Consider the following 56,456-nt stretch of genomic DNA (forward strand, 5'->3'; position numbering starts at 1 on the left):
GGCAACCGCACGCCGAGCCTTGAGGTGTTACAACGACTACTGGGGGTGGCCGGCCTCTTCCTCGTCGCGGTCGACATGAACGGGTACATCGTTCAGCCGCTAGAGGAGTACCACGAGGCGGACGGGCGGGGCGTCAGGGACGGCGCCGGACGACGTTATCCGGCGCATCTGGATCTGATCGTCGACCCGGTGCCCGGCGAATGGTGGGGCGACATCTACGGCCTTCAGCGTCCGCCCGAGACGTTCCACCGTCGTAGCCGCAAGGCGCGCGAGGCACAGCGCCGCCGCAGTCAGGAATCGGTCCGGGGCTTCCGGAAGGGCACCTGGTGACAGATCACGGCCCGGGAGGAAGGGGGGACGTACCTTCCTCCCGGGCCGTGAAGTCCGGGGTGCCGCCCGCTCAGCCGCGGACGGACTTGAGCAGGTCGGCGTTGAGACGGGAGATCGTCTCGAACGGGATGCCCTTCGGGCAGACCGCGGTGCACTCACCGGTGTTCGTGCAGCCGCCGAAGCCCTCGGCGTCCATCTGGTCCACCATCGCGGTGACGCGGTCGTACCGCTCCGGCTGGCCCTGCGGCAGCAGGCCCAGGTGGGTGATCTTCGCGGCGGTGAACAGCATCGCGGAGGCGTTCGGGCAGGCCGCCACGCACGCGCCGCAGCCGATGCAGGTCGCGGCGTCGAACGCGTCGTTCGCGTCGTCCTTCGGGACCGGGAGGGCCGCCGCCTCGGGCGCCGAGCCGGTCGGGGCGCTGATGTAGCCGCCGGCCTGGATGATCCGGTCGAACGCCGACCGGTCCACCACCAGGTCCTTGATGACCGGGAACGCCCGCGCCCGCCACGGCTCGATCGTGATGACGTCGCCGTCCTCGAACTTCCGCATGTGCAGCTGGCAGGTGGTCGTCGCCTTCTCCGGGCCGTGCGGCGTACCGTCGATCACCAGCGAGCACATGCCGCAGATGCCCTCGCGGCAGTCGTGGTCGAACGCGACCGGGTCCTCGCCCTCCAGGATCAGCCGCTCGTTGAGGACGTCGAGCATCTCCAGGAACGACATGTCCGGCGAGACGCCGTCGAGCTCGTACGAGGCCATCCGGCCCTCGTCGGCGGCGTTCTTCTGCCGCCAGATCTTCAGCGTGAGCTTCATTATTTGTACGACCTCTGGGTCATCTTCACGTACTCGTACTCGAGGTTCTCCTTGTGGAGGACGGGCGCGCCGCCCGTGTACTCCCACGCCGCCACGTAGGCGAACCTCTCGTCGTCGCGGAGCGCCTCGCCGTCCGGGGTCTGTGACTCGGCGCGGAAGTGGCCGCCGGCGGACTCCTCGCGGTGCAGGGCGTCGATGCACATCAGCTCGGCCAGCTCGAAGAAGTCGGCGATGCGGCCGGCCTTCTCCAGGTTCTGGTTGAGCTCCTCGTTCTCGCCGGGGACCTTGACGCGGGTCCAGAACTCCTGCCGGAGCTCGCGGATCCGGTCGATGGCCTTGCGCAGGCCGGCGTCGGTGCGCTCCATCCCGCAGTACTCCCACATGACCGCGCCGAGCTCGCGGTGGAAGGAGTCGGGGGTGCGGTCGCCGTCGATCGACAGCAGCTTCTCGATGCGGTCCGTCACCGACTCGCGGGCCTCGGCGACGGCCTCGTGGTCGTCGCCGATCTTCTCGAAGGGGCCCTTGGCGAGGTAGTCGCTGATGGTGTTCGGCAGCACGAAGTAGCCGTCGGCCAGGCCCTGCATCAGCGCGGAGGCGCCGAGGCGGTTCGCGCCGTGGTCGGAGAAGTTCGCCTCACCGATCACGAACAGGCCCGGGATGGTCGACTGCAGGTCGTAGTCGACCCACAGGCCGCCCATCGTGTAGTGCACCGCCGGGTAGATGCGCATCGGCACCTCGAACGGGTCCTCGCCGGTGATGCGCTCGTACATCTCGAAGAGGTTGCCGTACTTCGCGGCGACGGCCTCCCGGCCCAGCCGCGAGATCGCGTCGGCGAAGTCCAGGTAGACGCCCAGGCCGCCGGGGCCGACGCCGCGGCCCTCGTCGCAGACGTTCTTGGCGGCGCGGGAGGCGATGTCGCGCGGCACCAGGTTGCCGAAGGACGGGTAGATGCGCTCGAGGTAGTAGTCGCGCTCGTCCTCGGGGATGTCGCCCGGCTTCCGGCTGTCGCCCTTCTTCACCGGCACCCAGACCCGGCCGTCGTTGCGCAGCGACTCCGACATCAGGGTCAGCTTCGACTGGTGCTCGCCGCTCTGCGGGATGCAGGTCGGGTGGATCTGCGTGTAGCAGGGGTTGGCGAACAGCGCGCCCTTGCGGTGCGCCCGCCAGGTCGCGGTGACGTTGCAGCCCTTGGCGTTGGTCGACAGGAAGAAGACGTTGCCGTACCCGCCGGAGGCCAGCACGACCGCGTCGGCGGTGTGCGTCTCGATCTCGCCGGTGACCATGTCGCGGGCGATGATGCCGCGCGCCACGCCGTCGACCATGATCAGCTCGAGCATCTCGTGCCGGGCGAACATCTCCACGGTGCCGGCCGCGACCTGCCGCTCGAGGGCCTGGTACGCGCCGAGCAGCAGCTGCTGGCCCGTCTGGCCGCGGGCGTAGAAGGTCCGGGAGACCTGCACGCCGCCGAACGACCGGGTGTCCAGCAGGCCGCCGTAGTCGCGGGCGAACGGCACGCCCTGCGCCACGCACTGGTCGATGATCTCGACGCTGACCTGGGCGAGGCGGTAGACGTTCGACTCGCGGGAGCGGTAATCGCCGCCCTTGACCGTGTCGTAGAAGAGGCGCTGGATGCTGTCGCCGTCGTTGCGGTAGTTCTTGGCCGCGTTGATGCCGCCCTGCGCCGCGATGCTGTGCGCGCGCCGGGGGCTGTCCTGGTAGCAGAACGACTTGACGTGGTAGCCCAGCTCGCCGAGCGTCGCGGCGGCCGAGCCGCCCGCCAGGCCGGTGCCCACCACGATGACCGACATCTTCCGGCGGTTGGCCGGGTTGACCAGTTTGCCGCCGAAGCGGCGCTTGTCCCAGCGCTCCTCGATCGGGCCGGCGGGCGCCCTGTCGTCCTCGATCGAGGTGCCTTCGGTGAACAGTTCGCTCATGGCTACTTCACCACTCCGATCGTGACCATGACGGGAACGGACACGAAGCCGATCACCAGCAGCGCCGCGATGACGTCGGCGGCCAGGCGGACGGCGGGGTACCGGCCCCGGCGGCCCCAGCCGAGCGTCTGCACGGCGCTGAACAGGCCGTGGCGCAGGTGGAGGCCGACCAGGACGACGGCGACGACGTAGAAGAGCGAGATGTACCAGCGGGAGGGGTCGAAGTCCGCGACGACCTTGTCGTACGCCCCGGCGTTCCCGCCCTTCGGGTTGACCGCGCCGAAGGTCAGGTCCAGCAGGTGCCAGATGACGAAGAGCAGGATGACGATCCCGCCGTACCGCATGACGTGCGTGGCGTAGCGGTTCTCATGCGCCTTCGGCCGCGCGGCGTACCGGACGGGGCGGGCCCGGCGGGCCTGGCGGGCCAGGGAGACCGCCGCCCACATGTGCAGGATCACGGCGACGACGAGGACCGCTTCCAGGATGGTCAGGAAGACGCGGTGCGGGATCGCGGGTTCGCCGATCGTGCGCAGCCAGTGGGAGTAGTGGTCGAAGTCCTGGCGGCCCAGGAAGACCTTGAGGTTGCCGATCGCGTGGGCGATGAGGAAGAGGACGAGGACGGCGCCGGTCACCGCCATGACGGCCTTCTTGCCGACGGACGAGCGGTACCGCTTGAGCGGACCGCCGGCCGTCGACGGGGCCTTCGGGCGGGAGCGGGTGGCCACCGGCGTGGATCGAGTCACGGACGACACAAGCCGGAAGGTATGTCCGATTCGATCGTGCGGTCCAAGACATGATGACGCTCGTTTCCATAGCCGTAGGCTATGAAGCGTGCAGCTACAGCAGCTTTCGTACTTCGTCGCGGTGGCCGAGGTGAGGCACTTCACACAAGCGGCGGAAACTCTGCGCGTCGCCCAGCCGTCCCTGTCCAAGCAGATCAGGACCCTGGAGGCGGAGCTGGGCGCCCCCCTGTTCAGCCGCGCCCGCGGCAACATCACGCTGACTCCGGCCGGCGAGGCGCTGCTGCCGCTCGCGCGGCGCATCCTCGCCGACGTCGAGACGGCCCGCCGGGAGGTGCAGGACCTGACGGGGCTGCGGCGCGGGCGGGTACGGCTGGGCGCGACCCCGTCACTGTTCGCCGGGCTGCTCGCCGACGCGCTGATGCGCTTCCGCACCCGCTACCCCGGGATCGAGCTCCGCGTCGAGGAGGGCGGCTCCCGCGACCTCGTACGGGACCTCGCGCGCGGGCAGCTGGACCTGGCCCTGATCATCCTGCCGCTGCAGAGCACGGACCCGGCCCTGGAGACGACGCCGATCCTGGCCGAGGACCTCGTCGTCGTCTCGTCGCACGCGGACGCTCCGAAGCGCTCCCCGCTGCGGATCGAGGACCTGCGGTCGCGGCCGCTGGTGATGTTCCGCCGCGGGTACGACCTGCGGGAGGCGACGCAGGCGGCCTGCCGGCAGGCGGGGTTCGAGCCGCGGTTCGCCGTCGAGGGCGGGGAGATGGACGCGGTGCTGCGGTTCGTCGAGGCCGGTCTCGGCGCGGCCGTCGTACCCTCGATGGTCCTCGCCGGGCGGCCCGGCCTCGTGGGCACTCCGCTGGCCCCGCCGGGGCTGCAGCGCACGATCGCGCTGGCCCACCGCAAGGACGTCGACCCGACGCACGCCGCGCGGGCGTTCCGCGAGACGCTGCTCGGCTTCCTGCTCGACGCCGAGGCCGGCGACGCGCTGCCGCCGGGCGTCCAGCGGCTCGACTAACGGCCCGTCCGTACGCTCAAGGGCTCGTCCGTACGCTCGTCATCTCGATCCACGGCTCGCCCGTACGCTCGTCATCTGATCACTTCGACGTGCGGGGCGAACTCGCGAAGCGCCCGGATGAGGCGGCGCCGGCCGATCCGCCAGCCGCCGAGGCGGGTGGAGACCAGGCGCGGGAGATCCTCGTCCGGCGGCGCGTACCCGAGCAGCGCCACGGCGCCATGGCCGGTGGAGCCGCCTTCGGCCGCGTGGAACTCGATCGCCGCGACGTCGTCCCAGGAGAACCACTCGCCCTTGGCGCGGTTGCCGGAGGGGCACCAGTAGACGCCGTCGCGCGCGATGGCGAACGCCACCCGGCCCCGTACGACACGGCGCAGGTAGACGATCGCGAGCGCGAAGAGGGCGATGCCCGCGAGCGGCATCACGCAGCGGGCCCCGAAGTTGATCCAGTCGCCGACGCCCGGATGGACGGCCGGCCGCCAGCGCTCGTTCGCCGGGCGCCGCAGCTCGACGATGAGGAACCCGGCGACGAGGGCCGCGCCCACGAGGGTGGGGACGAGCGGGCTCCACCACGCGTAGCGCACGACGTACGCGCCCTGGCCGAAGCTCGACCGCGTGCGCTGACCCGTCGACCCGCGTGACCGCTGTCCCATGCGACGATCCTAGCCTCGGGAGTCACAAACGGACACTAGCGCAGCAACCACTCATTAGATACCGTAGTTCGCATATGTCGATTTTCGGCACATTAGGCGCATAATTAGCCCTGTTACTCGTCAGTAAGTGGGCAGTTTCACATTGCGTGTTCGCGCCTCGTATCTTGCTCGTGACAACTCCCTAATAACGTAGTGCGCCCGCAGAGGAGAGGCTGGAGTATAAGCGGCCCTCCCAGGCGATGTGCCTTCGATGGAGACTCCGGATGACGCAGACGACGGTTGACGCGCCGGCCAAGGATCGGGCCCAGATCCCGGCGCGCACCCTACGAACGGATCGCTACTGGACCAGCCCGCTGACCACGTTCATCGTGTTCACGGCCTGGGTGATCTACGCGACCGTACGCTCGATGATGGGCAGCAGCTTTTGGGTCGAGAAGTACCACTACCTGACGCCGTTCTACTCGCCGTGCGTCAGCAAGGCGTGCCCCGCGGGTGCCGCGGACTTCGGCAGGTTCGTCCCTGACCACCTGCCGTTCTTCATCCCGTACGCCTTGATCTCGCTGCCGTTCCTGCTCGGGTTCCGGCTGACCTGCTATTACTACCGCAAGTCGTACTACCGGGCGTTCTGGCTCACGCCGTCGGCGTGCGCGGTCCCGGACAAGAGCCCGGCCCGCAAGACCCCGGGCGCCTACTCCGGCGAGACGCGCCTGCCGCTCATCCTGCAGAACGCCCACCGTTACTTCTGGGTGATCGCCGCGCTGATCTCCATCGTCAACACCTGGGACGCGATCAACGCCTTCCACGGCAAGGACGGCGGCTTCGGCATCGGGCTCGGCACCATCATCCTGTGGGTCAACGTGATCCTGCTGTGGGCCTACACCCTGTCCTGCCACTCGTGCCGGCACGTCATGGGCGGGCGCCTGAAGAACTTCTCCAAGCACCCCGTCCGCTACTGGCTCTGGACGCAGATCAGCAGGCTGAACACCCGGCACGGGCAGTTCGCCCTGATCACGCTCGGCACGCTCGCGCTGGCCGACGCGTACGTCGCGCTCGTGGCGCACGGATCATTCTCCGACCTGCGGATCTTCAACTAAGGACGACCACAAGTGACTGACATCGAGAGGCTGCAGTACGACGTCGTCGTCATCGGCGCCGGCGGCGCCGGGCTGCGCGCCGCGATCGAGGCGCGGCTGCAGGGCAAGAAGACCGCGATCATCTCCAAGTCGCTGTTCGGCAAGGCCCACACGGTCATGGCCGAGGGCGGCGCCGCGGCGGCCATGGGCAACGCCAACCCGAACGACAACTGGCAGGTCCACTACCGCGACACCATGCGCGGCGGGAAGTTCCTCAACAACTGGCGGATGGCCGAGCTGCACGCCAAGGAGGCCCCCGACCGCATCTGGGAGCTGGAGGCCTGGGGCGCGCTGTTCGACCGCACCAAGGAAGGCAAGATCAGCCAGCGCAACTTCGGCGGGCACGAGTACCCGCGCCTGGCGCACGTCGGCGACCGTACCGGCCTGGAGCTGATCCGCACCTGCCAGCAGAAGATCGTCGCCCTCCAGCAGGAGGACCACCGGGAGCTCGGCGACTACGACGCCCGGCTCAAGGTCTTCGCCGAGACGACCGTCACCCGGCTCCTCAAGGACGAGGAGGGCCGGATCTGCGGCGCGTTCGCCTACATCCGCGAGACCGGCAAATTCGTGGTCTTCGAGGCGCCCGCCGTGGTGCTGGCCACCGGCGGCATCGGCAAGTCCTTCAAGGTGACCTCCAACTCCTGGGAGTACACCGGGGACGGCCACGCCCTCGCCCTGCTCGCCGGGGCGTCGCTGATCAACATGGAGTTCGTGCAGTTCCACCCGACCGGCATGGTCTGGCCGCCGTCGGTCAAGGGCATCCTCGTCACCGAGTCCGTTCGCGGCGACGGCGGGGTGCTGAAGAACTCCGACGGCAAGCGGTTCATGTTCGAGTACATCCCCGACGTCTTCAAGGACAAGTACGCGACGTCGGAGGAAGAGGGCGACCGCTGGTACGAGGACCCGGACAACAACCGGCGCCCGCCCGAGCTGCTGCCCCGTGACGAGGTCGCCCGCGCGATCAACTCCGAGGTGAAGGCCGGCCGCGGATCCCCGCACGGCGGCGTCTTCCTCGACATCGCCTCCCGGCTCAAGCCCGAACAGATCGTCAAGCGGCTGCCGTCGATGCACCACCAGTTCAAGGAGCTGGCCGACGTCGACATCACGGCCGAGCCCATGGAGGTCGGGCCGACCTGCCACTACGTCATGGGCGGCGTCGAGGTCGACCCCGACACCGGCGCCGCGCTCGTACCCGGCCTGTTCGCGGCCGGCGAGGTCTCCGGCGGCATGCACGGGTCCAACCGCCTCGGCGGCAACTCCCTGTCCGACCTGCTCGTCTTCGGACGCCGGGCCGGCCTGGGCGCCTCCGAGTACGCCTCCGCGACCACCGTGTCGGTGCCCGACTCCGAGGTCGAGGCCGCGATCGCCGAGGCCCTCGAGCCGTACGAGCGGGAGACCGGGGAGAACCCCTACGCGGTCCACCAGGAGCTCCAGCAGACCATGAACGACCTCGTCGGCATCATCCGCCGCGAGGACGAGCTCGAGCAGGCCATCGAGGCTCTCGGCAAGCTCCGCGAGCGGGTGAACAACGTCGCGGTCGCGCCCTCGGCCGGCGCGACGGTCACGGAGGGGCAGGGTCCCGCCTACCACCCCGGCTGGCACCTCGCCCTCGACCTGCGCAACATGCTGATCGTCTCGGAATGCGTCGCCCGCGCCGCCCTCGAACGCCAGGAGAGCCGCGGCGGCCACACTCGCGACGACTACCCGAAGATGTCCGCCGACTGGCGCAAGCTCAACCTCGTGTGCCGCCTCACCGACGGCTCCGTCGAGCTCAAGCGCCAGGACATGGAGCCGATGCGCGAGGACCTCCTCTCGCTCTTCGAACTCGACGAGCTGAAGAAGTACCTGACCGAGGGCGAGCTCCCCGCTGAGGAGAAGAACTGAGATGGGCTACAAGGCGAAGTTCCGGGTCTGGCGCGGCGACGCCGGCGAGGGCGAGCTCAAGGACTACACCGTCGAGGTCAACGAGGGCGAGGTCGTCCTCGACGTCATCCACCGGCTGCAGGCCACCGAGGCGCCCGACCTGGCCGTCCGCTGGAACTGCAAGGCCGGCAAGTGCGGCTCCTGTTCCGCGGAGATCAACGGCCGGCCGCGGCTGCTGTGCATGACGCGGATGTCGACGTTCACCGAGGACGAGACCGTCACGGTCACGCCGATGCGCACGTTCCCCGTCATCCGCGACCTGGTCACCGACGTCTCGTACAACTACGAGAAGGCCCGCGAGATCCCCGCCTTCGACGGCGGCGAGGTCGAGCCCGGCGAGTTCCGGATGCAGCAGGTGGACGTCGAGCGCTCGCAGGAGTTCCGCAAGTGCATCGAATGCTTCCTGTGCAACAACACCTGCCACGTGATCCGCGACCACGAGGAGAACAAGGAGCACTTCTCCGGCCCGCGCTTCCTCATGCGCGTCGCGGAGCTGGAGATGCACCCGGCCGACGTCGCCGACCGCCGGCAGATCGCCCAGGACGACTTCGGGCTCGGCTACTGCAACATCACCAAGTGCTGCACCGAGGTCTGCCCCGAGCACATCAAGATCACCGATAACGCGCTCATTCCCATGAAGGAGCGCGTCGTGGGGCGCCGCTACGACCCCCTGGTCTGGCTCGGCTCCAAGATCGGCGTCGTGAAGCGCACCAAGGAGACACCGAAGGCCTGATCGACCGATCCTCACCGCGCCCCGGCCCCGTCGGCCGGGGCGCGGCCGTTTGCGGGCATGCTGTCGGAGGCCGTCTTGGGGGCGGTCGAGTGACCGGATGAAGCGGACAAACGGGATCAGCACGGCCTGGTCATGTGAACTGAGACCGTCGGCGCTCTAGCCTTTGACAGGTGGAAGCCGAGGAGACCGAGATGCCCAACACCCCCGACGATCCCGGGCACCGCCCCCCACCCCCGCGCCAGGGCGACCCCCAGCCCTACCAGGGCGATCCTCAGCCGTACCAAGGCCCTCCTCAGCCACCCGGCGGACAACCGCCGTACGGCGCCTACGCGCCACCCCCCAACCAGCCCCCGCCTCCGGCCGGCCCCTGGCAAGGCCCGCCGCCCGGCTTTGATCCGGCTGCTTCACATGCCCAGCCGGGGGCACCTGCCCCCCAGCCCCGCTCCACCGGCACGGGCTTCATGGGCGCGCTGCTGGACTTCAACTTCGACCACATGGTCACGCCCAGGCTGATCAAAGTGATCTACATCGCCGCGTTCCTCCTCGTCAGCCTGACTTCGCTCTTCCTGCTGCTGGTCGGCCTGTGGGCGCTTCAGTTCAACTGGGGCAAGTACTTCGGCATATTCCTGGTCCCAGCCGCCCCTTTGCTCTGGTTGTTCGAAATCGTCGGCGTACGCATCACCCTTGAGTTCGCGATCAACCAGTTCAAGATCACCGAGCATCTGAAGGCGCTACGAGAACGGGAGGAGCTGCGCTGATCACTGTTTCTCTCCGTGGCGAGGGCGTTAGGCTCTCGGAGGCACCTACTGACGGGGCGAGGAACGGGTAGTGGCGGGCACCGAAGGGCCGTCCGAGACACGGCGCGAAGAGTTCGAGACGCGCCGGGACACCGTTCCGTCCCAGGGCGATCCGGCCGGCCTCACCCGTCGTGATGGCGGCGCGCCCGGCCCGTCGCTCGTCCGGCTTCCCGCCGACCTCGCCGACCGCTTCACCGTTCTCGGCGAGCTCCCCGCTCAGGGGGCCGAATCCGACCTGCTGCACGTCCGCGACGCGGCGGGCACGGAGCTCGTCGTCAAGATCTTCCGGCGAGGCTTCACGGCCGACCGTTCGGTGTGGCGGGAACTGCCGACGCTCGACTCCCCGCATGTCGTACGCATCATCGAGACCGGGCACGCGGAGGGCCGCGACTACGAGGTCATCGAGTACGTCCCGGCGGGCAACCTGCGGGTGCTCGGCGCCCAACTGCCCCCGACCCTCGTCGCCGAGGTCGTCGCGCAGCTCGCGGCCGGGCTGGACCGGCTGCACGCGGTCGGGATCGTGCACCGTGACCTGAAGCCGGAGAACGTCCTGGTCCGCGGGACCACTCCTCTCCGTCTCGCCATCACCGACTTCGGCCTGAGCCGAGTGATCGAGCAGAGCGTCGTGTTCGCGTCCTCGTCACGCACTCTCGCGTACGCCGCGCCGGAGTCGCTGTCCGGCCAGGTCTCCCCCGCCCGCGACTGGTGGTCGCTCGGCATCATCGCGCGTGAGCTGCTGACCGGCCGCACTCCGTTCGCGGGCATGAGCGAGACGGCGGTCGTCGACCATCTCGCGACCCGCACCATCGACTGCGACGACATCGCCGATCCGCGGATGCGCCTGCTCTGTCAGGGCCTGCTGACCCGGGACCCGCGTCGGCGCTGGGGTGGCGAAGAGGTCAGGCAGTGGCTCGACGGGGCGAGCCCCGCGGTGGCGGCGCCGACGCCGCCCGCCACGTCGCCGCTCACCGCGGGCACCTCTGCGGGTTCGCTGGCCTTCGGCGGCCGGACGTACACCGACCGCGGCGAGCTGGCGCGCGCGCTGCTCGCCGACTGGGAGTCCGCGGCGCGTTACTTCTTCGGGACGATGTACACCCCTGTCGGTCCGAGTGAGGCGTGGCAGGCGCTCCGCGGCTGGCTGAACGGCTTCGACGACGATCCGGAAGGCCGCATCCGCCTCATCGACGAACACCTGACCGGCGACCACTCGCCCGACGTCAAGCTGCTGTACCTACTGCGCCGACTGGATCCCACCCTCGAGCCCCACTTCCTCGGGCTGCGCCTGCTCCGCGACGACCTCCCGGTCCTCGCGGCGATCGTCGACGATCCGCAGCATCCGGACCACCGCACGGCGGCGAGCGCGGCCCGGGCGCTGTGGGAGCATCGACTGCTCCCCGTCCTGGCCGGTTTCGCCGGTACCGACGAGCTGACCGCCATCGACCATCGCTGGCGGGGACTGGTGACGTCCTGGAACCGGCAGGCCGAGTGGCTGCGTTCCCAGCTCCCCCGATCGGCCGGCCGCCTTCCCGACGCCGGGGCGAGGGGCCTGGACGAACCTCCGGTCGTGCTGGCCACCCTGCTCGCCCTCGCCGGCCGTCCCGAACAGGCGCGGGAATCGCTGACCACAGCGGCCGGTCGTGCCCGCGACTCGGTACGGGAACCGGTCCCCTGGTTCTCCTGGCTCTCCGACCAGACGGGTGACGATCCTCTCCGGCTGTTCGCGCTCGTGCGTACGGCGCCGGACGCGGTCCTGGAGGTCGAGACAGCAGCTCGCCAGAGATACGAGTCCGAACAACGAGCCGCCGAGGGACATCGGCGCTGGGAGGAGCGCGAACGGCATCGGCTGTCCGGACGCCGGGCAGCCGTGATCCGCGCCGTCCTGTGGACCCTCCCGCTGGCCGTCCTCTGGATCGGCGGTAGTTGGGTGATCCTGAGCATTGTCCGGCTGGCGTCTTCGGAACGAGGCAGCCAGGCGGTCGGCACTTCCGCCTTCACCGCGCCATTTCTCGTGATCGGTGCCATTGCCTGGGCCGTCGATGCTGGATCCGAAGTCTTTCTCGCGTCAAAGCTAGGCGCCGACTACACGGCCTCCGGACCATGGTCTGGGCTGGCAAAAATCTTCGGTTCGACGAGTCGGGTATTGTCCGGTGCTTCTCAGGCGGTGTCTCAGAGGAGCCGGAGAACCGGCAACCGCGGCTGCGGACTCGCGGTTCTGCTCTGCGTCCTGCCTCTCCTCATGCTTCTCATTCTGATCCCCGCGTTGATCGCCGTCTCGTGGCTGCTCTGGCTGGCGGTGCTGGTCCTGGTGCCGCTCGGTCACATCGTCGTGACGGGTGTACGGATGCAACGCTGGCGACAAGCACATGAACGGGCCCGGGAACAGGCTGTAGGAGGACGACTGTGAGCAGCGGTGTCGAGGCGGACATCGCCCTGGACGCGGCGGTGATCGCGTCTCTCGGGCTCGTGCGGGTCATGGGGGGTGCGGCCGGCCTGGCGGCGGCCGGAGCGGGCGCGCTCGCCGCTCTCGCGGAGGGGCGTGCCGAAGTGCGGGCGCAAGAGCTGCAGGAGGCGCAGGAGCTGGAGAAGGCGGTGGGCGAGGCGCTGGACCGGACCGCCCGGATCGCCGCGCTGGCGCAGGCGGCCCGCCGCCATGGCGTGGCCGTCGAGCTCCCTGTTCCCGTGGAGTTCTCCGGCCGCTCCGCCGAGGAGCTCGCCGCGTGGATCACCGAGGCCGACACGCGGATCGCGGTGGCTGAGGAGTCCCTAACGGAGGCGATCGCCGAAGCGGCCACCGGGCGTATCTTCGACGCCGTCTCGACGTCGATCCGGGCGAAACCGGCGGACGGCCGCTCCGCGGCCGCCCCTCCTCCCACGGCGTCCCCGGCCGACCTCACCCGTCTCCTCAGACGACTGGCACCGGACGCCACCGACGAGGATCGGCGGGCCGTCACCGAGGCCGCGGAACAGGCCGCGAACGCGTCCACCGCGTCAGAGGCCGAAGGACGACTCACCGAGGTCCGCATTCGTATCCAGGAGGCCAACGAACGGGCCCGTGAACACCGTGACGGCAGGGCCGCCGCCCTGCGGTTCCTCCGGGAGCTGGAGGCGCATCCGGCCGCGGAAGACGTACGAGTCCGGCTCCGCGAGGTCGCGGACGGCGTGCGTCGTTTCGACGAGGAGCTGCGGGCCGAGGCCGTTCGTCTCGTCGAGGACGTTCAGCGGCAGGCCGAGCAGGAGTACGTCGCCACGGTGCTGCGGGAAGCGTTCGGCGCGCTGGGCTACGAGGTCGGCGACGGCTTCGAGACGCTCACCGCTCAGGACGGCGAAGCGGTGCTCACGCGAGGCGACTGGCCGCAGCACGCCGTCAAGGTCCGTGTCGACGACGCACGGCAGGTACGGATGGCGTTGCTGCGCACCGAACCGGCGGAGAGCGACGAGCAGCGTCGTCTCGACGTCGAACGGGAGGAGCAGTGGTGCGCCTCGTTCGACGAGGCGCGCCGGCATCTGGCCGAGGCGGGCATCAGCGCCGACGTACGCTGGCGGATCGAACCGGGGACGCAGCGTCTGCCCGTGGCACAGCGTCAGCGGTCAAGCCGGCAGCAGAACGAACGCCGTCGCGAACTCGGCAAGTGACCGAGGCGCCCACTCGGTCACCTGCCGTACGGCTCAGGCCTGGCCGCGCTTGGCGCGGGCGCGGGTGCGCTCGCGTTCCTTCGAGTCGAGGATGACCTTGCGGAGGCGGATCGCGTTCGGGGTGAGTTCGACGCACTCGTCGTCCGCGACGAACTCCAGTGCGGCCTCCAGGCTGAGGACGCGCGGCGGGGTGAGCCGCTCGAACGTCTCCGCCGTCGAGGACCGGATGTTCGTCTTCTGCTTCTCCTTGGTGATGTTGACGTCCATGTCGTCGGCGCGGGAGTTCTCACCGACGATCATGCCTTCGTACACCTCGGTGCCGGGCTCGACGAAGAGGGAGCCGCGCTCCTGCAGGTTGAACATGGCGTACGCGGTGGCGGCGCCGGCGCGGTCGGAGACCAGCGAGCCGGTCGGGCGGGTGCGCAGCTCGCCGAACCAGGGCTCGTAGCCCTCGAAGACCTGGTGCGCGATGCCCGTGCCACGGGTCTCGGTGAGGAACTCGGTGCGGAATCCGATCAGGCCACGAGCCGGGACGATGAACTCCATCCGGATCCAGCCGGTGCCGTGGTTGGTCATCTGCTCCATGCGGCCCTTACGGACGGCGAGCAGCTGGGTGATCGCGCCGAGGTACTCCTCCGGGGCGTCGACGGTGAGGTGCTCGACGGGCTCGTGCAGCTTTCCGTCGATCTCCCTGGTGACGACGCGGGGCTTGCCGATGGTGAGCTCGTAGCCCTCCCGGCGCATGGTCTCGACCAGGATGGCCAGCGCGAGCTCGCCGCGCCCCTGGACCTCCCAGGAGTCGGGGCGGTCGGTCGGCAGCACGCGGATGGAGACGTTGCCGATGAGCTCGCGGTCGAGCCGGTCCTTGACCAGCCGGGCGGTGACCTTGGTGCCCTTCTCGCGGCCGGCCAGCGGGCCGGTGTTCGTGCCGAGGGTCATCGAGATGGCCGGCTCGTCGACCGTGATGAACGGGAGCGGCCGCGGGTCGTCCGGGTCGGCGAGCGTGTCCCCGATCATGATGTCCGGGATGCCGGCGATGGCGATGATGTCGCCCGGACCGGCCTGCTCGGCCGCCTTGCGCTCGAGCGCCTCCGTCATGAGCAGCTCGGTGATCTTGACGCGCTCGATGGTGCCGTCGTGCTTGCACCAGGCGACCTGCTGCCCCTTCTTGATCGTCCCGGCGTGCACCCGGCACAGCGCGATACGGCCGAGGTAGGAGCTGGCGTCGAGGTTGGTCACGTGCGCCTGCAGCGGCGTGTTCGGGTCGTACGACGGCGCGGGGATCGTCTCCCGGATGACCTGGAACAGCGGCTCGAGGTCCTCGGCGTCCGGCAGGCCGCCGTCCTCCGGCTTGTTGAGGCTGGCCCGCCCGGCCTTCGCCGAGGCGTACACGATCGGGAAGTCGATCTGGTCCTCGGACGCGTCGAGGTCCATGAACAGCTCGTACGTCTCGTCGACCACTTCGGAGATGCGGGCGTCCGGCCGGTCGACCTTGTTGACCACGAGGATGACCGGCAGCTTGGCGGCGAGGGCCTTGCGCAGGACGAACCGGGTCTGCGGCAGCGGCCCCTCTGAGGCGTCGACGAGGAGGACCACGCCGTCGACCATCGACAGGCCGCGCTCGACCTCGCCGCCGAAGTCGGCGTGGCCCGGGGTGTCGATGATGTTGATCGTCATGCCGCCGTGCAGCACGGCGGTGTTCTTCGCGAGAATGGTGATGCCCTTCTCGCGTTCGAGGTCGTTGGAGTCCATGACCCGCTCATCGACGTCCTGGTTCTCACGGAACGCGCCGGACTGCCAGAGCATGGCGTCAACGAGCGTCGTCTTACCGTGGTCGACGTGAGCGACGATCGCAACGTTACGGAGATCGTCCCGAGTGGCGATGGGCATGCGTGCGGGTCTCGCTTCGTGGTGTGGGAGTCGCCGCGGGATCCGCGCGGCGTCATCCAGTTTACTCGGCTCGCGGAGGACACCGATCGCGCCGCCGTCCGGCCCGTTTCCGGCCCACATGCCATGGCAACCGAATCAGGGGCCGCCGCGTCAAATCATGGGTGGGACGCCTCGATCCTGGCCGGAGCATTCACCGAGGCGTCCCGCCCCATTAATCTTGCACGCCGCTGCTATCGCGCCGCATGATGGGCCGTCCGCGAGAGCGAGGAGCGTACGTGAGCCGCTGGACGGTGCCGGGCTACACCGAACTGGGCGAACTCGGCTCCGGTGGCTTCGGACGGGTCGTACTGGCCCGCCATGACGATTCCGGCACCGTCGTCGCCATCAAGTACCTGAACACCGAACAGCTTGGTGGCGAGACCTTCCTGGCCCAATTCCGGGACGAGGCACGCACGCTGGCCACCCTGGACAGCCCCTACGTCACCCGGCTCTACGAATACGTCGAGGGAGAGGATCACGCGGCGATCGTCATGGAAGCGGTCGACGGCGCATCCCTCCGGGCGGTGCTGGACGCACACGGCCCTGCGGGCCCGGAGGCGGCCCTGTCGGTGCTCAGGGGTTCGCTGCTCGGACTCGCCGCGGCTCATGCCGCCTCGGTGGTGCACCGCGACTACAAGCCCGCGAACGTCCTGGTCGGGCAGGACGGCCAGAGCAAGGTCGCCGACTTCGGGATCGCCGTACGGTCGGGGGAATCCGGTCGGCCGGCCGGACGCCGGCCTACATGGCGCCAGAGCAGTGGGAGGGCGGACCGGCCGGTCCCGCGACCGATGTCTACGCGGCGACCTGCGTCTTCTTCGAGTGCGTCACGGGCCATCGGCCGTACGACGGTGATCAGGCGGCGCTGCGGCGTCAGCACGTGACCACACCGGTTCCGCTCGACGATCTCCCCGAGCCGGTACGGCCGCTCGTCGCGCGAGGCATGGCGAAGGACCCGGCCGATCGGCCACCGGGAGCGCTCGAGTTCGTGGCCGAACTGGAGTCGGCGGCCAGGGAGGCGTACGGCCCGGACTGGGAGCGCAACGGCCGGAGGCGCCTCGCCGAGGCCGTCGCGGGCCTGGCCGCGCTGCTGCCCTTCGCCCTCCTCCTCGGCACCGCCCCCGGCGGCGTCGGCGCGGGCGGAGGAGGAGCGGGGAGCGGAGCAGGTTCGGCGGGGACGGGAGGCGGCGCGGGCGGAGGCACGAGTGCGGGCGCGGGAGGCGCCGGCGGGACGGGCGGGACCGCCGGTCGTACGGTGGGCAGGACTCTGCTCGGCAAGACCGGCGCCAAGGTCGGCGTCGGTGCCGCCGGTGCGATCATCCTGGGCATCGCCGGCACCGCCGCTCTGCTGCATCAGGGCCATGAGAAGCGTCCCGTGCCGGTGGCCGCTCGGAAGCCGTTCACCATCTCCTACGCCTCCTTGGAGCGGACGTACACGCATCCGCCTATGACGGTCGAGGGCAGATACGTCCACGTCGCCGGTCTTCGGGACCCGGCCATCGAGCAGGCGGTCAACCAGGCCCTGCGGCTGCCCCTCGATCAGCAGTTGAAGCGTTATGAGATCGCCCGGCGACCGGATGCTCGGCCATCGGGGCGTCCACGGTTTACGACCACCATCGAGTTGGGGTTGCGCGGGCCTCGGCTGCTTTCGGCGCGGTATCACTTCTCCGCCTCTGGCCAGGTGCCCGTCACCGCCTTCGACGAGGGAGGCACACGTGCGGTCACCGTCGACATGGTCACCGGTCGACGCCTCAGGCCTCGGGACATCCTCCGAGATGCCGTCTTCAACCGATCCGGACTAAAAGATCTCGAAGGGCGGGTCGGCGAAGCGGCCCCCGGTGGGGCGCTGTGTGGTGGAGATCAAAAGATCGTCCCGCGAGCCCTCACCGCTTCCGCCATGGACAACGACGACAAGGAAAAGCGTGCGCTCGACGTGATGCCGACGGCAGAGGGACTGGAGTTCGGTGTCGTACCGCCTCTGCTGGGCTACGTCTGGGCGTGTGCCGACACCGTGGTCACGGTCCCGTACGACAAGATCTCCGATCTTGTCCGACCTGAGATCCTCGCGCTCATCCAGGCGTCGGCCGCGTCGCCCGCGCCATCGCCCTCATGAATCCGCCTTCAGGTGCCGTTCGACGGTCTCAACCTTGCTCGTGAGGCCGTCGGCGACTCCCTCGCGGATATCGGCTTTCAGGACGAGGCTGACCCGGGGACTGCGGGCCGCGACCGCGTCGACCGCCCGCTTCACCACGTCCATCACCTCGTCCCACTCGCCCTCGACGCTCGTGAACATGGCGTCCGTACGATTGGGCAGCCCGCTCTCCCTGACAACCCGCACCGCTTCGGCGACGTACTCCCCCACGGCCTCGCCGACACCGAGCGGGGTGACCGAAAAAGCGACGATCATCAAGACTCCTTCAGGTGCTTCAACACGGCTTCGACGGCGGGAATGTCGGCCGGCAGCCACGGGACGTCGAACACCTCCGCCGCGGTCAGCCAGCGCAGCGCGACGTGCTCTCGGGCCTCCGGCACGCCGTCGACGATGGCGGCCGTCCAGACCCGCATCACCATTCCATTGTGCAGCGGGCTGTCCCCTCCGACTCGGCGGCCGACCGACACGTCGATCCCGAGTTCTTCCCGGCATTCGCGAACGAGCGCGTCCTGTTCCGTCTCGCCTGGTTCGACTTTGCCTCCGGGGAACTCCCAACCGCCGGCCAGCTCCGGCGGCTCAGCACGCTGCGCCGCCAGGAGCCGTCCCCGATCGATGATCGCCGCCCCCACCACGAGAGGTGGTACCGGTCGTTCGATTCGCACTCAGAGTCTCTTCGTCGGGCCGTTGTGGCCGTTGTGAGCCGTCGGGCGAGTGAAGCCGACGGCACCACCGGGATAGGTCTTGTAGTTCTGGAGCTTGACGACGTCACCGGTATGCGGCGCGACGATCATGATGCCTTTCTGGGGGTTGTAGACGATGCCGACATGCCCGGGGCCGGTGTGCCCCGGCAGGTACTCGAAGTAAACGAGATCGCCCGGCTGCTCCTGCCCTCGGGGCACCGACGCCCCCCACCAATATTGATCATCCGAAAGACGGGGAATGGTGACGCCGGCGCTCTTGTACGCGGACATCGTCAGCCCGGAACAGTCGAAGCTGTTCGGCCCGGTCGCGCCGTAGACATAGGGCTTGCCCAACTGCGCCTTGGCGAAGGCGATCACCGTCGCGGCCACCGCGCTCGGGGCGACGGGGGCGCCGTTCATATCGACGCAGCTCGGGCCGCTGGCTTGGACCACGCCGAAGTTGCCTGAAGCGTACCTCTTCGCCCAGGACAGAACGTTGTTGACATAGGACACCAGGTGGTTGTACGCGAAGATGGCGTCGCGCATTCGGTCCGGTGCCCCGCTGGCCTTCAGATAGCGGGCGGCGGCGGGAATGGCGTCGGCCGGATCGTATCGATCTTTCTTGTTGTCACCGTCACCGTCGACACCGTAAATCCGCCATGTGCCGGGGATGAACTGCATCGGCCCGCCGGCGTGTGCGTAGTTCTCGCCGCTGGAGACACCGGGCGCCTTGAGCTGACCATGGTGGGTCTCCACGTACCCGATGCCCGCGAGGACGTTCCACGGAATGCCGTACTGCTGGCCCGCCTTCTTGTAGAGCGCCAGATAGTTGGACGGGATGCTGCTGGCATCGCCGGACTGCTGGGGCTGCGAGGCGGCACCGGAGGTGTCCGTGCAGTTTCCGCCGCTGGTGGCACTCTGAAAGAGGTTGTTGGCTCCGAAGAACAGAGGAATGGACACCAGGCTCATGAAGAACAGAGCCGCAGCGCCTCCGGCGATGATGATCGGCAGGCGGACCGCACCCCGATCCGATCGCGTGAAATGATGAAGAGAGACAATACGACGGCTACTACTCCGCCCCCCCAAGCCGACGCCGAGCTGCGAGTGCCGGCGAAGCCTCATCTCTTTCCCTTCACTTGTCCCCTACATTGGCCGGCTGGAAGGCATAGACGACCCAGCCCCCACCGGACCTCGTCACCGTGACGGCGTACTGCTGACTGCTGTCGCTGGAACTTCCTCCCTTGTTGATGTGCTGCGTTCCGGTGACCAGGAAGATGAACTGGTCTTTCTCCATGTCCCGGAGAGAGTCCAGATGCGCGTCGGAGGTCGAGACCTCCTTGTCCTGCTTCCGCTGCTCGAGAACGCCCGGCGCCGACGAATCGCGCTGCAGTTGCGCCGCGAGATCGGCGCCTACCATGCCCTGCATCCGCCCGGTATAGGCACCCGGCTGTTCGTCGTACCGATACGTGCCGTACGCGATGGTGAAACGCCGGGCCACGTCCGCCGCCGCGCTGAAGTCCTTCTGCGTGAACGGCAGAAGTGAATAGATGTCGTAAGAACCACCACTCGGCGGAGGACCCGTCAGTCCGGGCACGGTCGCCGACGGCACGGACGGCGACGGGGTCGTCCCGTTCCGCCGCGCCGAGTTCTTGTGCTTACCGCTTCCGGTGCCGACAGTCAGGACCACTCCGGCCGCGACAAGGAGCACCACCAGCGCGGCGAACAGGAACTTACGCTGGCGATCAGTCAGGTCCATCGGCTCCTCATCGTTCGTCGTCACCGTCCTCGCGCTTCACCGGACGCAGCCAGAACGGCATCGCCGGGCCGTCATCCCGCGACTTGCCCGACCACAGCGGCGGCGGCGCCTTCCGCTCGGAAGGGCTCTCCTCACGCCGATTGGGGCCGGACGCGGGACCAGGCCTCGCTCCGGACGCTGCTCCACGCGCCGGCGGATTCTGCTGCCGCTCCCCCGAACCGCCGGAGTCTCGTCGCGGAGTCGTACGGCCGCCGGACCCGCCGCCGAACCAGCTCCGGCCGCCACCGGCACCGCCACTCGCCCCGCCGTCGTTACCGCCGCCACCGGACCGGCCGCGGCCGCTCTCGCCCCCACCAGCGGGGCCGCGAGGCGGTGTGCGGGTACCGGACCCCTGACCCGCGCCACTCTTCCCGGTAGCCCCCCAGCTCGGGGCTGTGGGCGCCGCGGGCGGACGCGAACCCCCGCCTCCGGCGGCGGCGTTCGGGCGGCGCTCCTCGCGCGCCGGTGAATCCGCCGGCGGGCGCGGAGCCGGCGGACGGGCCGCCCCGGACGGACGCGAGCCCCACAGGCTGCCGCCGTTCGCCCTTCCGACCGGCGGCGATGCGGCGGCTTGGGCCCGCGGGGACAGGTTCAGCGGAGGAGCACTGCCTCGCGCCGCACCGGCTGCCTTCGCCGCGAGCTGGGTGGCGCGCCCACGGCGGTCGGACGCGCCGACCACCTCACGACCCGCCGTGTCGAAGTCGGCCGATTCGTCGCCCCTGAGCGCGGGAGCGCCCGCAAGGTTGCCGGAGTCTCGCTTGCCCCAGCGACCGAGCCGGTAGCCCGCCGCTCCGGGAACGGCCGCGGTCGCGACCGCGGTGGTCCGCTTCCGCGTCTCCCGGATCGCCTCCTCGACGTGCTGCTCGCCCTTACGAGAGCCGACCGCGGAGTAACCGACCGCCGCGAACAGATGCTGGAACGGCTTCCGATAGACGAACGCCGCCAGCGTGACCAGAGAGATGAGCAGGATCTGCAGACCCCACGGCAGGCTCTCGGCCATGACCAGCCCGTAGCACCACAACAGGAGCGCCAGCACTCCGATGAGCGCTGCCTGCTTCAGCAGGGTCGACAGGAGCAACTCGAACCAACGCACTGCGATGACCCGGCCAATGCCGGGATGGATGCCGATGCCCAGGAAGATCGGCCCCGCGACGAGAAGCAGAAGAAACGAGATCTTCAAGATGATCAGCATGACCGAGACGACCAGGACCAACAGCCCGGCGACCAGCGCCGCAAGCAGGGCGCCGAATCCCACCGCCAGACGCGACTGCCAGTCTTTCCCCTGGAAGAGAGAGTAAGTGCCAGGAGAATTATCTTTGATATTCTTCGTTACCGACTTATAGGCGTCGGCCTTTTTCCCGAGGTCCGGCTTTTGCCCGCTGACACTCTCATGAAGATCGACAGCCTGAGATTCCAGGAGTGTGGCCGCATTGTCCTGAACGATCTTAGCTTTCGGATCATCGGTGCCGAACTCGCCCATCAGCCATGGCTTACAGACGAGCGTCACCCAAAGACCGTTGGCATTGCGGGTCACTGCATCGTTCGACACCGGCTTCGGCACTTTGCCGTTACCGTTCTCCTTCTGCGGGATGCAGGTCGCGCTATCCGTATCGCTCTGTGGAAGAGCGGCATTGAAGGCCGCCGTCGCCCCGTTCGAGACCTTCGTGCCCAGCGTGGTGAAGTCGCCGGGTCTGCCGATCAGCCAGATGAGTGCGACCATCGCCACAACCATCCAGATGGTCCCTTCCGCGACCCGGCTGGCCCGTCGGCGAATCAAACCCCACCAGGCCAGCCACAGAGCGCCGAGAATGACGACCCATGACCAGTATTTGGCCCCGAAGGTGTTCCCCATCCCGCGGATGACACCGTCGACCGTCTTCTTGAGCCATCCGAGGAGGGCCTCGGAGGCTGCCGACTGATAGATGGTGATGGTCGTCCGATCGATCGCTTGCGCGAAGACGAAGACGGTGTTCGCGATGTTATTCCCGATCATGGCGGGCATATCGGAACAACCCATATCCACCGCATGCCACGACTGACCACGCGTTCCGTACCGGTCGTAGTAGGTCAGTTGCTCCGGTGTATCCTTTGCCGCCTTATTTAGCTGATCGCTCGGATAATTCGGCGGCTTGACCATACCATCGATACCCGACCCGTACTGCTCGGGAGCCGGATGGTCGGCGGGCGCGCAGGCGTCACTCGGGTTAGGGCCTATCGGATCGGCGCTGGCAATGCCCAGGGGGCTGAGGACCAGCAGGGCCATGAGGATGAGGACGAGAAGCGACCGGCGCTTCCCGGGTGGTCGGGCGGTTGCCGCTGGGCGTCGGCGGCGGATGCCTGGCACCCTCATCGGGGGACCTCCTGGGTGACCTCTGTGGCGGGGTCGCGGGGGGCGGTGGAGGGACGGGTTGGTCGCTGGTTCCCACTATGCGCGTCGGACGGCTCCTGCGCACCGGTTTCACCGGGCTTGGAGCGTGTCGGGTTGGTGTCGAGCCAGCGGAGCAGTTCCTCGGAGATGAGGTCCACGCCGATGCGGCCGGCACGGCCGTCGAGGTCCCGGAAGATGCACTCGCCGTTGCCGAGGTTGCGGAGTACGGCGCGGTGCTCGTCGGAGTTCTCGACGCCGAGGAGGGCCATGACGTTGCCGACCTCGTTGCGCTCGGTGGAGCGGAACGAGTAGACGGACGAGAGGCAGTTGGTCACCTGTTCGTTCAGCAGGTCGCCGGCGTTCTGCGAGACGAGGATGAGGGCGGTGTTGCGGGAGCGGCCCATCCGGGAGACCTCGGGGATGAGCTTGGCGCCCTCGGGTGTCTGGGTGATCGCCCACGCCTCGTCGAGGAAGATGGTCTTCGGGAGGTGGCGGTCCAGGCCGTGCATCAGGCGGCGGGCGAACTGCGACACGAGGTACATCAGGGCGACCGAGAGGCGCTGCTCGTAGGAGTAGTCCTCGCGGTTGATCGCGACGTCCGGCAGGGTGAGGCCGCCGAGGGTGAAGACGGTCGTCCAGCCGGCCGTGTCGATCCGGTCGCCGCCGGACGGGTCGAAGCAGAGCCGGGCGAGGCGCATCTCCGACATGGATCGCAGGACGGCGCCCAGGTTCTTCGACGCGGGGTCCTCTGAGGCGTCGAGGTAGTCGACGACCTTGCCGAGTGACGGCTGTGGCTGGTTGGCGACCGCGCCGACCGCCTGGATCATGGCGGACTCGCGCTCTTCGGACATGCGCGGGAGGAGCAGCCGGAGCGTCTCGGTCGCCATGGTCTTCTTGGCTGCGAGGTCGTCGCCGAAGCTGAACGGGTCGAGCAGGCCGGGAGCGGCCGAGCCCAGCGGCAGGGTGCGGGCGCGGCGGCCGCGCCGGCGCAGGAGCTCGACGAGGGACTCTGCGTCGCCCTTCGGGTCGATCGCCGCGATCGTCACGCCGCGCAGTGCCATCTGGTACAGCAGCAGGAGCGCGAGCGTGGTCTTTCCACCGCCGGGCTCGCCGGTGATGGCGACGGCGGTGGGGCGGTTGCGGGCGGCGGCGACGAGGGGGTCGAAGTGCACGATGGAGCGGGCGCGGCCGAGGGTCTCGCCGATGTACGGCCCGACCCAGCCGGAGGAGGTGTCGTCTCGCCGGTCCCCCAGGTCGACCGTTGCGGTGGGCATGCCGCCCGCGATCGTCCGGAGCGGCTGCCGCTGGGCGTAGGCGTTGACGCGGATCCGATCGCCGGGCAGCGACTCGCAGAACAGCGAGAACTGGTCGCCGGTCGAGCAGACGATGTCGATGCCGAGGTCGCGGTAGTGCTCGACGACCGCGTCGACGCGCTGCTGCAGGAGCTCCTCGGTCGGCGCGGAGACGATGAGCCGGTGCCAGCCGTACACGAACGGCAGGCGCTCCTTGGTGATGCCGTGCTCGAGCATGCGCGCGGCGTCGATCTGTTCCGCCAGCGCGATGGGGGCCTCGGCTCCGGCCTCCCGGATGTGCTGGTCCATGTCGCGGGCGTGGGCGAGCTTGCGGGAGACGTCCTTGGACGCCTTCGCGGGCGGGACGAGCTTCATCCGTGCCGACACCTCGACCGGGAAGGGCAGCGCGTCGGCGAAGTGCATCCAGGGCTCGCCGTCCGGGAACGGCATCAGGTCGGGGAAGCGCGCGAAGGACAGGTACGCGACGTGGGACGATCCGCTCGGCTGTTCCATGCGGAGGTTCGAGCGGCCGTTGACGATCGTGCCCTCGACGAGGCTCTCGATCTCGCCGGCGCCCCAGGTGCGGCGGGGGGTGGCCGAAGGCGGCGGGTCGGTCAGGGCGCCGGTCGCCGCGTGCTGGAACAGCCAGGCGATCTCGGTGGACGAGGCGTGCCGGGCGTAGAGGGCGCTGCCGCCGAGGGAGCGGCCGAGCCGCTCGGCCTGTTCGGTCCAGCGCGCGATCTCCTTCTCCGGGATCGCGTCGTCGTGCAGCCCGAGGGCCTCCTCGCTGCGCTTGTAGAGCCCGAAGAGCTGCTTGAACGCCCCTCCGGACAGCTGGGCGCCGACCCCCCGCTGGCCGAGGCGTACGCCGAGGTAGACCTCCTTGGTCCAGAAGTCCTTGGACCAGACGTGGGCGTACATCTCCTCGAGGTACTCGCGCCACCCGGAGCCGCCGTCGGAGGTCTCGTCGAGGGCCAGCGCCCATTCCGCCGCCGGGTAGGTGCGGTGCGCGATCCGCAGGTGGATCTCGGCGTCCTGCATGCGGATGCCTGCCATCGCGATGGTGATGTTGGTGGCGAGCGCCTCACGCTCTTCGTTCGTCGTGAACTCGTACGAGACCGTGGGCAGCCGGAAGTACGCCCAGGCGGCGTTGTCGGTGAGGAGGATCCGGTCGTCGAAATACCGCACGGCCAGCCGGCTGCGGGCCTTGGATGCCCTGCTCATCGGTAACTCCCCGTCCTCACTGAACATGCTGATCGTGCACGGCCTGGTCGTCTCGCGTCTCCGGCCCGTCGCCTGCGGGCCGCCTTCTCCAGGCCGCTTCGCGGCACGCCGCTAGGGCGTGTCCGGTGGATCTCCGTCGGACACCCCCTAGGCGGCGCGTCCCCCCGTACCGGGTGAACGTCCGCAGGACGCTGCCGGCTGATCGGGAGACCTCCTGCTGTGGGTAGCGGCCCGGCGTCTGGACGAGGCCGCCGGCGACGACGCCGCCGAGCGCGATGTACGCCTTCCGGGTGGGCGCGCGCAGGGACCGCAGCTCGTTGCGCGGGGCGCGGTCGAGGCTGAGGTGGTCGTCCCAGGGGATGCGCACGAGCGCGCGGCATCGCCCGCGAGCAACCGCCTCGGCCTGCTCCACGTCGTCCATGCTGCGGCGGCTCACTCCGTTGATCACGGTGACGGCCCGGGAGCGCAGGTCCTCGTATCCGTGGCCGTCGAGCCACTCGAAGGTCATGGCCACCGCCCGCGGCGCGTCGGAACTGGCCGGAGCGACCAGCACCACCTGGTCGGCGTACGGCAGCACGCGGGCGACCACGGCGGCCGCGGCGTCGAGCAGCGTGATCGAGTAGAACCGGTCGAGCGTCCGCATCGCGAGGGCGTAGTCGCGGTCATCGAGGGCCTGGACCGGGTTCTTGCCGGCCGCGACGACCTCCAGCCCCGACTTGGAGATGGAGGTGTAGCGGCGCATCATCTGGTAGCCGGTGACCTGCTCGGCATGGGTGATCAGCGAGGTGAGCGTCTCCCGGGTCTCCGTCTTGGTGCGACGGGCCATGGCGCCCGGGCCGGGGTTGACGTCGACCGCCACGATCCGGTCGCCGCGGTGCTGGGCGAAGGTGTGACCGAGCATGAGAGCGGTGACCGTCTGCCCCGCTCCGCCGGTGCAGCCGAGCACGACGACCCGACGCGCGCCCGCGAACGCGGTCCGTACGCGCTGCTCGTAGTCGCCGTCGCCGCTGCCGCCGCCCGAGAAGATCCGCCGGCGGCCGCGGCCGTCGTCGCGTCCCTCGTCCTCGTGACCGGTCTGGGGCATCGGCCCGGGACGCACCGGTGAGGCGGGGCCGGAGCGAACGGCGCGGGGAGGCGACTCCGGTGATGCCGCGGCGGCATCAGGCCGGGCCGGCGAGGCCTGCTGGTCCGCGCCCTGTCGTGGCGGCGTCGCGGGACGGGCGGGCCGTGCCGCGGGAACCTGCGCCGGCCTGGCCGGCTGCGTACGAGGCGGCTGGCCGGGCGCCTGCGGCGAGGCCGGCCGCGGCGACGCGGCGGGCGGCGACGCCGACCCGGCCGCCGGAGCCCGCGGAGGCGCCGGCGGTGTCGCCGGGCGGGACGGAAGCACTCCGGGCGCGGGCGGTGTCCACCCTGGCGCCGGGGTGGACGTCTCGCGGGCGGCCGGTGGCCGCGCCTCGCGGGGAGGAGTCGTCTCTTCCCCGTGCGACCGGCTTCGAGGGGCCGCCGCGGGCCGCCCGGCCGGCCGGGAGAGGCGTCGTGCGGTGGGGCGGCGCCCGTGTCCGCCCGAGGTCGGGCGGTGTCCTTCTCCGGCTGAGGTCGGACGGTCTCCTTCTCCGACTGAGCCGAAGCGGCGCCCGCGTCCACCTGGGGCTGAGCGGTGCCCGCGTCCGCCTGCGGTCGAGGGGCACCCACGTCTGTCCGCGGTTGCGCGGCGCCCACGTCTGTCCGCGGTTGCGCGGCGCCCACGTCTGTCCGCGGTTGAGGGGCGCCGTTCTCGGGCCGAGGTGGAGCAGTGCCCGCGTCGGGCCGTGGTTGAGAGGCGCGCCTCTCCGGCTGAGACGGAGCACCGCCCACGCGCGGTGGAGCGGCGTCCGCGTCCGCCAGCGGTGGAGCGGCGGTGCCCGCGTCGGGTCGCGGGGCGCGGTTGCGCCGGGACGGCGTCGGCCAGACGATCTGGTCGGTACGGGCCTCGGCGATGGACTGCTCTTCGTCGCTCAGGGCCGCCGCGCCGTGGTCCGCCGCCGGCTCGGCCGGCCGTTCGCCGCCGGGCCACGCCGGTGCGTCGGTCCCGGTCGGCGACTCGGCGGAGCCATGGGCGGCGGGGTCGTCGGCGGGCTTGGCGTGCCGCCCGTGCGGCAGCGGGATCACCTGTGCCGGCAGCCCGCCCTGGTCGGCCTGCCCCGGCACGGCTGGCTGACCCGGCACGGCGGGCTGACCCGGCACGGCCTGCTGACCCAGCCGGGCCGGCCGTCCGGGCTCGCCGGTCTCGGCCGGCCGGTCGGAACGACCGGCCGCCGGGGGCCGCGCGGGCGTGGCGCCGGTGGGACGTGGCGGCGTCCCCGCACCGCCTGGGGCGGTCGTGGGCGAGGCGCCGGGATGCGCCGGTGGCCCCGACGGAGCGGCGTGCCGGCCGACGCCGGGGGGCTCGGCCGGCGTCGCCGCCGTGTCGGCGCGAGCGGGCGCGCTCGGGGTGGCAGGCGCGTCGGGGCGAACCGGCGGGTTCGGAGTAGCAGGCGTGTCAGGGCGAGCAGGCGCGTCGGGATGTGCCAGTGCGTCGAGGCGTGCCGGTGCGTCAGGGCGCGCGGGGGCGGCCGGATCGGCGGGCTTGGCGGTGGGCGTGTCCGAGGACCGTCCTGTGGGGGCCGACGGCGGCAGGGTCGGCGTCGGCCGGGTGGTGGCCGCCGACGCCTCCGGCTCGTGGGAGGCGCTGCGGTGCCGCGTCACGCGGCGTGGCGCGTCGGGCTCTCGCCCCGGCCCCTGGGGAGCGGTCTCGGGACGGCTCTCCGCGGGACGTCCGTGCTCGGTCGCGCGCCTGTCCGCGCTCTCCGGCTCGGCGGACGCCGGACCTGTGGTGTGGGCGGCCGGCGCGGCCGGGAGCCCGGGCCTCGCCGGTGCGCCGGGCCGCGCGGGAGTGCCCGGCGTCGCGGGAGTGCCCGGCGTCGTGGGAGGGGCAGGAGTGCCGGGTGCCGACAGGCCGCGGACCGGTTGGGGTGTCGTGGGCTGAGGACGGGGCGGCCGGATCGGCGTGGGCCGGGCGGCGGGCTCGGAGCGCACCGGCTGCGGCCGCGTCGGCTCGACGCGCGGCGGGGTGAGCCGGCGCCGCCGGCGGGCGGTGCGACCGCGGTGCCGTCGTGGGGCGTCGGCTGCAGGCTCGGAGCGGGCGGGCGCTGGGCGGCGGCGGGACGGCGGGACGCGCCGTGCGTCGTGTTTCCGGCGCCGGCGCGCTCGGGCATGGGCGGAGCGGGCACCGCCGGCGTCGCCATGGCCCCCAGCGCGGGTGCGCGCTCGACCGGTTCGGCCACGGGATGCGCGGCGTGCACCCGTCCGCCGGACACGTGGCCGCGCCGCCACACGCGGCCGACGACGGCGACCTCGCCCGGCTCGTGGATGGGCGTCAGCCGGGCCCAGGTGCGGGCCTCGGTGAGGTAGCGCACCTGGGAGATGAGCAGCTCGGTGAGGCGTTTGCCTTCGATGACGGGACGAGTGGCCAGCCAGGTCAGGACGCCGGGGGGCACGAGATAGACGACGTGCCACGGCGCGTGGAACGGCAGGCCGGCCACCTGGAGCAGGACGATCCAGGGTAGGAAGACGCCGACGAACACACCGATCTGCACCAGCGGCAACGGCATCGGCAGCCGCAGGTCGTAGAGCTTGTAAAGCCGCTTCTCGATGCGCCAGATATTGGTGTACGTAGGCAGATCCACCCGGGCCCCACTCCCCTAATTGAGACCAGCCATGACTAGACCGGCATGACACCGGTCGTGTTCAGGATGTTTTGATTCCAAGCGCCGTCGCAATCGCTTTGGCCGTCGTCTCGATGATATTGGGGACGTAGAAGATGACTCCGATGCCGATCGCCAACAGAATGAATTGCACGAATCGCGTTATCTCTCGCGTGAAGAGGAAGAAGATCGCGACAATGGAGACGACGACCAGGAACAGCGGCCCGAAGATATCCCGCAGCCATTTCGCGAGATTGTCGGTGTCCAGACCGTTGTTAGGCGCCGCGCCGACATGTTGAGGCAGCATCGCCAACATGTGTTGGATCATCGGGCTGGCCTTCCTTGGTCGGGGAGTGAATCGTAGCGTTCGGGACGGGCGGCCGGGATGTCATGATCCGGCCGGAAGCGTAGAACCTTGGATGTCCCTGACGAACCAATATCCGCCCTTCTTCACTATTGCGAGCTGGTACGTCTGCTCGAGTGTTCCGCCGGCCGTCTTCTGCTGACCAGCGGGAATCTGCCAGACGACGGTCGCGGTCACCGTCCGGGACGCGACGTCGCCGCGTGGGGCGACGATGTCCTTCATCTGGCCGAAGGCGACGGCGTTGCCCAGTCCGGTCACGGGAGGATCGGAGTAGCGCTGAAGCGAACCGGCGTCGCTGATCGCGTAGGCCTTGAAGAAGTCCGTCAGCGGTTGCTGAAGCTCGGTCTCCAGTGCGGAGTCACGCTCCTGGGCCACTTGGGGGACCGACGCCGTGGGAGGGGGCGGGAGCGTGGCGGGACGCCCCGTTATCGCCATCGCCCCGTCCTTGGCATAGACGGGGACGGCGAGCTGGAAGAACCGTCCGTTGACCCGCGTGAGAAGGGTGACGACGCCGTGCTGATCGTCACTCGCGCGCACCGATGCGACGTACGCGGATTGCAACACCGATTTACCGGTGCCGTCCCAGCCGAGCTGCGGATCGATCCCACCGGCGATGAACTGCGCGAGCTGTTGCTGCCGGGTCGACGCCGACGCCGGGTCGTAATTCAGATAGACCTGGGCGAATGACAGGGCGTACGCGGACGCCGCCGCCTCCGGAAACCGCGGCTTGGCGGCGTCACCGGTCGCCGGGGTGTTGGACCGCTCCGAGGTGAACCGCTCGAACGGCGCCCGGATGCCGTTGACCAGCACGACGATGAGGAACGCCCAGAGGATGGCCCGGCCGACGTAGATGAACCAGCGTCCGCCGGAACCACCCCAGCCGCGACGGTCGCCGCCGTCACCACCGGAGCCGCCACGGCGCTTGCCGCGGCGACCCTTGTCGTCCGGAGCATCCCAAGGGTCGGCGGGCGGGTAACCGCCCGGCGGGAAACCGGACGCGCCGGCGTCTACAACGCCGGACGACCTGCGAGCCATCATGCCTCCGCTCGCGCCTTACCCCCCGGATCGGCGCGCCGTCTTATCCGTCTGGTCGAGTTCGGTTTACCACCTTAACCACGGCGGTCAATTGTTCCAGTGCCGAGCGAGGATGCACAGTCCCGCCGCGCGGTTGTGGACAACTCGGTAGCCGATGGAGCATTACCGGACAGCGAGGTTCGTCTCCCCTGCTACACGTTGAAGCGGAACTCGACCACGTCACCGTCCTGCATGACGTACTCTTTCCCCTCCATCCTGGCCTTTCCGGCCGCGCGGGCGGCGGCGACGGTCCTCTCGGCCACCAGGTCCTCGTACGACACGATCTCGGCCTTGATGAAGCCCTTCTGGAAGTCCGTGTGGATCACCCCGGCGGCCTCCGGAGCGGTGGAGCCCTTGCGGATGGTCCAGGCGCGGGCCTCCTTGGGCCCGGCGGTGAGGAACGTCTGCAGCCCGAGCGTGTCGAAGCCGACGCGGACGAGCTGCAGCAGACCCGGCTCCTCCTGCCCGGTGGACCGCAGGAGCTCCAGAGCCTCCTCGTCGGGCAGCTCGATGAGCTCCGACTCGATCTTGGCGTCGAGGAAGATGGCCTCGGCCGGGGCGACGAGCTCCTGCAGCCGTGCGCGCAGCGCCTCGTCCCCGAGCTCGTCCTCGTCCACGTTGAAGACATAGAGGAACGGCTTGGCGGTCAGCAGGTGCAGCTCGCGCAGTGGCACGGGGTCGAGGCCGGAGGCGTAGATCGTGGTGCCGTCGTTGAGGGTCTTCTGCGCCGCACGGGCCGCGTCGATGACGGCGAGCTTGTCGCGGTCCTTGGTCGTCCGCGCCTCCTTCTCCAGGCGCGGCAGGGCCTTCTCGAGGGTCTGGAGGTCGGCGAGGATCAGCTCGGTGTTGATGGTCTCGATGTCGCGCAGCGGGGCGACGTCGCCGTCGACGTGGGTGACGTCCGGGTCGTCGAACACCCGGATGACCTGGCAGATCGCGTCGGTCTCCCGGATGTTGGCGAGGAACTGGTTGCCGAGCCCCTGCCCCTCGGACGCGCCTTTCACGATGCCCGCGATGTCGACGAACTGCATGGTCGCGTGGACGATCTTGGCCGAGTCGTACAGCGTGGCCAGCTCGTCGAGACGCGGGTCGGGCACGGCCACGACACCGACGTTCGGCTCGATCGTCGCGAACGGGTAGTTCGCCGCGAGTGCGGTGTTCTTGGTCAACGCGTTGAACAGGGTCGACTTGCCCACGTTGGGCAGCCCGACGATTCCGATGGACAGGCTCACGGACGCAGAGTCTACGGGCCCTCGGAGACTGGCCGTACGGCCCGGACGGCGCGAGGTCCACGGGCCTGCGCGGACCGTCACGGGCCGGGACAGGGCCACCGGCGCGGACCGGGCGGACGGCCGGCGGAGGGAGCCCGGGACCGCCGGTGGGTGGGGCCTCGTCCGCGCGTCGAGCCGACATTCGCGTGTTGCTTTGTCACGATGCGGGCATGGACGTTCTCCTCGGGCTGGTGATCGGTCTGGTCGTAGGTACGGCGCTCGGCGTCGCGTGGGCGCGGAGCCGGACCGCGGTGATCACCGCGCGGGCGAAGGCCGCCGAGGAGAAGCTCGCCTACGTCGAGGAGCGGCTGACCGAGCGGTTCCAGGCGTTGTCGGCGGAGGCCCTCGACGCGAGCAACCAGCGCTTCCTCGAACTCGCCGGGACCCGCCTGGCGACCGCCAACGCCGAGGCCGCCGGTGAGCTGGACAAGCGCATCGCCCCGCTCAGGGACACCCTGAACAAGGTCGAGGCGCAACTGCGCGAGGTCGAGACCGGGCGGCGTGAGTCGCACGCCATGCTGGCCAAGCAGGTCGAGTTCGTACGGCAGAGCTCCGACCAGCTCCGCCGGGAGACGCAGACGCTCGTACGGGCCCTGCAGCGGCCGGAGGCGCGCGGCCGGTGGGGGGAGCTTCAGCTGCGCCGGGTGGTGGAGATCTCCGGGATGACCCGGCACTGCGACTTCGACGAGCAGGCCACCGCCGGGAACGGCCTCCGGCCCGACATGGTCGTACGGCTGGCCGGCGGCAAGAACATCGTCGTCGACTCGAAGGTGTCCCTGGCCGCGTACCTGGACGCCGCCGGGGCGGACGACCCGGCGGCGTGGGAGGCGCGGCTGGACGCGCACGCGCGGCACCTGCGCGAGCACGTGGACCGCCTGGGGGCCAAGTCGTACTGGCAGGCGTTCAGCCCGGCCCCGGAGTTCGTGGTGCTGTTCGTGCCGGGCGAGGCGTTCCTGGCGCCCGCGCTGGACCGGGACCCCGCGCTGCTGGAGTACGCGATGCGCCGCCGCGTGCACATCGCCACGCCGACGACGCTGGTCAGCCTGCTCCGCACGGCCCACTACGCCTGGCAGCAGCAGGCGCTGTCGGAGAACGCCCGCGCGGTGTTCGACCTCGGCCGGGAGCTGTACGAGCGGCTCGGGACGCTGGGCCGCCACGTCGACCAGCTCGGCAAGTCCCTGACGAACGCCGTCGTCGCGTACAACCGGACGATCGGGTCGCTGGAGAGCCGGGTCCTGGTCACCGCGCGCCGGCTCAACGAGCTGGGCGTGACCGACGCCGACCTCGACCCGCCCGCCTCCGTGGACGAACCGGCCCGCTCCCCGTCCGCCGCGGAGCTAGCCGACGACGCCGAGGAACACCGTCAGATCCGCCTGCTGCCCTGACGTCGTGTCGCGAGACGCGGCGTACTGAACGGGTTACCGTGGAGGGAGGCACTGTCGACCCTGAGGCGGGCTGGTGGCAACGGACACGCGCGGAGATCCTGAGACGGTCTCCGCTCGGCGACGTGAGACGACGCGGCCTCCGGCCGCGACCCCGGCGGAGCGCTCACGGGCCCGCTCGGCCGTCACGCTGACCGGCCGGGGCGGCGCCACCGTGGTGCTCGCGTGCACGCTGCTCGGCGCGGTGATCGGCGGAATGTTCGGGCTGCCGTCGGCGCAGGGCCTCCTCTTCGTCGTCGGGTGCCTGCTGGCGGTGCTGGCGACCCGCCGTACGGACCTGCTGACGCTCGTGGTGAGCCCGCCGCTGCTGTTCTTCCTGGTGACGCTGGTGTCGGCGCTCATCGGGTCGGTCGGGGAGAAGTCGTTCCTGATGAGCACCGTGGTGGCCGTGGCGGCGAAGCTGACCTCGAGCGTGCCGTGGCTCTTCGTCGGCGCGGTGCTCGTCGTGCTGATCGCCGTTCCGCGGGGGCTTCCGGCGAACCTGCGGGATCTGAGCGCCCGGGTCGCGGCCGACAACCCGTTCCGCGGCCGCACCTCGCTGCGCGGCCGGAAGAAGGATGAGGACGACGACCCGGTCCGGTGGGACGAGAGCCCTGGCCGGCTGCCCGCCGCGAAGGCCCCGCCCGCGGAGGAGCCCGCGGGCGAGTGAGACTCCCCTACGCCGAGCGCAGGTCGCGGCGGAGCTCGTGGGGCAGGGCGAAGACCATCCGCTCACGGACGGACTCGACCTCTTCGACGCTGTCGAACCCGAACTCCGCGAGGCGGGTCAGCACGCCCTCGATCAGCTCCTCCGGCACCGACGCGCCGCTGGTCAGCCCGATGGTGTCGACCCCCTCGAGCCACGCCGGGTCGATCTGCTCGGCGTAGTCGACGAGGTAGGCGGCGTCGGCGCCGTGGTCCTTGGCCACCTCGACGAGACGCTTGGAGTTCGAGGAGTTCTGCGAGCCGACCACGATGACCAGCTGCGACTCGGCCGCGATCTCCTTGACCGCGACCTGGCGGTTCTGCGTGGCGTAGCAGATGTCGTCGGACGGCGGGTCGAGGAGCTTCGGGAAGCGCGCGCGGAGGGCCTCGACCGTGGCGTTCGTCTCGTCGACCGACAGCGTGGTCTGGGAGAGCCACACGACCTTCTCCGGGTCGCGTACCTGGACGTTCACGACGTCGTCGGGGCCGTCGACCAGCTGGATGTGCTCGGGAGCCTCGCCGCTGGTGCCGATGACCTCCTCGTGCCCCTCGTGCCCGATCAGGAGGATGTCGTAGTCGTCGGTGGCGAACCGCCTGGCCTCCTTGTGGACCTTCGTGACCAGCGGGCAGGTCGCGTCGATCGTACGGAGGTTGAGACCGGCCGCCTCGTCGTGGACGACCGGGGCGACCCCGTGCGCGGAGAAGACGACGATGGCGCCCTCCGGCACCTCCTCGGTCTCCTCGACGAAGACGGCGCCGCGTTCTTCGAGGGTCTTCACCACATGGACGTTGTGCACGATCTGCTTACGGACGTAGATGGGCGCGCCGTAGCGCTCGAGCGCCAGCTCCACCGTCTGCACCGCACGATCGACGCCCGCGCAGTAGCCACGCGGCTTGGCCAGAAGAACCCGACGAGTCATGTGTTCCATGGTAGGTGTGATCGGAGTGCGCCGGTTTCGGGCGAAGAAAAACCCGGCCACGGCGCGTGAACGCCACTGCACCGTAGGGCAGAGTGGTGGATAACAGAATCGTCATACCGGCCAGTCCGCGTCCTGCGGGGCTGGAGGGAGCTGAAACAACGATGACACCATCGCCGCGCCGACTGAAGGAGCAAGTCCGGGAGACCGTCAGCGAGCTCCCCATCCACGCCGCCCGGCTGGCCGTGATGGGCGTCGGTCAGGCGCTGCTGCTCACCGACCGTGTCCGCAAGGATTACAAGGAGGCCCGTGAGGCGGGCCTCGGGCCCGTGCTCGGCCGGCTCCGCGGCGACGCGGAGGACATCACCGGCCGGATCGTGGGCAAGGTCACCGGCCGAACCGGTCCCGACGAGCAGGCGGACACCGAGGAAGGCCCCGCGCCGTCCGCGGCGAGCTCCGAGATCGCCGTGGGCAAGCCGAGCGGGACCGCGCGTACGCGCCCGGCGGCGGGCCGTACGAAGCCGTCGACCGCCTCGCGGGCCGAGTCCGCTCCGGCGAAGGCCACGCCGGCCGCGTCCCCGGCGAAGGACGCCGCCAAGCCGTCCTCGCGGTCCGGCACGGCCACACGCCGGGCCAAGACGGCCGAGACGAAGGCGGCCGAGGCCAAGGCGACCGAGGCGAAGCCGGCCGAAGCGAAGCCCGCCAAGGCCGCGCCCGCCGCCAAGGCCGCGACGTCCGGGAAGACCACGGCGCCGGCCGGAAAGAGCACGACGCCGGCCACGAAGGGCAAGACCGCGGCCGCTCCTGCGAAGGCGAAGGCCGCGCCCGCGGCTCCGGCCAAGGAGAAGGCCTCCCCGGCCAAGAGCACGCCCGCCGCTCCGGCCAAGCCCGCCACCGACGCCAAGGCCGCACCGGCGAAGGAGACGCCGGCACCGAAGGCGGAGGCCGCCCGGAGCACGGGCACGACCGCGCCGGCCTCCGGCAAGGCGCTGTCGATCCCCGACTACGACGGCGCCTCGATCGCGTCCGTACGGGCCCGGCTGCGCAACCTCAACGCGCGTCAGGTCAACGAACTGCGCGACTACGAGCGGTCGCACGCCGCCCGTGCCGAGTTCCTGCGCATGTACGAGAACCGCATCGCCAAGCTGCGAAGCCAGGGCTGACCCGCACCCCGGCGGCCGAGGCGGCCGCCCTCACCGACGGTGGCGCAGAGCCGATGGCCCGCATGGCGAACCCGTAAGCGGACCGTACGCCGGGTCACCCTCACGGTCGAGCTCTTGATCACCGGCGCCTCCCCGAGGGCGCGTTCGGCGCACTCGGGGAGGGCGGCGTGTGCGCAGCCTGGCCGCCGTGCCGAGCGAGCTGTCGTGCCAACCCGGCCGTGCCGACCAGGCCGTCGCGCCGACCCGGCCGTCGCTGCCAAGCGAGCCGTCGTGCCCGGCGGGCCGTCGTGCCGGGCGGGCCGTCATTCCTGGCGGCTCGTCAGGCGAGGCCGGCCGTCATGCGGAGCCGGCCGCGGCCTGTCGCGGGTGCCCGGCCTCGATCACGTTCCGTTCTCCGGCCTCGGCCGCTTGCGTTCGCGGCCGATCATCTTGAAGTCGCCCATGGTGATCTGCCGCCATGCGGTGGCCCATGCCTGCAGATCCTCGGCTGAGCCGCCCAGCACCTTCACGAAGATCTCCAGTGCGGGCAGTTTGGGCAGCGCGTCGCTGTTCAGCATGTTCCGGAACGTGGAGTAGGAGATCTGCTTGGCGCATCGGCGCTCCATCTCCCGGTAGCTCGGGCTGCCCGCCCACACGTGGTAGGCGCGCATCGCGGCGACGAACTTGGCGGGCGTCTTGGCGAGGAGCGGATCGGGTCGCTGCTCGTGGCCGAGAAGATCCGGGATCGCCGGCGGCGGGTAGGGAGGCTCCGTCTCGGAGGCCTCCTCCACCGTCTCGTCCTTGACGGCCGCCTGCTTACCTTCGGCCGGGTCGACGGCCGTGGTCTGGCTCGCGACGGTCGACGGCTCCGGGCCGGGCACGAGTCTGCGTGGACCGGTCGCGGCCCCCTTGCCGATCTCTCCGCCGTTCGAGCGGCGAGCCAGTTCGACACGGCGATTCAGGAGCCGATCTCTTTTCTCGCTCAGCTCGGTGATTCGCTCGAAATAGCGCTTCGCGGCCGTGAGCCGCTCTACTCCTCGGCTGGGTTGGCACACCATGAGGATTCGCTCGATCTGCGTCCAGGTTTTGAGCGTCGGCCGATAGTCGCCCGCTAACAGCTTGGAAAGCGACGCCGGGGTCATGGAGGCGACCGAGGCGATGACCTCAATGCCGTCGTTTCCCGCCACGCGATCCAACTCGTACTGAACCGCGGCGTTCAGGATGAGGCTGAGTTTCGCCCGCCACGGGGCCATCTCCTCGCTCAGTTTCATGGCCTGGACGCGGATCTCGTCGCCGTCGAGGCTGTCGATCGATGTGTCCTCGGCGGGTGGCCGGCCGGACATGCCTACCGCCGCCCGGACCTGTGGTCCCGGTGTTTCACTAGCCGTCTGGCCGTCTCGGCCGCGCCCATGCCCAGGGCGATGGTGACGGTCACGGCCTCTCGGGGGGAGCATCCCTGGCCGACGAGGGCGAGGAACACGACGACGATCATAGTGAGGGCGGCGAGCGGGACGGTGTCCCGATGCGGATCATGATGTCCTGGAACCTTGCCGGGCAGGCCGACAGAGGGCTTGTATCCCATAGAGATACTCCGTTCCCGTGACTTATTCGCCGTGCTATGGGCGGTGCTTCGTTAAAGGTTCCCGAAGAGCGGACGTGGAAGTGGAAGATCTCCGGGGAACATCTTCACGGTCATCATGCCGCATGATCACGTTTGTCGCCACGTAAACTGTCCCAGCACATACCCTTGTGAGTCACCTGCGCATAATGTGCCGGTTTCAGATTGACGCACGGTGTTGAAAACTGATGAATGACGTTCACGAACGTGCACAAGTGTTTCCGACAGTCGTGAAGCGCGGAGAGACTGCGGTGTAATACATCGACGTCACTATGGCGTCCGGTTAGTTCCCCTCGCTTCGACTCGTGCTATGGGCGGGCATCGGGAACCAGCGGCGCCGACCCGGGTGGAAGCGGGTCGGAGTGCCCACGCGAAGGGCCGGGGGACACTCCGGCCCTTCGCCGCAAAGATCCGCGCGGACGGCTCGCCCGCCTCTCCATCCGCTCAGCCGCGTACGGCTCCGGGAGCGCTACCCGGATCCGGCCGGGGGTCAGTGCCGCGCGAGCGCGCGGGCGTCCTGGAACGCGTGGTCGACGTCGACCCGGTCCAGGGTCCGCAGGTGGTGTCGCCTCGTGTACAGCACCGCCATCCCGACGAGGCAGCACAGGGCTCCGGTGTAGTACGGCAGGGCGGGATCGATCTCCTCGCCGAGCCTGCTCGCGGCGTACGGCGCGATGGCGCCGCCGAGCCACCGGACGAAGTTGTAGCCGGCCGACGCCACCGGCCGCGGCGCGTCGGAGACCTCCATGGCCGCCTCGGTGAACACCGTGTTGCTGATGCCGATCGGGATCCCCGTGAGGATCACGAAGGCGATGATCCCGTCGTGTCCGGACCGGGCGATCGCGACCTGCAGGAGCAGCAGCACGGTGAGCGCCAGGTACAGCACCCGGACCGATCCCAGCCTGCGCTGGAGCACCGGCGCCACGAAGACCGAGCAGAGTGCGAGGAGCAGGCCCCAGCCGAAGAAGACCAGGCCGATGCCGTGCGCGTCCATGTGCAGGACGAACGGCGTGTAGGCCAGGACGGTGAAGAAGGCGTAGTTGTAGAACAGCGCGGTGAACGCCGTGGTCGACAGGCCGCCGTGGCCGAGGGCCCGGATCGGGTCGGACAGGCGGGTCTTCCGTACGGGCGTGCCGGTCTGCCGGAGCAGCGTCGCGATCAGGACGAAGCCGATCGCCATCAGCGCGGCGGTGCCGAAGAACGGGTACCTCCAGTGCCAGCCGCCGAGGACGGCGCCGAGCAGAGGGCCGGTGGAGATGCCGAGCCCGAGCGCGGCCTCGTACAGGATGATCGCCGACTCGGCGCCGCCGCTGGCGGCTCCGACGATGACCGCGAGCGCGGTGGCGACGAACATCGCGTTGCCGAGACCCCAGCCGGCCCGGAAGCCGACGAGTTCGCCGACCGAGCCGGACGTCCCGGACAGTGCCGCGAACACGACGACCAGGGCGAGGCCGATGAGAAGGGTCTTCTTCCCGCCGATGCGGCTGGAGACGAACCCGGTGACGAGCATGGCCACCGCGGTGATGAGGAAGTAGCTGGTGAACAGGAGGGAGACCTGGCTCGGCGAGGCCTTCAGGCCCTTGGCGATCGCCGGGAGGATGGGATCGACGAGGCCGATGCCCATGAACGCCACCACGGCGGCGAATGCCGTCGCCCACACGGAGAGGGGCTGACGGAGTAGTCCTCCTGTCCGGTCGTTCTCGGGGGAATGTGCGGTCATCGCGGCGAGAGTCCTTCCTCAGGAGCCGGCGAAGAGCTTGGCCAGGGCGGGCAGGGCGGCCTCGATGGCCGCTCGCTCGTCCTCGCTCAGCGCCTGTAGTCGTTCGGCGAGGTACGCGATGCGCCGCTCGCGGGCCTGGAGCAGCCCGTCGCGGCCCTCGGGGGTCAGCTGGACGGTGACCACGCGCGCGTCGGCGGCGTCCTGGCCCCGTGCAATCAGTCCGTCGCGGGCGAGGCGCCCGATCTGCCGGGTCATCGTGGGCAGCTTCACGCCGTGTTCGGCGGCGAGCTCGGACATCCGGCGCGGTCCGGCCTCCAGCGAGCCGAGGACGGCCATCTGCTGGGTGGTGATCGGCTGCCCGGCGCTCGCCCGGCGCAGCATGAGGACCAGGTCACGGAGCCGCCGGTTGACGTGTTCGGCCAGCGTCCGGGGGTCGGCCATCGCATCCTCTCTTACTTAGCCAGACTAAGTTAGCTTGGCTAAGTATAGGGAACGCCCGTCCCGCCGCGGGCATTCCCCAAGCCCCGCCGGAAGTTCCGGCACCCCGCCGGCCGCAAACCGCCGGGGCGCCCTCCCGCCGGGCCCGCCGCAGGACACGCATCGCCCGGGAGGACGGCTCAGGCCCGGGCGCGGGCGCCTCGGCGGGCCGTGACGACCATCGCCGCCACCATCACGGCCTGGACGGTCCAGAGCAGGACCGGGATCAGCGTCGCGCCGATGGGGCTGGTCATCGTGAGGGCGACATTGGGGACGGCGCTCGCCAGGAGGAAGAGCGCCGCGGCCAGCGGCCAGCGCAGGTCCCTGGTCACCGCGGTCGCCCAGATCCCGCAGGACAGCAGGAGGATCATCAGGGCGAGGTAGACGTCCCCGTAGAGTTCGACCCGATCGACCACCCAGACGCTGCGGCAGATGTCGTCGGCGGTACAGATCGTCTCGCGGTGGGCGGCCCACGGGACCTGCACGCGCCAGGCCGCCGGCAGGACGACCGCCCCGGCCGCCCACCACCACGAACGACTCCGCGGCCTGGGTGAACGGCGCACCACGAGGACGGTCAGGGCGACCGCCATGGGTGCGTACCCCATGAGGTCCATCGCGCCGCCGTTCACCGGGCCGAAGAGTGGCAGGAGGCCGCCCATGAGGCCGGCGGCGCCGATCAGCGGGCAGATCAGCTGGAACACCTGGAGCAACGTCACGGTCAGCGCCACCTGGAACCGGCCGCGGAGGAGTGCCCCGACCAGGACCAGCGAACACACCAGCCACGCGGCGTTCCCCACGCCGCCGTCGAGGTGCGCGAGGTCCGCGGTGAGGTCGCTCAGGGCGATGAGGAAGGCGCCCAGGGCCAGGCCGTCGGCCCACCACGGCGTTGGGTGCGCGGTGCGTTCGCGGAGGCGGGCCGCCAGGCCGCCGCGCACCAGGCCGGCGGCCTCGCGGGCGGACGGCCGCCCGTGCCGGGCCGAGACCTCCAGGAGTGTTCCGACGATCTCCTCTCCGTGCGCGGCGCGATAGGCGGGCGGGTAGGCCCGCAGCAGACGGCGGTAGCACCGCTCCGCTCTGCTCGGGCGCTCTTCGGCGGCGCGCGGCTCCGGGCCGTTCACGACAGCGCCGTTCCGGGCCGTCCGAACACGATCCTGGCCGCTCGCGCCATGCGCTTCGCCTCCTCGGTGACGGCCTCGGCGCCGTCCTCGGTGATCCGGAAGTAACGGCGGGGCCGCCCGCCGACGGTCTCCTCACGGTCCACGGCGATCAGGCCGGTGCCGGCGAGCCGGTCGAGCGCGCCGTACAGCGTGCCGACCGCGAGCCGCACCCGGCCGCCGGACTGCTCCTCGGCGCGCTTGATGATCGCGTAGCCGTGCAGGGGACCGTCGAGGAGCGCTGCCAGAATGAAGTACGTGGGTTCGCTCATCGACCGCATGACGCCGAACCATATATCGAGTGGCGAAGTATTGGCTAGGCTTCGGCCATGGCGTTGGAGACCTCACCGGAGTCGCCCACCCCGGTCCGTACCGTTCTGCAGCTGGTCGGCGGCTGGATCGCCAAGCTCGGCCGGATCTGGGTCGAGGGGCAGATCACCGAGCTGAACCGCCGGGCCGGCACGGTGTACTTCACACTGCGCGACCCGGTCGCGAACGTCTCGGTGCGGGTGGTCTGCCCCCGGGCGGTGTGCGACAACGCCGGTCCGGCCGTCGTCGACGGCGCGCGGGTCGTCGTGCACGCCAAACCGGACTTCTACATCAACCGGGGTTCGTTCGCGCTCTCGGCGTCCGAGATCCGGCCGGTCGGCGTGGGCGAGCTGCTGGCCCGGCTCGAACGCCTCAAGCAGCTCCTCACCGCCGAGGGGGTGTTCAACGCCGAGCGGAAGCGGCCGCTGCCCTTCCTGCCCGGCACGATCGGGCTGATCTGCGGCCGCGACTCCGCCGCCGAGCGCGACGTGCTGGAGAACTCCCGGCGCCGCTGGCCCGCCGTCCGCTTCACGGTCGAGAACACCGCCGTCCAGGGGTCGTACGCGGTGAACGAGATCATCGACGCGCTGCACCGCCTGGACGCCGCCCCCGACGTCGATGTGATCATCATCGCCCGTGGCGGCGGGTCTCTGGAGGATCTCCTGCCGTTCTCCGACGAGGCACTGGTCCGCGCGGTGGCGGCCGCCCGTACGCCCGTGGTCTCCGCGATCGGCCACGAGCAGGACACTCCTCTGCTCGACTACGTCGCCGACGTGCGCGCCTCGACCCCGACGGACGCGGCCAAGAAGACCGTGCCCGACGTGCGCGAGCAGCTCGCGCTGATCGGGCAGCTGCGCGACCGGGGGCGCCGATGCCTGTCCGGGCGGGTCGAACGGGAGGTCCAGTGGCTGGCGGGGATGCGCTCCCGGCCCGCGCTCGCCGATCCGGCCCGCGAGATCGAACGTCAGTCGGAGGGCGTGGCGACGCTGCGGGACCGCTCCCGGCGCTGCCTGTCCGCGGCGCTGGACCGGGCGGAGGACGGCCTCTCCCACACCCGCGCGCGGCTCGTCGCCCTGTCGCCGGCGGCCACGCTCGAGCGGGGCTACGCGATCGCGCAGCGCTCCGACGAGTCCGTCGTACGCGCGGCGGCGGACGTGAGCAAGGACGACGAGCTGCTGCTCCGGTTCAAGGACGGCCGGGTCACGGTACGGGTCGACGCGGTCTGAGTAACGGTTGCATACTCTTCGAAACGGGATGCGCACAGGTCACACAGGTCGCAAAGATAGGGTCTTGTCCCGTATTTCCCGCTTCGGGCCGATCGTGACAGCGGCAAGGGCCCGAGATCCTCGCTTAAGGACCTTCGTTGACCCAGCCTCCGCCGTACCAGCAGCCCTCCCCCGGCCCCTACGGCCAGCAGCCCTACGGCCAGCAGGGCTACCAACAGCCGTACCAGGGCCAGCAGCCCTATCAGGCGCCGCAGGGATACCCGCCCGCGCAGGGGCAGCCGGCGGGATACCAGCAGCCGTACCCGGCCGGGCAGGGTTACCAGCAGCCCTACCAGGGGCAGCCGCAGGCGTACCAGGGACAGCCCCAGGGATATCCGGGACCGCAGCAGGGCTACCAGGGACAGCAGCAAGGCTTTCAAGGGCAGCCCCAGGGATATCCGGGCGCCTACCAGCAGGAGCCGCAGGACTACCAGGCGGCGTCGTACAACAACGGCGTGACCTGCCGCGTGTGTGGCAACGGGCCCGCCGCGCAGGTGACCTTCCGGGGTGTCGTGGGCGCCGTAGTCATGCACACGATCTGGACGGCGACCGGGCCGTTCTGCCGTGACTGCGGTCTGGCGACGTTCCGCAAGCAGACGGCCAAGACGCTCGCCGGCGGCTGGTGCAGCATCGGCGCGTTCGTCCTTGCTCCGATCTTCCTGCTGCTCAACATGATCGCTCACGGCAAGGTCGCGAACCTGCCGGCCCCGCAGCCGACCAGCGGCCGGGCACCCCTGGATCCGGGCCCGTCGGTGTTCGCGCGGCCGCTCGCGTACATCTATCCGGTGATCTTCTTCCTGTTCCTGATGCTGCTGCTCGTCGGGAGCCTGTCCAAGTGACGGGAGAGCCCTCTACCGCTTGCGGCTGAGCGTCGGGTCGGGGTGCTCGGCGAAGCCGAGAGCGCGGTACAGCGGCTCGCCGTCCGGGCTGGCGGTCAGGTCGACCCTGCGGATCCCCCGCTCGGCGAACCAGCCGAGCAGCCCCTCCATGATCGAGCGGCTGTGGCCGCGCCGCCGGTACGCCGGGTCGGTGACCACGCCGTACACGTGCCCGATCAGCCCGGACGGGGTGTACGGGCTGGGCAGCCGCCGGTCGATGGTCCCGATGCCGCACGCCGCCAGGCCGGCGTCGCCGTCGATGACGAGGATCTTCACCGTGTCCTCGGCGAGCCGCTCCCGCAGCGCGTCCGCGCAGGCCCGCCGCCACTCCTCGCCGGGAGGTGGGGCTCCCCAGCCGTGGCCGCCCAGGCCGGCGAAGAGCAGCGCCCTGAGCCGTACGAGCTCGGGGATGTCGGAGACGGTCGCGACGCGTACGAGGGGCATGGACGGAATCCTAGGTCCGCCGCCCTCAATGCCTGTCTCAAGGCCCGCTGTCCTACGGACGGGGACTTCGAGACAGGCTCTAGGGTGGGGAATGTGGCGGAGGAGAAACCGGAGCTGTCCTACGAACAGGCGCGCGACGAGCTGACGGACGTCGTGCGGCGGCTCGAGGCGGGCGGGCTCACCCTGGAAGAGTCGCTGGCGCTCTGGGAGCGCGGCGAGAGACTGGCCGCGATCTGCGAGGAGTGGCTCGAGGGGGCCCGGGCCCGGCTCGCGGCCGCCATGGCCGAGCGCGCCGAGCCCGCGGAACGCCCGGAGAGCGCGCCCTTCTGACCCCCGCCGGGTCCGATCGCGGGGATCAGGAGCTCGCCGTGCCCAGCCAGCGGGCGATCGCCGCCGCCCTCGTCCGCACGCCGAGTTTCGCGTAGATGCGGCTGACGTGGTTCTTGACGGTCTTCTCGGAGAGGACGAGTTCGTCGGCGATCTCGACGTTCGAGCGTCCCTGCGTGATGAGCCGCATCACCTCGACCTCGCGCGTGGACAGGCCCAGGCACTCGTCGCCCGCCGGTGAGGCGCCCGACGCGGACTGCAGGGTCTGCACCACGACGCGGGCCGCCACCGCGGACAGCGGGTTGGCCCGGCCGGCGACGACGTCGCGGATCGCCACGACGAGCTCGTCCGGGGAGAAGGATCCGTGGATGAGGTAGCCGACGGCGCCGGCCTGGATGGACGAGCGGATCGACTCGGAGTCGTCGCTGTAGGAGAGCATCAGCACCTTGGTGATGGTGCTGAGCGTCCGGGCCGCCCGTACCCCGTCGACGTCGGGCATGCGCACGTCGAGGAGGACGAGGTCGGGGCGCAGCTGCCGCGCGAGGTCGATGGCCTGCCGGCCGTCTCCGGCCGTCGCGACCACCTTGACGTCGTCGGCGGTCTCGAGCAGGGCCACGAGCCCCATGAGGACCACCGGGTTGTCGTCCGCCACCATGACGCTGATCATCGAACCGTCTCCCGTGCTCCGTGAACCTCCGGCAGGCTGACCGTGAGGGTGCTGCCCTTCCCGGGCGAGGACGCCAGCGTGAGCTCGCCGCCGACCCGCCTGGCTCGTTCTCCCATTCCGACGACCCCGTAGTGACCTCCCCGCGCCAGGTCGGCCGTCAGGTCCGCCATCTCGGGCGGGCATTCGAAGCCCTTCCCGTCGTCGCGCACCCACAGCCGCACGCCGCGGTCGTCCGTGGTCAGGCCGACCTGCACCGTGTCGGCGGCGGCGTGTCGTTCCACGTTCGTCAGCGCCTCTTTCAGGATCGCCAGCGTCTCCGCCCGCCGGACGGGCGGAAGCTCCACTTCGTCCTCGGTGACGACCACCACCGTGACGCCGGTGCCCGCCGCCCAGTCCTCCGCCATCTGGCGGACGGCCGCGGCGAGCGGCCGGCTCTCTCCGCCGTCCCGCAGGCCGGCGATGAGCTCGCGGGCCTCGGCCACGGCGACCTTCGCGCCGGTGGCGATGTTCTGTGCCTCCTGCTCGGCGCGCTCCGGGGACTTGCGCACCCAGGCGGGCAGCGCGGCCGCCGAGAGCGCGACGCCGTGCAGCGTCTTGGCCAGTGAGTCGTGCATGTCACGGGCGAGCCGCAGGCGTTCCTCCGCGGACGCCGCCACCACCTCGGCCCTGCGGCGGGCCTCCTCCGCCTCGGCGAACTGCACGAGCAGCCGGTGCACGGCGACGCCGATGCACCCCGCCACCGGGTAGAAGACGGGCAGTGCGACCACCGCCTGGAGGTTGACGCTCGCGATCGAGCGGGCGGCGAGGTCGTACAGGGCGATCTGCAGCGCGCAGACGAACAGCAGTCCCGGCCACTCGTACAGCACTCCGGCGAGGGCCGACGTGACCACGCTGAACAGGAAGTACGGGCCGAAGGCCCCGGCGGCCTGCAGCACGAGGTAGGCCACGGCGGCGTCCACGGCGAGCGTGAGCGGACTGCGGGCCAGCAACGGCAGCAGCCGCCGGGGCACCTGGGCGACGGCGAGCGAGATCGCGGCCACGACGCCCATCGGGACGAGCACCGTGGGGGTGAACTGCTCGCTCGGCACGAGGACCACGGCCATCGCGAGCAGCAGCAGACGCGCGTACATGAGCAGCCGGACGGTAACGGTCAGCCGCGAGGACAGGGTGCTGTTCATGGGTCACTGGGAACAGCGCAGGTCGTCCTGGACCTTCAGGGCGATGGCGCACCGGAACAACGTCATGATCTGCTGATCGTTCTGGACGTTGTAGGCGACGCCCTCCGTGGCCTCGGCGATCCTCTTGAGCGGCGCCATCTTGATGCCCTTCCCGAAGGCGAGGAGGGTGATGTTCACCTGTTGTTCCGGGTCGAAGTCCTTCTTGAGCTGGGTCACCAGTCGGTCGAGCGAGATCTTGTCGTGCTCGCCGGAGGCGCCGCCGGTGAAGACGAGGACCTCGTTGAGCATGCCGGGCCGGTAGTCCCGCGACAGTTCGTGGTACGCGTCGAGGATCGCGTCGTACAGGCCGCCGTCTCTCCCCTTCTGCGGCCGCAGCCCGGAGATCTGTTTTTGCAGCCGCGCCCGCCGGGTGCCGCCGACTCCGATCTCCTGCATCCGGCCGACCTCGACCAGCTTCCGGTACGGGTGGGAGCCGGTGCCGGGGAACGACCACAGCCCGAACTCGGTGTCGTCGTCCAGGTACGAGAAGCCGCTGTTCAGCGACGTCGCCATCATCTGCGTGCGCGTGCCCGACCCCAGGCGGGCGAGCGTGGCGTCCGACACGTCGACGAGGGCGAGTGCCCGCAGACTCGTTCGCATCTTCCGCCAGGTGTCGCGCATCGTGCGCGCCGCTCCGGGGCTCACCACCGGGAGCACGCGCGGTGCGGCGGCCGGCAGGCCGGCGGAGACGAGCCGGCCCGCGGCGCCGTCGGGCGTACGGAGCCAGGCGTCGTGCAGCCGGGCCGCCCCGTCGGGCGAGCGCAGTGCGGTGAGCAGTCCGGCCGCGATCCGCCTGCGCCCCCGGTCCGTGGCGAGGACGGCGTACGGGAAGTCGAGCACCGGCGCCGCCTGCGGGTAGACCGCCGCGACCTGGCGTCCCTGCTGCCGCTGCCGCCAGATCGTCTGCTCCGAGAGGGGCAACACGGGCGGTTCGCTCTGGTCGCCGAGGGCGTTGACGGCATCCGCGGCGTCGGACGACGGCTTGACGTCCTCCAGCATGCGGCTGAACGCCTGAAGCCCGGCCGTGCCCTTCCCCGCGGCGGACGAGAGCGCCAGCAGCGACGCCATCCCCGTCGCGGACGGCTCGGGGTCGAGCAGCCGCAGGCGGTATTCGTCGTCACGGAAACCGCCCCAGCCCTGTTTCACCAGGGCGGATCCGTACTGCTTGGCACCGGCCGGCGTCATGGCGAACACCACCGGCGACGAGGCCACGGACGGCGCGGAGCGGGCCGCGAGATCTTTCACTCCGTCGAACCACAGCGAGGAGTCGGCGATCCAGACGTCGGGCCGGGCGTCGGCCGTCGTGTCACCGGCGGCCAGGACCCGCGCCGTCTGCGCGGAGTCGCCGGTCACGACGTTCACGTCGGCGCACTTCGACGCGTTGTAGCGGCTCGCCACTTCGGTCACCGCCGCCGCGATGGCCGGATCGGCCGTCACCGTGAGGGTCCGGTCCTGACAGGCCGTGTGGTTCCGGTAGACGAGCCAGCCTCCACCGCCGAGGGCGAGTCCGACGACGAGGGCGACGGCCGCCGCCATGCTCGTGCGTTCGCGTCCGCTCAGGGACGTGAACCGCCCGCCCGCGGAATCCGAAAGCAGTTCATGTTCTGCGAATGAGGAGTCCACCTTGGTGTGTCTCCATGGGGAGGTGTGTGCCTGCATTGCATTTCGCAAGCGCGACGATCAGTAGGGTCCCCATAGCCCCACAAGTTACATGACTTTCCCCGCTACCGGGGGGTTACGGACATCCTAGGAGTGGCTCTTCGGCTGCGGCTTGAGCGAGCCCGCCAGGATGGCCAATTCCTCGTACGAGGCCGTACCGGTGACGACCAGCGTGACGCCGGGCAGCCGCCGCACCAGCGACCGCTGGTGCTTGTCCTTCCGGAACGTCTTGTCCCAGGTCGCACCGGCCACCTGCAGGGAGCCGTCCGGCCTGCCCTGGCTCGTCATACGGGAGACGAACCCGGCGCTGCCGTCGGGTCCCTCATTGCTCTGCTCGAGCGCGGCGTACTGCTTGTCCGGCGTGTAGAAGCCGAGATGCCAGCCCACCGGGCCGTTCGCCCGGCCCGTAAGGCGCGAGCTCGTCGGATACCACTTCGGGCCCAGCCCCTGGGGTGCCTGCACGGTGAACGGCGCGGTCGCCACCAGGCCGTTCACGTCGGAGCGGTAGTCGACCTGCGGCATCGAGTTCGGGTTGCGCCGGGGGGTGACCAGCAGCACGAACCCGACGATCACCAGGCAGGAGAGCATCGCCATCGCGAATCCCGGAAACCCGGACATGAGACGCCGGTACACCGACGGCGACACGACGATGGGCCCCTCGCCGGCCTGCGCCTGTGCGTCCGGCGCCTGCTCCGGGGAGGCGGTGCTCACCGGGGACGCCGGTGAGTCCGAGGAGGTGACGGGGTCGTTCGTCACCGGGGCCGTCTCACGGCCTTCGCTCACGCCGGCCCTCCAGACTCGAAATGATCACGAGCACGTCGTCGGCCAGCCGCCGGGAGGCGTCCTCGTCCTCCGACAGGGCCACCTCCGCGACGGCGCCGGACACCGCACCGGTCAGCACGACCACGAGCGCCTCGTCGACGTCGCCGTCGCCCGCGTCGAAGAGCGCGGCGTTGCGCCGGGCCCAGGTCCGCAGCCGGTCGTGCAGCACCCGGTCGAACCCGGGCGGGCCGTCACCGGACACGAACAGGCGGGACAGGTCCGGCTCGGCGAGGCAGCCGTCGAGGTAGGCGCGCGCGCCCGCGATGAACACGCGCATCGGGTCGGTCTCGCCCGCGTCGCGGGCCGTGTGGACGGCCTCGCGCGTGCGCTCCTGCTGGCGGGCCTGGAACTCGCCGAACAGCGTCAGGTAGAGATCGGCCTTGCCGCTGAAGTGGTGGTAGAGGCTGCCGACGCTGGCCCCCGCCTTGGCGACGATGTCGGTGACCGCCGCCTGGGCGAACCCGGCCTCGGAGAACACGTCGCGGGCGGCCTGCAGCAGCGCGCTCCGCGTGGCGGCGCCTCGATCCGACATACGCGAAACCGGTTCGACGCTCACTGGCGCGCTCCTCGTCGGGTCGGGGCCACGCGAAACACGCGCCGGGCGCGGAGCCCGCCGGCCGGCTTCGGCCGTTCGCCGGCCTGCCACTCGATGTCGCTGCTCATGACGGCCCTAGATTACGCCCTGTCTGCTCGGAAATACGATCGGAGGAGACCCGCCGGGGTGACCCGTCAGGTAAAGCCCGCAGGAAAGGCCCGGATCGCCATGACTGAAGAAACGACCGTATCGTCCCCGCTGGCCACCGAAGCCCACGCCCCCGACCGCAACCTCGCCCTGGAACTGGTACGCGTGACGGAGGCGGCGGCGATGGCCGCGGCCCGATGGGTCGGCCGGGGCGACAAGAACGGCGCCGACGGGGCCGCCGTGAACGCCATGCGCCAGCTCATCAACACCGTGTCGATGAACGGCGTCGTGGTGATCGGTGAGGGTGAGAAGGACGACGCGCCGATGCTGTTCAACGGCGAGCAGGTCGGGGACGGCAGCGGCGCCGACTGCGACGTGGCCGTCGACCCGATCGACGGGACGCGGCTGACCGCTCTGGGGCAGAACAACGCGATCGCCGTGCTCGCGGTGGCCCCCCGGGGCACGATGTACGACCCGTCCGCCGTGTTCTACATGGAGAAGCTGGCGACCGGGCCGGAAGCGGCCGACGTGGTGAACATCGAGGCGCCCGTCGCCGACAACATCCGCGCCGTCGCCCGGGCCAAGGGCTGCTCGGCCGGTGACGTGACGGTCGTGATCCTCGACCGGACGCGGCACGAGGGCATCGTGAAGGAGATCCGCGAGGCGGGGGCGCGCATCAAGTTCATCACCGACGGCGACGTGGCCGGTGCGATCATGGCGGCCCGCGAGGGCACCGGCATCGACCTGATGCTCGGCATCGGCGGCACCCCGGAGGGCATCATCGCCGCCTGCGCGATCAAGTCCCTCGGCGGCATCCTCCAGGGCAAACTGTGGCCGAAGGACGACGCGGAGCGGCAGAAGGCGATCGACGCCGGGCACGACCTGTCGCGGGTGCTCACCACCGACGACCTGGTGACCTCCGACGACGTGTTCTTCGCCGCGACCGGCATCACCGACGGCGAGCTGGTCGAGGGCGTCCGGTACGGCAAGGGGATCACGTCCACGCACTCGCTCGTCATGCGCTCCCGCAGCGGCACGATCCGCCGGATCAACAGCGAGCACCGGCTGTCCAAGCTCCGGGCCTACTCCGCGATCGACTTCGACGCCGCCTCCTGAACGTACGGAGCGGGGGCGCGACCGCCCCCGCTCCGTTCCCACGGCGGCTACTTCACCGAGCCGGCGGTGAGGCCGCCGATGAGGTAACGCTCGATGAGGACGAACAGGACGACCACCGGCACGATCGCGATCAGCGAGGTCGCGAACAGGTACTGCCAGTGCTGCTGGTACGACGTGACGAATCCGGGGACGGCCACGGTCAGCGGCTGGCGGTCGGGGGACGACGTGATCGTCAGGGCGACCACGTACTCGTTCCACGCCCCGATGAACGTGTAGATCACCGCGGTGACCAGACCGGGCAGGGACAGCGGCAACGTCACCCGGGTCAGCGCCTTGACCTTGCCCGCCCCGTCCAGGTAGGCGGCCTCCTCCAGCGCCTTCGGGATGCTGGAGAAGTACCCGTGCAGGATCCACACGCAGAACGGCAGGTTGAAGGCGGCGTTGACCAGGATCAGACCGAACAGCGTGTCGGTCAGGTTGAGCGCCACCATCTCGCGGTAGATGCCGATCACCAGGGCGGTCGGCGCGAACATCTGGGTGACGAGCACGAGCAGCAGGAACGCGCCACGTCCGCGGAACCGGTTGCGGGCGGTGTAGTACGCCGCCGGCAGCGCCACCGCCAGTGCGATCAGCGTCGCCACGGCGGCGACGATGAGCGACACCTGCATGTTCTTCCAGATCGGCGCCGCTTTCCACACGTTGACGAAGTTGGCGAAGTCCCAGTGCTTCGGCAGGAACGTGGTCGGCGACTTGGTCAGCTCGCGATCGGGCTTGAGCGCGGTCAGCGCCATCTCCAGGTACGGCGCCACGAAGACGAACGCGACCAGGTAGCCGACACCCGCGAGGATGGTCCGGCGGGCCAGCTTCGACCAGTCGCGCCCGGCCGATCTTCCCCGGCCCTGCGGGCGCGGCGTGCTCAGGCTGCTCATGCTTCCGCCTCCCCGCGCCAGCCGACGACCCGCAGGTACACCAGCACCAGGATCAGGATCAGCGCGAAGTTCACGACCGCCATCGCGGCGGACTCCCCGACGTCACCGGTGCCGGTGAAGGCGAGCTTGTACATGAAGGTCGTGCTGGTGTCGGTCTTGCTCCCCGGTCCGCCCCCGGTCATCGCGTAGATGATCGGGAAGGAGTTGAAGACGTTGATCACGTTGATGATCGCCGCGACCAGCAGGGACGGCCGCAACAGCGGCAGGGTGATGCGGAAGTACGTCCGCGCGCGGCCGGCGCCGTCGACCCGGGCCGCCTCGTAGACGTCGCCCGGGACGGTCTGCAGGCCGGCCAGGATGACGAACGAGGTGAACGGCAGCGAGACGAAGACCGCGACCCACATCATCCACATCAGCGCCTGCGTGGGGTGCGACAGCCAGTTCACCGGCTGGTCGATGAGCCCGAGGCCCTGGAGGACCTTGTTGACGACGCCGTAGTAGTAGTTGAGCATCCACTTCCACGTCAGCGCGGTCATCAGGACCGACGCGGCCCAGGGCACGATGACGGCCCAGCGGACCACGCGCCGCCCGGGGAAGCGGGCGTTGAGCAACTGCCCGAGCGCCAGCGACACCACGATCGTCACCACGACGACGCCGACCACCCACACCACGGTGCGCAGCAGCACGCTGACGAGGTCCGTCTCGTCGAACAGGTCACGGTAGTTGCCGGTCCCGCGGCTGCCGAGCGTCGCCCCGGACGAGCTGATCCTCAGCAGCGACGTCCGGACCATCTCGATCACCGGCCACAGGACCACGGCCCCGATCAGGATGACGGCGGGACCGATCCAGGGCAGCGGGGCGAGTGCCCGGCCGAACCGGCGGAGGGTGCTCCTCGACGGCGGCGCGGGCGCCGGGGTCGAGGCCCCGGCGCCGCGCGTCTCGATGGTGTCGTGCACGGGCCGTCCGTCAGCCGTTCTTCTGCGCGGTCTGCTGGAGGCCACTCAGGACGCTCTTCGGGTCGCCGGTGATGGCGGTGCCGAGCTTCTCCTTGATCGTGTTCGCCAGCGGTCCCCAGGCGGCGTTGCCCGTGGGGTAGAACTTCGCGTTCGGCAGGGCGTCGATGAACGGCTTGTCGTACGGAACGGCGCTGCCGATCACGTCGCCGGCCGACTTGGTCACCGGCAGGAAGCCCTCTTCCTTCTGGAAGTTGGCCACGTTGTTCGTCTGGTAGAAGAAGTTCAGGAACTTCGAGACGGCGTCCTTCTTCTTGCCGCCGTTGTTCTTGAAGGCCACCAGGAAGTCCTGCACGCCGAGCGTGCTGGACGCCGACCCGGACTTGCTGGGCAGCGGCGCGACGGCGTACGGCAGCTTGGCGTTGACCTTGTTGATGAAGCCCGCGGGCATGAAGACCGCGCCGTTCAGCATGCCGATCTTGCCCTGCGCGAACTCGTTGAAGACGTCCTTACGGTCGGTCGTCTCCGGGTTCGGCTGGGTGAGGCCGCTCTTGGTCAGGCCCTTGAGGTAGTTGACCGTGTCCACGTTGGCCGCGCTGTCGATCGCCCAGTTGCCGGACTGGTCGACGTAGCCGCCGCCGTTGTTCATCGCCCACATGAAGAACTCGGCCTGGGACTCCTCCGCGCCGAGCGGCAGGCCCAAGGGGAAGACGCCCTTCACCTTGTCCTTGATCTTCTGGGCGTCGGACTGAACGTCGGCCCACGTCTTGGGCGGCGCGTCGATGCCGGCCTTCTTGAAGACGTCCTTGTTGTAGAAGAACAGCCGGACGCTGGACAGCAGCGGCGCGGCGTACTGCGTGCCCTTGTACTTGTCGCCGTCGACGAACGACGGGAGGATGTCGCTGGACACCTGCGGCGACAACACGTCCGAGGTCGGGAAGAGCAGACCGTCGCGGGCGAAGTCGGCGAACGCGTTGTAGTTCAGAATGTCGGGCGTCTGCTTCGTCTGGACGTAGGTCTTGACCTTGGCGTCCATCTGGGTCCAGTCGACCATCTCCAGGTTGACCTTGTAACCCTTGTTCTGCGCCTCGAACGTCTTGATCAGACTGTCCCAGAGGCCCTTGGTCTTGTCATCGTAGATCGCGGCGACGAACCTGATCGTTTTATTGTCACCGCCACCGCCGGACGAACTGCCCTTGCTGCATCCGCTCACACCGAGGGCCACCGTGAGACCCGCGGCGATGGCGCCCATGAGATGCCGTTTCACCTGTCCCCGCCTTCTGCTTATGCATCGGCTCCGGGGCCACGCGGGTGCGCGCGACGTCCCCGGTCACTGTCTTCTGATGGGTTCGCCAATCCCCCGGCCCGGCCCCTCGACTCACCCTTCGAGCAGCCGTTTGGCGTGGCACAGCTGTGCGGCTCGCGCCGCCGCCTCCTTTCACCTGCATGAAAGGTTCTGCACGATTCAGCCGCTCATCGAGCAGAATCGCGCATGGCTCTGAACGATAGGAGCTGGTCCGTACCAGTTCAAGAGGAGACAGAGCTAGGAGTCTTAACCGTTATCGAACGGCCATGACCTGCTGGTCTTGCCGCCGCTCCGTCACGCTCGGCGGCGGGCCACCCGCCAGCGCCGCCGCCGCTTGGGCGTACGGGCGCCCACCGACCCGAGGACGACCACGCCGCTGACCTCCACCACCGGGGCGTCGTCGGCGTACGGCGCCCGCACCCGCAGGTCCCGCGAGCCGAGGACGGAGCGGCCGGTGAACTCCACGCGCACCCCCTCCGGGACGAGCAGGCGGAGCCGCCCGCCGAGCATCGCCGCCCGCACGACGACGTGCCGGCGCTGCAGCAGGGCCTCCCGCAGGTCGATCTCGACGGTGCCGAACAACGCGGACACCGGCAGGCTCATCGGCACCACCCAGCGCCCGCCGCGCCGTACCGTGCCGAAGAGGGCTATCAGGGGCCGGTGCTCGATCTGGATCGGCTGCTGCTCGGCGGGGATCAGATCGGCGGTCAGCTCGGACAGTTCGCCCAGCGTGCGGGCGGCGTAGGCGCCCTCGACGCGCTCGGCGTGCTCGTCGACGGTCAGCCGGCCGTCGCCGTGGGCGTCGCGCAGCAACTCGACCACGCGTTCCCGGTCGGCGTCGGAGGCGCGCAGGTCACGCGCCGGCACGTGCTGGTCGTTCGGTTTCCACGGCAACTCCACGGCTCGACGATATTCGCTGGCGCGCGGTCGGTGGGGCTTCGTAGCGTGGGCTCATGGCGGACCTCCCGGCGATCATCCTGCGCGACGTCGTCAAGCGATACCGCGACAAGGACGGATCGCAGGTCACCGCAGTCGACGGGCTCACCCTGGAGGTCCCGGCCGGTGTCTGCCTCGGGCTGCTCGGCCCCAACGGCGCGGGCAAGTCGACGACGATGCGCATGCTGACCGCCCAGTCCCGCGCCGACGAGGGCGAGATCACCGTCCTCGGCCATCCCGTCCCGGCCGGGTCCAAGGAGGCGCGCGCGCTCATGGGCGTCGTGCCGCAGACCGACAACCTCGACGAAGAGCTCACCGTCCGGCAGAACCTCGAGGTCTTCGCCCACCTGTACCGCGTGCCCCGGGCCGCGCGGCGCTCGGCCGTCGACCGCGCCCTGGAGATCGCCCAGCTGACCGACCGCGCCGGGACCCGCGTCGTGAACCTCTCCGGCGGCATGCGCCGGCGGCTCCTCGTCGCCCGCGGGCTCGTGCACTCGCCCCGCCTCGTCCTGCTCGACGAGCCCACCGTCGGCCTCGACCCGCAGGTCCGCGCCGACCTGTGGGGGCTGATCGCCGGGCTGCGCGACGAGGGCACCACCGTGCTGATGTCCACGCACTACATCGAGGAGGCCGAGCGGCTCGCCGACACCTGCGCGCTGATGTCCGGCGGCCGGATCGTCGCCCAGGGCAGCCCCGGAGACCTCATCGCCCACCACGCCGGCGGCAGCGTCGAGGAGCACCATGGCCCGCCCGGCCGGCTCGCGGAGATCGAGGACCTCGTACGGCGGGCCGGCCTGCCCACCCGCCGCACCGGCCCGACCGTGTCGGTGCTGCGCGCTGAGCACATCCCGCCCTCGCTGGCCGACGCCCTCGGCAACGGGGACCGGGTCGTACGGCGGGCGGCCAACCTCGAGGACGTGTTCGTCGTCCTGACCGGAGAGAACGTTGGCTGACACGAGACTCCGCAGATTCGAGTGGGCGCCGGTGCGCGGTGTCTGGCGGCGGGAGCTGGCGCTGTTCCGGCGCTACTGGACCTCCACGTCCTTCGCCGCGACCGTCGAGCCGACGATCTACCTGCTGGCGTTCGGCTTCGGGTTCGGGTCGCTGCTGGGGAGCATCGCCGGCTACCGCTACGTCGACTTCGTCGGCACGGGCGTCGTGGCGACCGCGTCCCTGTTCACGTCGGCGTTCCCGGGGATGTTCAACACTTACATCCGGCGCACCTACCAGCACTCGTACGACGCGGTCCTGGCGGCGCCGGTGGACGTGCACGAGGTCGTGGCCGGCGAGACGTCGTGGATCGCGGTCAAGGGCGGGCTGTTCTCCTGCGTGCCGCTGCTGGTCGCACTGGCCTTCGGCCTGCGCCCGGCCGCCGGCATGCTCGCCGTGCCGGTCTTCACGACCCTCACGGCGATCGGGTTCGCGCTGTTCGGCACCTGGATGTCCACGATCGTCCCGTCGATCAACAGCTTCGACTATGTGATCAGCGGGGTGCTCACCCCGATCTTCCTGGTGGCGGGCACGTTCTTCCCGGTCGACGGGCTGCCGGGCTGGGCCCGCACGGCCGCCCGGTTCAACCCGCTCTATCACTGCGTCGAGCTGGTCCGGCACGCTGCGTTCGGCTTCCACCCGCTGGCCGACCTCGGTCACATTGGCGCGCTCGCGCTGTTCGCCGCCCTGATGTGGGTCCTCGCCGTACGCGGCATGCGCCGCCGCCTCATCGACTGAAGGACGACGGCACCGTCCGCGGCGTCGGCCGGGTCCGGCCGCGACCGGGCCGGACCCGAATTCCGTCTGGCGTCCGCTAGAGGCGCTGTCCGGGCTTGTCGACGACGCCGGCCGCGAGGCGCACGGACAAGACGTCGATCGTTCCCTTCTTGACGGTCCAGGAACCGGACTTCCCGGTGCCGGCATCGCCCGTGTGGTCCTTGACCGCGATGGACCGCTGGCCCAGGAAGGCGTACGTCTTCCGATCGAACAGGATCTCGCTCCGCAGCCAGCCCTCGTCGACGCGGGAGACGGCGAGAGCCGGACGCCCGTCGACGTCCACCGCCTCCTTGTTGAGCGTCACTCCGGAGATCTTCGCCATCGCCCGGTAGACCGTCGCCTCCTGCTGCGGCGGCACGACACCGTTGTTGTTGAGCAGTGAGCCCAGGAGGTCGAAGACATGGCCGTCGCGTTCATCCGCGGTGTCGCCTGGGACACCCTGCCGGCGGAACCAC

General features: G+C 70.2%; 53 protein-coding genes (2 of these 53 only partly in view). 18 read left to right on the plus strand and 35 right to left on the minus strand.

Features of this window, described 5'->3' with window-relative positions:
- Window positions 1-330, plus strand: the 3' portion of a protein-coding gene (locus ACYVF7_RS50765; RefSeq protein WP_460354093.1) for a helix-turn-helix domain-containing protein. 153 nt of this gene lie to the left of the window's left edge; 330 of the gene's 483 nt are visible here — the last part of the coding sequence; the start codon falls outside the window, past its left edge; the stop codon is at window positions 328-330.
- Between the two features lie 70 nt (window positions 331-400).
- On the opposite strand, the gene ACYVF7_RS50770 is transcribed toward ACYVF7_RS50765, so the two are convergent.
- Genes ACYVF7_RS50770 through ACYVF7_RS50780 form a run of 3 tightly spaced genes read right to left on the minus strand, consistent with a single transcriptional unit; the run spans window position 401 to window position 3,818 of the window.
- A complete protein-coding gene (locus tag ACYVF7_RS50770; protein WP_460354095.1) occupies window positions 401-1,141 on the minus strand; it encodes a succinate dehydrogenase/fumarate reductase iron-sulfur subunit in 741 nt (246 codons plus the stop codon).
- Window positions 1,141-3,075 carry a fumarate reductase/succinate dehydrogenase flavoprotein subunit gene (locus ACYVF7_RS50775; protein ID WP_460354097.1) on the minus strand — a complete coding sequence of 645 codons (1,935 nt, stop codon included), beginning with the start codon at window positions 3,073-3,075 and terminating at the stop codon, window positions 1,141-1,143. The genes ACYVF7_RS50770 and ACYVF7_RS50775 overlap by 1 nt, the downstream gene beginning before the upstream one ends.
- Before the next feature lie 2 nt (window positions 3,076-3,077).
- Window positions 3,078-3,818, minus strand: a complete 741-nt coding sequence (locus tag ACYVF7_RS50780; protein ID WP_460354099.1) for a succinate dehydrogenase cytochrome b subunit — start codon at window positions 3,816-3,818, stop codon at window positions 3,078-3,080.
- Window positions 3,819-3,906: 88 nt separating this feature from the next.
- Between ACYVF7_RS50780 and ACYVF7_RS50785 the strand changes: the two genes are divergently transcribed.
- Window positions 3,907-4,833: a LysR substrate-binding domain-containing protein gene (locus tag ACYVF7_RS50785; protein ID WP_460354100.1), complete on the plus strand. Its 927-nt coding sequence runs from the start codon at window positions 3,907-3,909 to the stop codon at window positions 4,831-4,833.
- A gap of 71 nt (window positions 4,834-4,904) precedes the next feature.
- On the opposite strand, the gene ACYVF7_RS50790 is transcribed toward ACYVF7_RS50785, so the two are convergent.
- Window positions 4,905-5,483: a hypothetical protein gene (locus ACYVF7_RS50790; RefSeq protein ID WP_460354103.1), complete on the minus strand. Its 579-nt coding sequence runs from the start codon at window positions 5,481-5,483 to the stop codon at window positions 4,905-4,907.
- Window positions 5,484-5,746: 263 nt separating this feature from the next.
- Here ACYVF7_RS50790 and ACYVF7_RS50795 point away from each other — a divergent pair, with 263 nt between their 5' ends.
- From ACYVF7_RS50795 to ACYVF7_RS50820, 6 genes are all read left to right on the plus strand, one after another.
- Window positions 5,747-6,577, plus strand: a complete 831-nt coding sequence (locus ACYVF7_RS50795) for a hypothetical protein (protein ID WP_460354105.1) — start codon at window positions 5,747-5,749, stop codon at window positions 6,575-6,577.
- A gap of 12 nt (window positions 6,578-6,589) precedes the next feature.
- Window positions 6,590-8,500: a fumarate reductase/succinate dehydrogenase flavoprotein subunit gene (locus tag ACYVF7_RS50800; RefSeq protein ID WP_460354107.1), complete on the plus strand. Its 1,911-nt coding sequence runs from the start codon at window positions 6,590-6,592 to the stop codon at window positions 8,498-8,500.
- A 1-nt stretch (window position 8,501) separates the two neighbouring features.
- Window positions 8,502-9,272, plus strand: coding sequence for a succinate dehydrogenase/fumarate reductase iron-sulfur subunit (locus ACYVF7_RS50805; protein ID WP_360880545.1), 771 nt, complete (start codon window positions 8,502-8,504; stop codon window positions 9,270-9,272).
- A 170-nt stretch (window positions 9,273-9,442) separates the two neighbouring features.
- Window positions 9,443-10,030, plus strand: a complete 588-nt coding sequence (locus ACYVF7_RS50810; RefSeq protein WP_460354109.1) for a DUF4282 domain-containing protein — start codon at window positions 9,443-9,445, stop codon at window positions 10,028-10,030.
- Window positions 10,031-10,100: 70 nt separating this feature from the next.
- The gene (locus ACYVF7_RS50815; protein WP_460354112.1) at window positions 10,101-12,473 is read left to right on the plus strand and encodes a protein kinase domain-containing protein; all 2,373 of its coding nucleotides are present in this window, start codon (window positions 10,101-10,103) and stop codon (window positions 12,471-12,473) included.
- Window positions 12,470-13,702 carry a response regulator receiver protein gene (locus ACYVF7_RS50820; RefSeq protein ID WP_460354115.1) on the plus strand — a complete coding sequence of 411 codons (1,233 nt, stop codon included), beginning with the start codon at window positions 12,470-12,472 and terminating at the stop codon, window positions 13,700-13,702. Before ACYVF7_RS50815 ends, ACYVF7_RS50820 begins: the two co-directional genes overlap by 4 nt.
- 33 nt (window positions 13,703-13,735) lie before the next feature.
- On the opposite strand, the gene typA is transcribed toward ACYVF7_RS50820, so the two are convergent.
- On the minus strand, window positions 13,736-15,592 hold the full coding sequence (typA, locus tag ACYVF7_RS50825) for a translational GTPase TypA (protein ID WP_460354117.1): 1,857 nt from the start codon (window positions 15,590-15,592) through the stop codon (window positions 13,736-13,738).
- A gap of 275 nt (window positions 15,593-15,867) precedes the next feature.
- On the opposite strand from typA, the gene ACYVF7_RS50830 reads away from it, so the two are divergent.
- Window positions 15,868-16,512 (plus strand): serine/threonine-protein kinase, encoded by a 645-nt coding sequence (locus ACYVF7_RS50830; RefSeq protein ID WP_460354120.1) that lies wholly within the window; start codon window positions 15,868-15,870, stop codon window positions 16,510-16,512.
- 1,223 nt (window positions 16,513-17,735) lie between these two features.
- Here ACYVF7_RS50830 and ACYVF7_RS50835 read toward each other — a convergent pair.
- The 12 genes from ACYVF7_RS50835 to ychF all read right to left on the minus strand — a co-directional run bounded on the left by ACYVF7_RS50835 (window position 17,736) and on the right by ychF (window position 31,531).
- On the minus strand, window positions 17,736-18,035 hold the full coding sequence (locus ACYVF7_RS50835) for an MTH1187 family thiamine-binding protein (protein WP_460358548.1): 300 nt from the start codon (window positions 18,033-18,035) through the stop codon (window positions 17,736-17,738).
- Complete coding sequence (locus ACYVF7_RS50840) at window positions 18,035-18,442, minus strand: (deoxy)nucleoside triphosphate pyrophosphohydrolase (RefSeq protein WP_460354123.1); 408 nt, start codon at window positions 18,440-18,442, stop codon at window positions 18,035-18,037. The genes ACYVF7_RS50835 and ACYVF7_RS50840 overlap by 1 nt, the downstream gene beginning before the upstream one ends.
- On the minus strand, window positions 18,443-19,582 hold the full coding sequence (locus ACYVF7_RS50845; protein WP_460354124.1) for a C40 family peptidase: 1,140 nt from the start codon (window positions 19,580-19,582) through the stop codon (window positions 18,443-18,445).
- Between the two features lie 10 nt (window positions 19,583-19,592).
- Window positions 19,593-20,216: a hypothetical protein gene (locus tag ACYVF7_RS50850; protein ID WP_460348790.1), complete on the minus strand. Its 624-nt coding sequence runs from the start codon at window positions 20,214-20,216 to the stop codon at window positions 19,593-19,595.
- A 7-nt stretch (window positions 20,217-20,223) separates the two neighbouring features.
- Window positions 20,224-22,518 carry a type IV secretion system protein gene (locus ACYVF7_RS50855; RefSeq protein WP_460354126.1) on the minus strand — a complete coding sequence of 765 codons (2,295 nt, stop codon included), beginning with the start codon at window positions 22,516-22,518 and terminating at the stop codon, window positions 20,224-20,226.
- Between the two features lie 83 nt (window positions 22,519-22,601).
- On the minus strand, window positions 22,602-25,139 hold the full coding sequence (locus ACYVF7_RS50860) for an ATP-binding protein (RefSeq protein ID WP_460354129.1): 2,538 nt from the start codon (window positions 25,137-25,139) through the stop codon (window positions 22,602-22,604).
- Window positions 25,140-25,155: 16 nt separating this feature from the next.
- On the minus strand, window positions 25,156-26,223 hold the full coding sequence (locus ACYVF7_RS50865; protein ID WP_460354131.1) for a MinD/ParA family ATP-binding protein: 1,068 nt from the start codon (window positions 26,221-26,223) through the stop codon (window positions 25,156-25,158).
- Window positions 26,224-26,299: 76 nt separating this feature from the next.
- Window positions 26,300-26,548 carry a hypothetical protein gene (locus tag ACYVF7_RS50870; protein ID WP_460354132.1) on the minus strand — a complete coding sequence of 83 codons (249 nt, stop codon included), beginning with the start codon at window positions 26,546-26,548 and terminating at the stop codon, window positions 26,300-26,302.
- Window positions 26,549-27,859: 1,311 nt separating this feature from the next.
- A complete protein-coding gene (locus ACYVF7_RS50875; RefSeq protein ID WP_460354134.1) occupies window positions 27,860-28,843 on the minus strand; it encodes a conjugal transfer protein in 984 nt (327 codons plus the stop codon).
- Between the two features lie 61 nt (window positions 28,844-28,904).
- Complete coding sequence (locus ACYVF7_RS50880; protein ID WP_433181213.1) at window positions 28,905-29,177, minus strand: hypothetical protein; 273 nt, start codon at window positions 29,175-29,177, stop codon at window positions 28,905-28,907.
- A 72-nt stretch (window positions 29,178-29,249) separates the two neighbouring features.
- Window positions 29,250-30,263, minus strand: coding sequence for a conjugal transfer protein (locus ACYVF7_RS50885; protein WP_460354137.1), 1,014 nt, complete (start codon window positions 30,261-30,263; stop codon window positions 29,250-29,252).
- Between the two features lie 188 nt (window positions 30,264-30,451).
- Window positions 30,452-31,531, minus strand: coding sequence for a redox-regulated ATPase YchF (gene ychF / locus ACYVF7_RS50890; RefSeq protein WP_460354139.1), 1,080 nt, complete (start codon window positions 31,529-31,531; stop codon window positions 30,452-30,454).
- 209 nt (window positions 31,532-31,740) lie between these two features.
- On the opposite strand from ychF, the gene ACYVF7_RS50895 reads away from it, so the two are divergent.
- Window positions 31,741-32,955, plus strand: a complete 1,215-nt coding sequence (locus tag ACYVF7_RS50895; RefSeq protein ID WP_460354143.1) for a DNA recombination protein RmuC — start codon at window positions 31,741-31,743, stop codon at window positions 32,953-32,955.
- Window positions 32,956-33,028: 73 nt separating this feature from the next.
- Window positions 33,029-33,661, plus strand: coding sequence for a DUF6542 domain-containing protein (locus ACYVF7_RS50900; RefSeq protein WP_460354146.1), 633 nt, complete (start codon window positions 33,029-33,031; stop codon window positions 33,659-33,661).
- A gap of 7 nt (window positions 33,662-33,668) precedes the next feature.
- On the opposite strand, the gene ACYVF7_RS50905 is transcribed toward ACYVF7_RS50900, so the two are convergent.
- A complete protein-coding gene (locus ACYVF7_RS50905) occupies window positions 33,669-34,616 on the minus strand; it encodes a 4-hydroxy-3-methylbut-2-enyl diphosphate reductase (protein WP_460354149.1) in 948 nt (315 codons plus the stop codon).
- Window positions 34,617-34,777: 161 nt separating this feature from the next.
- On the opposite strand from ACYVF7_RS50905, the gene ACYVF7_RS50910 reads away from it, so the two are divergent.
- Window positions 34,778-35,776: a hypothetical protein gene (locus ACYVF7_RS50910; RefSeq protein ID WP_460354151.1), complete on the plus strand. Its 999-nt coding sequence runs from the start codon at window positions 34,778-34,780 to the stop codon at window positions 35,774-35,776.
- 380 nt (window positions 35,777-36,156) lie between these two features.
- Here the strand turns inward: ACYVF7_RS50910 and ACYVF7_RS50915 are convergent, their stop codons facing one another.
- From ACYVF7_RS50915 to ACYVF7_RS50940, 6 genes are all read right to left on the minus strand, one after another.
- Window positions 36,157-37,098, minus strand: a complete 942-nt coding sequence (locus ACYVF7_RS50915) for a hypothetical protein (RefSeq protein ID WP_460354155.1) — start codon at window positions 37,096-37,098, stop codon at window positions 36,157-36,159.
- A gap of 2 nt (window positions 37,099-37,100) precedes the next feature.
- A complete protein-coding gene (locus ACYVF7_RS50920; RefSeq protein WP_460354156.1) occupies window positions 37,101-37,337 on the minus strand; it encodes a hypothetical protein in 237 nt (78 codons plus the stop codon).
- 526 nt (window positions 37,338-37,863) lie between these two features.
- Complete coding sequence (locus tag ACYVF7_RS50925; RefSeq protein WP_460354158.1) at window positions 37,864-39,093, minus strand: MFS transporter; 1,230 nt, start codon at window positions 39,091-39,093, stop codon at window positions 37,864-37,866.
- An 18-nt stretch (window positions 39,094-39,111) separates the two neighbouring features.
- A complete protein-coding gene (locus ACYVF7_RS50930) occupies window positions 39,112-39,534 on the minus strand; it encodes a MarR family winged helix-turn-helix transcriptional regulator (protein WP_460354160.1) in 423 nt (140 codons plus the stop codon).
- Window positions 39,535-39,710: 176 nt separating this feature from the next.
- Window positions 39,711-40,688: a hypothetical protein gene (locus tag ACYVF7_RS50935; RefSeq protein ID WP_460354163.1), complete on the minus strand. Its 978-nt coding sequence runs from the start codon at window positions 40,686-40,688 to the stop codon at window positions 39,711-39,713.
- On the minus strand, window positions 40,685-40,996 hold the full coding sequence (locus tag ACYVF7_RS50940; protein WP_460354166.1) for a PadR family transcriptional regulator: 312 nt from the start codon (window positions 40,994-40,996) through the stop codon (window positions 40,685-40,687). Before ACYVF7_RS50940 ends, ACYVF7_RS50935 begins: the two co-directional genes overlap by 4 nt.
- Window positions 40,997-41,053: 57 nt before the next feature.
- Here ACYVF7_RS50940 and xseA point away from each other — a divergent pair, with 57 nt between their 5' ends.
- Both xseA and ACYVF7_RS50950 read left to right on the plus strand, forming a co-directional pair.
- Entirely contained in the window at window positions 41,054-42,259 is a 1,206-nt protein-coding gene (gene xseA, locus ACYVF7_RS50945) for an exodeoxyribonuclease VII large subunit (RefSeq protein ID WP_460354169.1), read from the plus strand.
- A gap of 137 nt (window positions 42,260-42,396) precedes the next feature.
- The gene (locus tag ACYVF7_RS50950) at window positions 42,397-43,137 is read left to right on the plus strand and encodes a hypothetical protein (protein ID WP_460354171.1); all 741 of its coding nucleotides are present in this window, start codon (window positions 42,397-42,399) and stop codon (window positions 43,135-43,137) included.
- A 12-nt stretch (window positions 43,138-43,149) separates the two neighbouring features.
- Here ACYVF7_RS50950 and ACYVF7_RS50955 read toward each other — a convergent pair whose 3' ends face one another.
- Window positions 43,150-43,620 (minus strand): GNAT family N-acetyltransferase, encoded by a 471-nt coding sequence (locus tag ACYVF7_RS50955; RefSeq protein WP_460354173.1) that lies wholly within the window; start codon window positions 43,618-43,620, stop codon window positions 43,150-43,152.
- 93 nt (window positions 43,621-43,713) lie between these two features.
- Between ACYVF7_RS50955 and ACYVF7_RS50960 the strand changes: the two genes are divergently transcribed.
- Window positions 43,714-43,950, plus strand: a complete 237-nt coding sequence (locus ACYVF7_RS50960; RefSeq protein ID WP_360880474.1) for an exodeoxyribonuclease VII small subunit — start codon at window positions 43,714-43,716, stop codon at window positions 43,948-43,950.
- A 25-nt stretch (window positions 43,951-43,975) separates the two neighbouring features.
- Here the strand turns inward: ACYVF7_RS50960 and ACYVF7_RS50965 are convergent, their stop codons facing one another.
- The 5 genes from ACYVF7_RS50965 to ACYVF7_RS50985 all read right to left on the minus strand — a co-directional run bounded on the left by ACYVF7_RS50965 (window position 43,976) and on the right by ACYVF7_RS50985 (window position 48,844).
- Window positions 43,976-44,614, minus strand: a complete 639-nt coding sequence (locus ACYVF7_RS50965) for a response regulator (protein WP_433181187.1) — start codon at window positions 44,612-44,614, stop codon at window positions 43,976-43,978.
- A complete protein-coding gene (locus ACYVF7_RS50970) occupies window positions 44,611-45,792 on the minus strand; it encodes a sensor histidine kinase (protein ID WP_460354177.1) in 1,182 nt (393 codons plus the stop codon). The genes ACYVF7_RS50965 and ACYVF7_RS50970 overlap by 4 nt, the downstream gene beginning before the upstream one ends.
- A gap of 3 nt (window positions 45,793-45,795) precedes the next feature.
- Window positions 45,796-47,454 (minus strand): substrate-binding and VWA domain-containing protein, encoded by a 1,659-nt coding sequence (locus ACYVF7_RS50975; protein ID WP_460354179.1) that lies wholly within the window; start codon window positions 47,452-47,454, stop codon window positions 45,796-45,798.
- 123 nt (window positions 47,455-47,577) lie between these two features.
- Complete coding sequence (locus ACYVF7_RS50980) at window positions 47,578-48,273, minus strand: DUF4245 domain-containing protein (RefSeq protein WP_460354181.1); 696 nt, start codon at window positions 48,271-48,273, stop codon at window positions 47,578-47,580.
- Window positions 48,257-48,844 carry a TetR/AcrR family transcriptional regulator gene (locus ACYVF7_RS50985; RefSeq protein WP_460358550.1) on the minus strand — a complete coding sequence of 196 codons (588 nt, stop codon included), beginning with the start codon at window positions 48,842-48,844 and terminating at the stop codon, window positions 48,257-48,259. Before ACYVF7_RS50985 ends, ACYVF7_RS50980 begins: the two co-directional genes overlap by 17 nt.
- Window positions 48,845-49,075: 231 nt before the next feature.
- Here ACYVF7_RS50985 and glpX point away from each other — a divergent pair, with 231 nt between their 5' ends.
- Complete coding sequence (gene glpX / locus ACYVF7_RS50990; protein ID WP_460354183.1) at window positions 49,076-50,110, plus strand: class II fructose-bisphosphatase; 1,035 nt, start codon at window positions 49,076-49,078, stop codon at window positions 50,108-50,110.
- 47 nt (window positions 50,111-50,157) lie between these two features.
- Here glpX and ACYVF7_RS50995 read toward each other — a convergent pair whose 3' ends face one another.
- The 4 genes from ACYVF7_RS50995 to ACYVF7_RS51010 form a co-directional block, all read right to left on the minus strand.
- Entirely contained in the window at window positions 50,158-51,039 is an 882-nt protein-coding gene (locus tag ACYVF7_RS50995; RefSeq protein WP_460354186.1) for a carbohydrate ABC transporter permease, read from the minus strand.
- Window positions 51,036-51,995: a carbohydrate ABC transporter permease gene (locus ACYVF7_RS51000; protein ID WP_460354189.1), complete on the minus strand. Its 960-nt coding sequence runs from the start codon at window positions 51,993-51,995 to the stop codon at window positions 51,036-51,038. Before ACYVF7_RS51000 ends, ACYVF7_RS50995 begins: the two co-directional genes overlap by 4 nt.
- 10 nt (window positions 51,996-52,005) lie before the next feature.
- On the minus strand, window positions 52,006-53,259 hold the full coding sequence (locus ACYVF7_RS51005; RefSeq protein WP_460354192.1) for an extracellular solute-binding protein: 1,254 nt from the start codon (window positions 53,257-53,259) through the stop codon (window positions 52,006-52,008).
- Between the two features lie 333 nt (window positions 53,260-53,592).
- Complete coding sequence (locus ACYVF7_RS51010) at window positions 53,593-54,198, minus strand: DUF1707 SHOCT-like domain-containing protein (RefSeq protein ID WP_460354195.1); 606 nt, start codon at window positions 54,196-54,198, stop codon at window positions 53,593-53,595.
- A 53-nt stretch (window positions 54,199-54,251) separates the two neighbouring features.
- Between ACYVF7_RS51010 and ACYVF7_RS51015 the strand changes: the two genes are divergently transcribed.
- Both ACYVF7_RS51015 and ACYVF7_RS51020 read left to right on the plus strand, forming a co-directional pair.
- Window positions 54,252-55,187: an ABC transporter ATP-binding protein gene (locus ACYVF7_RS51015; RefSeq protein ID WP_460354197.1), complete on the plus strand. Its 936-nt coding sequence runs from the start codon at window positions 54,252-54,254 to the stop codon at window positions 55,185-55,187.
- Window positions 55,180-55,962, plus strand: a complete 783-nt coding sequence (locus ACYVF7_RS51020) for an ABC transporter permease (protein WP_460354200.1) — start codon at window positions 55,180-55,182, stop codon at window positions 55,960-55,962. The genes ACYVF7_RS51015 and ACYVF7_RS51020 overlap by 8 nt, the downstream gene beginning before the upstream one ends.
- A gap of 76 nt (window positions 55,963-56,038) precedes the next feature.
- Here the strand turns inward: ACYVF7_RS51020 and ACYVF7_RS51025 are convergent, their stop codons facing one another.
- Window positions 56,039-56,456: the end of a CU044_5270 family protein gene (locus tag ACYVF7_RS51025; RefSeq protein WP_460354203.1), read on the minus strand. It continues 614 nt past the right edge of the window; 418 of the gene's 1,032 nt are visible here — the last part of the coding sequence; the start codon falls outside the window, past its right edge — the gene reads right to left on this strand; it ends in the stop codon at window positions 56,039-56,041.

It is taken from the genome of Actinoallomurus acanthiterrae (genome assembly GCF_054775715.1).

What these genes read in the sequence shown, in the direction of transcription:
- ACYVF7_RS50770 (WP_460354095.1), bottom strand. Translation starts at nt 1,141, where the DNA reads ATGAAGCTCACGCTGAAGATCTGGCGGCAGAAGAACGCCGCCGACGAG.
- ACYVF7_RS50775 (WP_460354097.1), bottom strand. Translation starts at nt 3,075, where the DNA reads ATGAGCGAACTGTTCACCGAAGGCACCTCGATCGAGGACGACAGGGCG.
- ACYVF7_RS50790 (WP_460354103.1), bottom strand. Translation starts at nt 5,483, where the DNA reads ATGGGACAGCGGTCACGCGGGTCGACGGGTCAGCGCACGCGGTCGAGC.
- ACYVF7_RS50795 (WP_460354105.1), top strand. Translation starts at nt 5,747, where the DNA reads ATGACGCAGACGACGGTTGACGCGCCGGCCAAGGATCGGGCCCAGATC.
- ACYVF7_RS50805 (WP_360880545.1), top strand. Translation starts at nt 8,502, where the DNA reads ATGGGCTACAAGGCGAAGTTCCGGGTCTGGCGCGGCGACGCCGGCGAG.
- typA (WP_460354117.1), bottom strand. Translation starts at nt 15,592, where the DNA reads ATGCCCATCGCCACTCGGGACGATCTCCGTAACGTTGCGATCGTCGCT.
- ACYVF7_RS50835 (WP_460358548.1), bottom strand. Translation starts at nt 18,035, where the DNA reads ATGATCGTCGCTTTTTCGGTCACCCCGCTCGGTGTCGGCGAGGCCGTG.
- ACYVF7_RS50845 (WP_460354124.1), bottom strand. Translation starts at nt 19,582, where the DNA reads ATGAGGCTTCGCCGGCACTCGCAGCTCGGCGTCGGCTTGGGGGGGCGG.
- ACYVF7_RS50850 (WP_460348790.1), bottom strand. Translation starts at nt 20,216, where the DNA reads ATGGACCTGACTGATCGCCAGCGTAAGTTCCTGTTCGCCGCGCTGGTG.
- ACYVF7_RS50855 (WP_460354126.1), bottom strand. Translation starts at nt 22,518, where the DNA reads ATGGCCCTGCTGGTCCTCAGCCCCCTGGGCATTGCCAGCGCCGATCCG.
- ACYVF7_RS50860 (WP_460354129.1), bottom strand. Translation starts at nt 25,139, where the DNA reads ATGAGCAGGGCATCCAAGGCCCGCAGCCGGCTGGCCGTGCGGTATTTC.
- ACYVF7_RS50865 (WP_460354131.1), bottom strand. Translation starts at nt 26,223, where the DNA reads ATGCCCCAGACCGGTCACGAGGACGAGGGACGCGACGACGGCCGCGGC.
- ACYVF7_RS50880 (WP_433181213.1), bottom strand. Translation starts at nt 29,177, where the DNA reads ATGTTGGCGATGCTGCCTCAACATGTCGGCGCGGCGCCTAACAACGGT.
- ACYVF7_RS50885 (WP_460354137.1), bottom strand. Translation starts at nt 30,263, where the DNA reads ATGATGGCTCGCAGGTCGTCCGGCGTTGTAGACGCCGGCGCGTCCGGT.
- ACYVF7_RS50895 (WP_460354143.1), top strand. Translation starts at nt 31,741, where the DNA reads ATGGACGTTCTCCTCGGGCTGGTGATCGGTCTGGTCGTAGGTACGGCG.
- ACYVF7_RS50905 (WP_460354149.1), bottom strand. Translation starts at nt 34,616, where the DNA reads ATGACTCGTCGGGTTCTTCTGGCCAAGCCGCGTGGCTACTGCGCGGGC.
- ACYVF7_RS50910 (WP_460354151.1), top strand. Translation starts at nt 34,778, where the DNA reads ATGACACCATCGCCGCGCCGACTGAAGGAGCAAGTCCGGGAGACCGTC.
- ACYVF7_RS50915 (WP_460354155.1), bottom strand. Translation starts at nt 37,098, where the DNA reads ATGTCCGGCCGGCCACCCGCCGAGGACACATCGATCGACAGCCTCGAC.
- ACYVF7_RS50920 (WP_460354156.1), bottom strand. Translation starts at nt 37,337, where the DNA reads ATGGGATACAAGCCCTCTGTCGGCCTGCCCGGCAAGGTTCCAGGACAT.
- ACYVF7_RS50925 (WP_460354158.1), bottom strand. Translation starts at nt 39,093, where the DNA reads ATGACCGCACATTCCCCCGAGAACGACCGGACAGGAGGACTACTCCGT.
- ACYVF7_RS50930 (WP_460354160.1), bottom strand. Translation starts at nt 39,534, where the DNA reads ATGGCCGACCCCCGGACGCTGGCCGAACACGTCAACCGGCGGCTCCGT.
- ACYVF7_RS50940 (WP_460354166.1), bottom strand. Translation starts at nt 40,996, where the DNA reads ATGAGCGAACCCACGTACTTCATTCTGGCAGCGCTCCTCGACGGTCCC.
- xseA (WP_460354169.1), top strand. Translation starts at nt 41,054, where the DNA reads ATGGCGTTGGAGACCTCACCGGAGTCGCCCACCCCGGTCCGTACCGTT.
- ACYVF7_RS50955 (WP_460354173.1), bottom strand. Translation starts at nt 43,620, where the DNA reads ATGCCCCTCGTACGCGTCGCGACCGTCTCCGACATCCCCGAGCTCGTA.
- ACYVF7_RS50965 (WP_433181187.1), bottom strand. Translation starts at nt 44,614, where the DNA reads ATGATCAGCGTCATGGTGGCGGACGACAACCCGGTGGTCCTCATGGGG.
- ACYVF7_RS50970 (WP_460354177.1), bottom strand. Translation starts at nt 45,792, where the DNA reads ATGAACAGCACCCTGTCCTCGCGGCTGACCGTTACCGTCCGGCTGCTC.
- ACYVF7_RS50985 (WP_460358550.1), bottom strand. Translation starts at nt 48,844, where the DNA reads ATGTCGGATCGAGGCGCCGCCACGCGGAGCGCGCTGCTGCAGGCCGCC.
- glpX (WP_460354183.1), top strand. Translation starts at nt 49,076, where the DNA reads ATGACTGAAGAAACGACCGTATCGTCCCCGCTGGCCACCGAAGCCCAC.
- ACYVF7_RS50995 (WP_460354186.1), bottom strand. Translation starts at nt 51,039, where the DNA reads ATGAGCAGCCTGAGCACGCCGCGCCCGCAGGGCCGGGGAAGATCGGCC.
- ACYVF7_RS51015 (WP_460354197.1), top strand. Translation starts at nt 54,252, where the DNA reads ATGGCGGACCTCCCGGCGATCATCCTGCGCGACGTCGTCAAGCGATAC.